The 57,671-nt window shown below is 43.2% G+C and carries 52 protein-coding genes and 1 tRNA gene (1 of these 53 running past the window's edge); 32 read left to right on the plus strand and 21 right to left on the minus strand.

The genetic code is table 11. The features are described from left to right. The first annotated feature begins 344 nt into the window (after positions 1-344). Positions 345-926, plus strand: coding sequence for a PhnA domain-containing protein (locus BLR32_RS30700; RefSeq protein ID WP_089837943.1), 582 nt, complete (start codon positions 345-347; stop codon positions 924-926). A 133-nt stretch (positions 927-1,059) separates the two neighbouring features. Continuing rightward, a complete protein-coding gene (locus tag BLR32_RS30705; RefSeq protein WP_089837945.1) occupies positions 1,060-1,986 on the plus strand; it encodes a hypothetical protein in 927 nt (308 codons plus the stop codon). A 149-nt stretch (positions 1,987-2,135) separates the two neighbouring features. On the opposite strand, the gene BLR32_RS30710 is transcribed toward BLR32_RS30705, so the two are convergent. Continuing rightward, entirely contained in the window at positions 2,136-2,528 is a 393-nt protein-coding gene (locus BLR32_RS30710; protein ID WP_089837947.1) for a DoxX family protein, read from the minus strand. A gap of 131 nt (positions 2,529-2,659) precedes the next feature. Here BLR32_RS30710 and BLR32_RS30715 point away from each other — a divergent pair, with 131 nt between their 5' ends. Beyond that, on the plus strand, positions 2,660-2,998 hold the full coding sequence (locus BLR32_RS30715; protein WP_089837949.1) for a winged helix-turn-helix transcriptional regulator: 339 nt from the start codon (positions 2,660-2,662) through the stop codon (positions 2,996-2,998). A gap of 84 nt (positions 2,999-3,082) precedes the next feature. On the opposite strand, the gene BLR32_RS30720 is transcribed toward BLR32_RS30715, so the two are convergent. The 3 genes from BLR32_RS30720 to BLR32_RS30730 form a co-directional block, all read right to left on the minus strand. Next, a complete protein-coding gene (locus BLR32_RS30720) occupies positions 3,083-3,697 on the minus strand; it encodes a class I SAM-dependent methyltransferase (RefSeq protein ID WP_089837950.1) in 615 nt (204 codons plus the stop codon). 109 nt (positions 3,698-3,806) lie between these two features. Continuing rightward, on the minus strand, positions 3,807-4,664 hold the full coding sequence (locus tag BLR32_RS30725; RefSeq protein WP_089837952.1) for an AraC family transcriptional regulator: 858 nt from the start codon (positions 4,662-4,664) through the stop codon (positions 3,807-3,809). 146 nt (positions 4,665-4,810) lie between these two features. After that, positions 4,811-5,722 carry an SDR family oxidoreductase gene (locus BLR32_RS30730; RefSeq protein ID WP_089837954.1) on the minus strand — a complete coding sequence of 304 codons (912 nt, stop codon included), beginning with the start codon at positions 5,720-5,722 and terminating at the stop codon, positions 4,811-4,813. A gap of 206 nt (positions 5,723-5,928) precedes the next feature. On the opposite strand from BLR32_RS30730, the gene BLR32_RS30735 reads away from it, so the two are divergent. Then, positions 5,929-6,516: a Crp/Fnr family transcriptional regulator gene (locus BLR32_RS30735; RefSeq protein ID WP_089837955.1), complete on the plus strand. Its 588-nt coding sequence runs from the start codon at positions 5,929-5,931 to the stop codon at positions 6,514-6,516. A gap of 626 nt (positions 6,517-7,142) precedes the next feature. Here the strand turns inward: BLR32_RS30735 and BLR32_RS30745 are convergent. Then, positions 7,143-9,152, minus strand: a complete 2,010-nt coding sequence (locus BLR32_RS30745; protein WP_089837960.1) for a GxGYxYP domain-containing protein — start codon at positions 9,150-9,152, stop codon at positions 7,143-7,145. Positions 9,153-9,563: 411 nt separating this feature from the next. Between BLR32_RS30745 and BLR32_RS30750 the strand changes: the two genes are divergently transcribed. Beyond that, positions 9,564-9,854, plus strand: a complete 291-nt coding sequence (locus BLR32_RS30750) for a hypothetical protein (RefSeq protein ID WP_143011653.1) — start codon at positions 9,564-9,566, stop codon at positions 9,852-9,854. A 122-nt stretch (positions 9,855-9,976) separates the two neighbouring features. Here the strand turns inward: BLR32_RS30750 and BLR32_RS30755 are convergent, their stop codons facing one another. After that, entirely contained in the window at positions 9,977-11,461 is a 1,485-nt protein-coding gene (locus BLR32_RS30755) for an aminotransferase-like domain-containing protein (RefSeq protein WP_089837963.1), read from the minus strand. Positions 11,462-11,532: 71 nt separating this feature from the next. Between BLR32_RS30755 and BLR32_RS30760 the strand changes: the two genes are divergently transcribed. From BLR32_RS30760 to msrA, 3 genes are all read left to right on the plus strand, one after another. Further along, on the plus strand, positions 11,533-12,138 hold the full coding sequence (locus tag BLR32_RS30760) for an FMN-binding negative transcriptional regulator (RefSeq protein WP_089837965.1): 606 nt from the start codon (positions 11,533-11,535) through the stop codon (positions 12,136-12,138). Between the two features lie 11 nt (positions 12,139-12,149). Beyond that, positions 12,150-12,686, plus strand: a complete 537-nt coding sequence (locus BLR32_RS30765) for a GNAT family N-acetyltransferase (RefSeq protein ID WP_089837967.1) — start codon at positions 12,150-12,152, stop codon at positions 12,684-12,686. Between the two features lie 100 nt (positions 12,687-12,786). Then, a complete protein-coding gene (gene msrA / locus BLR32_RS30770) occupies positions 12,787-13,293 on the plus strand; it encodes a peptide-methionine (S)-S-oxide reductase MsrA (RefSeq protein WP_089837969.1) in 507 nt (168 codons plus the stop codon). Positions 13,294-13,416: 123 nt separating this feature from the next. On the opposite strand, the gene BLR32_RS30775 is transcribed toward msrA, so the two are convergent. Then, a complete protein-coding gene (locus BLR32_RS30775; protein ID WP_089837971.1) occupies positions 13,417-14,223 on the minus strand; it encodes a hypothetical protein in 807 nt (268 codons plus the stop codon). A 299-nt stretch (positions 14,224-14,522) separates the two neighbouring features. Between BLR32_RS30775 and BLR32_RS30780 the strand changes: the two genes are divergently transcribed. Next, the gene (locus BLR32_RS30780) at positions 14,523-15,098 is read left to right on the plus strand and encodes a hypothetical protein (protein ID WP_089837973.1); all 576 of its coding nucleotides are present in this window, start codon (positions 14,523-14,525) and stop codon (positions 15,096-15,098) included. A 521-nt stretch (positions 15,099-15,619) separates the two neighbouring features. Here the strand turns inward: BLR32_RS30780 and BLR32_RS30785 are convergent. Together BLR32_RS30785 and BLR32_RS30790 are read right to left on the minus strand one after the other, a co-directional pair. After that, a complete protein-coding gene (locus BLR32_RS30785) occupies positions 15,620-16,519 on the minus strand; it encodes an alpha/beta hydrolase family protein (RefSeq protein ID WP_089837975.1) in 900 nt (299 codons plus the stop codon). Between the two features lie 127 nt (positions 16,520-16,646). After that, positions 16,647-17,531: a helix-turn-helix domain-containing protein gene (locus BLR32_RS30790; protein WP_089837977.1), complete on the minus strand. Its 885-nt coding sequence runs from the start codon at positions 17,529-17,531 to the stop codon at positions 16,647-16,649. Between the two features lie 231 nt (positions 17,532-17,762). Here BLR32_RS30790 and BLR32_RS30795 point away from each other — a divergent pair, with 231 nt between their 5' ends. Then, positions 17,763-18,227, plus strand: coding sequence for a DUF2231 domain-containing protein (locus BLR32_RS30795; RefSeq protein ID WP_089837979.1), 465 nt, complete (start codon positions 17,763-17,765; stop codon positions 18,225-18,227). Positions 18,228-18,244: 17 nt separating this feature from the next. Here the strand turns inward: BLR32_RS30795 and BLR32_RS30800 are convergent, their stop codons facing one another. Continuing rightward, the gene (locus tag BLR32_RS30800) at positions 18,245-18,799 is read right to left on the minus strand and encodes a cysteine hydrolase family protein (RefSeq protein ID WP_089837981.1); all 555 of its coding nucleotides are present in this window, start codon (positions 18,797-18,799) and stop codon (positions 18,245-18,247) included. Between the two features lie 213 nt (positions 18,800-19,012). Here BLR32_RS30800 and BLR32_RS30805 point away from each other — a divergent pair, with 213 nt between their 5' ends. The 3 genes from BLR32_RS30805 to BLR32_RS30815 all read left to right on the plus strand — a co-directional run bounded on the left by BLR32_RS30805 (position 19,013) and on the right by BLR32_RS30815 (position 21,649). Continuing rightward, entirely contained in the window at positions 19,013-19,942 is a 930-nt protein-coding gene (locus tag BLR32_RS30805) for an NAD(P)-dependent alcohol dehydrogenase (RefSeq protein ID WP_089837983.1), read from the plus strand. A 21-nt stretch (positions 19,943-19,963) separates the two neighbouring features. Beyond that, entirely contained in the window at positions 19,964-20,881 is a 918-nt protein-coding gene (locus BLR32_RS30810) for a helix-turn-helix domain-containing protein (protein ID WP_089837985.1), read from the plus strand. A 246-nt stretch (positions 20,882-21,127) separates the two neighbouring features. Further along, on the plus strand, positions 21,128-21,649 hold the full coding sequence (locus tag BLR32_RS30815) for a GNAT family N-acetyltransferase (protein ID WP_089837987.1): 522 nt from the start codon (positions 21,128-21,130) through the stop codon (positions 21,647-21,649). A gap of 24 nt (positions 21,650-21,673) precedes the next feature. On the opposite strand, the gene BLR32_RS30820 is transcribed toward BLR32_RS30815, so the two are convergent. Further along, positions 21,674-23,089: an aminotransferase-like domain-containing protein gene (locus BLR32_RS30820; protein ID WP_089837989.1), complete on the minus strand. Its 1,416-nt coding sequence runs from the start codon at positions 23,087-23,089 to the stop codon at positions 21,674-21,676. Between the two features lie 95 nt (positions 23,090-23,184). Between BLR32_RS30820 and BLR32_RS30825 the strand changes: the two genes are divergently transcribed. After that, positions 23,185-23,637: a GNAT family N-acetyltransferase gene (locus tag BLR32_RS30825; RefSeq protein WP_089837991.1), complete on the plus strand. Its 453-nt coding sequence runs from the start codon at positions 23,185-23,187 to the stop codon at positions 23,635-23,637. A 186-nt stretch (positions 23,638-23,823) separates the two neighbouring features. On the opposite strand, the gene BLR32_RS30830 is transcribed toward BLR32_RS30825, so the two are convergent. Further along, positions 23,824-24,729, minus strand: a complete 906-nt coding sequence (locus BLR32_RS30830) for a hypothetical protein (RefSeq protein WP_089837994.1) — start codon at positions 24,727-24,729, stop codon at positions 23,824-23,826. A 258-nt stretch (positions 24,730-24,987) separates the two neighbouring features. Between BLR32_RS30830 and BLR32_RS30835 the strand changes: the two genes are divergently transcribed. The 5 genes from BLR32_RS30835 (at position 24,988) to BLR32_RS30855 (ending at position 32,850) form a co-directional block, all read left to right on the plus strand. Further along, complete coding sequence (locus BLR32_RS30835) at positions 24,988-25,566, plus strand: RNA polymerase sigma-70 factor (RefSeq protein WP_089837995.1); 579 nt, start codon at positions 24,988-24,990, stop codon at positions 25,564-25,566. A 51-nt stretch (positions 25,567-25,617) separates the two neighbouring features. Then, on the plus strand, positions 25,618-26,736 hold the full coding sequence (locus tag BLR32_RS30840) for a FecR family protein (RefSeq protein ID WP_089837998.1): 1,119 nt from the start codon (positions 25,618-25,620) through the stop codon (positions 26,734-26,736). A gap of 313 nt (positions 26,737-27,049) precedes the next feature. Further along, positions 27,050-30,313: a SusC/RagA family TonB-linked outer membrane protein gene (locus tag BLR32_RS30845; protein WP_176842489.1), complete on the plus strand. Its 3,264-nt coding sequence runs from the start codon at positions 27,050-27,052 to the stop codon at positions 30,311-30,313. 18 nt (positions 30,314-30,331) lie between these two features. Then, entirely contained in the window at positions 30,332-31,735 is a 1,404-nt protein-coding gene (locus tag BLR32_RS30850) for a RagB/SusD family nutrient uptake outer membrane protein (RefSeq protein WP_176842490.1), read from the plus strand. 2 nt (positions 31,736-31,737) lie between these two features. After that, positions 31,738-32,850 (plus strand): TlpA disulfide reductase family protein, encoded by a 1,113-nt coding sequence (locus tag BLR32_RS30855; protein WP_089838004.1) that lies wholly within the window; start codon positions 31,738-31,740, stop codon positions 32,848-32,850. A gap of 148 nt (positions 32,851-32,998) precedes the next feature. On the opposite strand, the gene BLR32_RS34185 is transcribed toward BLR32_RS30855, so the two are convergent. From BLR32_RS34185 to BLR32_RS30870, 5 genes are all read right to left on the minus strand, one after another. Continuing rightward, entirely contained in the window at positions 32,999-33,172 is a 174-nt protein-coding gene (locus tag BLR32_RS34185; RefSeq protein WP_176842491.1) for a hypothetical protein, read from the minus strand. A gap of 10 nt (positions 33,173-33,182) precedes the next feature. Further along, on the minus strand, positions 33,183-33,446 hold the full coding sequence (locus tag BLR32_RS34690; protein ID WP_394331208.1) for a DUF6934 family protein: 264 nt from the start codon (positions 33,444-33,446) through the stop codon (positions 33,183-33,185). 6 nt (positions 33,447-33,452) lie between these two features. Then, a complete protein-coding gene (locus BLR32_RS30860) occupies positions 33,453-33,890 on the minus strand; it encodes a nuclear transport factor 2 family protein (RefSeq protein ID WP_089838006.1) in 438 nt (145 codons plus the stop codon). Positions 33,891-33,966: 76 nt separating this feature from the next. Beyond that, positions 33,967-35,001 carry an NADP-dependent oxidoreductase gene (locus BLR32_RS30865; RefSeq protein ID WP_089838008.1) on the minus strand — a complete coding sequence of 345 codons (1,035 nt, stop codon included), beginning with the start codon at positions 34,999-35,001 and terminating at the stop codon, positions 33,967-33,969. Positions 35,002-35,230: 229 nt separating this feature from the next. Next, entirely contained in the window at positions 35,231-36,136 is a 906-nt protein-coding gene (locus tag BLR32_RS30870; RefSeq protein ID WP_089838010.1) for a helix-turn-helix domain-containing protein, read from the minus strand. 426 nt (positions 36,137-36,562) lie between these two features. Between BLR32_RS30870 and BLR32_RS30875 the strand changes: the two genes are divergently transcribed. The 7 genes from BLR32_RS30875 (at position 36,563) to BLR32_RS30910 (ending at position 46,177) form a co-directional block, all read left to right on the plus strand. Continuing rightward, a complete protein-coding gene (locus BLR32_RS30875; RefSeq protein WP_089838012.1) occupies positions 36,563-39,829 on the plus strand; it encodes a leucine-rich repeat domain-containing protein in 3,267 nt (1,088 codons plus the stop codon). Positions 39,830-40,034: 205 nt separating this feature from the next. Then, positions 40,035-40,799, plus strand: coding sequence for a type I methionyl aminopeptidase (map, locus tag BLR32_RS30880; RefSeq protein ID WP_089838014.1), 765 nt, complete (start codon positions 40,035-40,037; stop codon positions 40,797-40,799). Positions 40,800-40,926: 127 nt separating this feature from the next. Next, positions 40,927-41,964, plus strand: a complete 1,038-nt coding sequence (locus BLR32_RS30885; RefSeq protein ID WP_089838016.1) for a serine hydrolase domain-containing protein — start codon at positions 40,927-40,929, stop codon at positions 41,962-41,964. A gap of 475 nt (positions 41,965-42,439) precedes the next feature. Next, positions 42,440-42,589 carry a winged helix-turn-helix transcriptional regulator gene (locus BLR32_RS30895; RefSeq protein ID WP_089838020.1) on the plus strand — a complete coding sequence of 50 codons (150 nt, stop codon included), beginning with the start codon at positions 42,440-42,442 and terminating at the stop codon, positions 42,587-42,589. 132 nt (positions 42,590-42,721) lie between these two features. Further along, a complete protein-coding gene (locus BLR32_RS30900; RefSeq protein WP_245705565.1) occupies positions 42,722-43,561 on the plus strand; it encodes a helix-turn-helix domain-containing protein in 840 nt (279 codons plus the stop codon). Positions 43,562-43,733: 172 nt separating this feature from the next. Beyond that, positions 43,734-44,669, plus strand: coding sequence for an alpha/beta fold hydrolase (locus BLR32_RS30905; RefSeq protein WP_218124282.1), 936 nt, complete (start codon positions 43,734-43,736; stop codon positions 44,667-44,669). A gap of 374 nt (positions 44,670-45,043) precedes the next feature. Beyond that, positions 45,044-46,177: a serine hydrolase domain-containing protein gene (locus BLR32_RS30910; RefSeq protein WP_176842492.1), complete on the plus strand. Its 1,134-nt coding sequence runs from the start codon at positions 45,044-45,046 to the stop codon at positions 46,175-46,177. A gap of 172 nt (positions 46,178-46,349) precedes the next feature. Here the strand turns inward: BLR32_RS30910 and BLR32_RS30915 are convergent, their stop codons facing one another. Further along, positions 46,350-46,889 (minus strand): hypothetical protein, encoded by a 540-nt coding sequence (locus BLR32_RS30915; protein ID WP_089838026.1) that lies wholly within the window; start codon positions 46,887-46,889, stop codon positions 46,350-46,352. 429 nt (positions 46,890-47,318) lie between these two features. On the opposite strand from BLR32_RS30915, the gene BLR32_RS30920 reads away from it, so the two are divergent. The 3 genes from BLR32_RS30920 (at position 47,319) to eptA (ending at position 50,847) form a co-directional block, all read left to right on the plus strand. Continuing rightward, positions 47,319-47,846 (plus strand): dihydrofolate reductase family protein, encoded by a 528-nt coding sequence (locus tag BLR32_RS30920; protein ID WP_089838028.1) that lies wholly within the window; start codon positions 47,319-47,321, stop codon positions 47,844-47,846. A gap of 663 nt (positions 47,847-48,509) precedes the next feature. Then, entirely contained in the window at positions 48,510-49,337 is an 828-nt protein-coding gene (locus BLR32_RS30925) for a phosphatase PAP2 family protein (protein ID WP_089838030.1), read from the plus strand. Continuing rightward, complete coding sequence (gene eptA / locus BLR32_RS30930) at positions 49,318-50,847, plus strand: phosphoethanolamine--lipid A transferase EptA (protein WP_089838031.1); 1,530 nt, start codon at positions 49,318-49,320, stop codon at positions 50,845-50,847. Before BLR32_RS30925 ends, eptA begins: the two co-directional genes overlap by 20 nt. A gap of 196 nt (positions 50,848-51,043) precedes the next feature. Here eptA and BLR32_RS30935 read toward each other — a convergent pair whose 3' ends face one another. Then, on the minus strand, positions 51,044-53,305 hold the full coding sequence (locus tag BLR32_RS30935; RefSeq protein WP_089838235.1) for an ATP-binding cassette domain-containing protein: 2,262 nt from the start codon (positions 53,303-53,305) through the stop codon (positions 51,044-51,046). 403 nt (positions 53,306-53,708) lie between these two features. Then, positions 53,709-53,782, minus strand: a tRNA-Pro gene (locus tag BLR32_RS30945). A gap of 98 nt (positions 53,783-53,880) precedes the next feature. Here BLR32_RS30945 and BLR32_RS30950 point away from each other — a divergent pair. Further along, a complete protein-coding gene (locus BLR32_RS30950) occupies positions 53,881-54,060 on the plus strand; it encodes a hypothetical protein (protein WP_089838036.1) in 180 nt (59 codons plus the stop codon). Between the two features lie 2 nt (positions 54,061-54,062). Continuing rightward, positions 54,063-54,848 carry a prohibitin family protein gene (locus BLR32_RS30955; RefSeq protein WP_089838038.1) on the plus strand — a complete coding sequence of 262 codons (786 nt, stop codon included), beginning with the start codon at positions 54,063-54,065 and terminating at the stop codon, positions 54,846-54,848. A gap of 53 nt (positions 54,849-54,901) precedes the next feature. Here the strand turns inward: BLR32_RS30955 and BLR32_RS30960 are convergent, their stop codons facing one another. After that, complete coding sequence (locus tag BLR32_RS30960) at positions 54,902-55,903, minus strand: DUF3592 domain-containing protein (RefSeq protein WP_089838040.1); 1,002 nt, start codon at positions 55,901-55,903, stop codon at positions 54,902-54,904. Between the two features lie 305 nt (positions 55,904-56,208). Here BLR32_RS30960 and BLR32_RS30965 point away from each other — a divergent pair, with 305 nt between their 5' ends. Then, positions 56,209-57,671, plus strand: the 5' portion of a protein-coding gene (locus tag BLR32_RS30965; protein WP_089838041.1) for a CshA/CshB family fibrillar adhesin-related protein. Its footprint extends 967 nt past the window's final position; only the first 1,463 of its 2,430 coding nucleotides appear in the window; it begins with the start codon at positions 56,209-56,211; its stop codon lies beyond the right edge, outside the window.

Here is a 57,671-nt window from a genome sequence, read left to right on the forward strand (position 1 = left end):
CATAACGATGGAATGCCCAAAACAAACCGGTATCATTCGCGTCAATAGACCCCGGCAGGGGTCTCGTTGTTTGTAGCGCGGGGTGCAACCCCGGGGCAACGGAATGGGGCAACCCCGGGGCAACGAATGGTGTAACCCCGGTCAACGGAATGGACCGCTGGTACAGCAACAAGGATTGGAACAGGTACAGACATCGTTCTTGTACGGCTTTTGTACCTGATTAAAACCTGTTAATACCGACCTTACAAGCAAACATCTTCGGACTGGCACAACAGACTGCAATATGTCACTTTTTTAGCCAGTTAAAAGCTATACATTCGCGGCACATTTTTATAAAACAAGTAATGAAACTGGACGAACTACTACAAAAAAGGAGTGGAAATCAATGTGAGCTGTGTAAATCAACAGAAGCTTTAAAGATCTATGAAGTACCGCCTGCTTCCGGAGCAGACGAGGATAATAGCATCCTTATCTGTAATACATGCAGGATGCAGATAGAAAAGAAAGCCGAACTGGACAGCAATCATTGGCGCTTTTTGTCGGAAACCATGTGGAGTGAGGTGCCAGGTATCCAGATCGTTTCCTGGCGTATGCTGAACCGTTTAAAGCAGGAAAGCTGGGCAATGGAGAGCCTGGATATGATGTACCTGGACGACGAGCGACTGGCATGGGCGAAAGCGACCGGCGACCATGAGAATGACGCTGCAGTAGAATTACACAAAGATTGTAACGGCCAGGTATTACAGGATGGAGATGCGGTAGTGCTGATCAAATCATTGGATGTGAAAGGAACTACCCTGAATGCTAAAATGGGTACCGTTGTTAAGAATATCCGTTTGGTAGAGAATAATACCGCGCAGATAGAAGGTAAAATAGAAGGGCAGGTGATCGTGATCCTGACACAGTATGTAAGAAAGCAAAGTTAGTATTATAAACTCTTAGCGGAGGGGGATATCGTAACTATGATATCCCCTCTTCGTTTTTTATACAGGTAGATATTCAAGGTAATAACACATTTAAATATTATGGTATATTTGCTGCGAAATAAATCTATTACCTGTGAAAATCATCAATCCGGCATTAGGGGCCTTGTTGTTATTATCCCTATCGTTTCTCTTCGCCTGTAACAAAGACGAAACCCCTGACACCGAAAACGAAACCCCGGCAACGTTAACCAGTGCAGACTACTATCCGGGATGGGCAGACACCAGTGGGGTAGCTATCTATTCAGACTCCATCTACTATAATGACAAGAACCAGGTCGTGAAAGTAGTTGCCCGTGGCGCCTCCGATACAATTGTTTACCTGTTTACGTATAACAGCAATGATTTGCTGTCTAAAATGACAGCACGGGGTGGCACCTGGTGGAACCAGGACTACAGCATCTTCTACGGCGTTAATAATCGTATTGATAGTCTTAATATAGAAGACAATTCAGGCACTCTCGGAATTTTTGAAATGAAGAGTAAACTATCGTACGATGGGAATAATATCCTGCTTTCCATCGCCACTGAGTTAATACAGGAAGGTAGCTCTTATACAGTATATAAAAGACGCTATGCAAGAAAGAACAATGGCGACCTCGATTCTATTAATATACAAGCCTTTAACCAGTTTGCCTTAACAAGCGAACGGAATATACATCCCGCTGCTACTGTATCATCTGTAAATAAAAGCATGGAAAAGTTTAATCCGGCATACGCTTTTTTACTGGCGACGAGGGTACAGCTATACCTCTTTACGGCAAACTCTCAGAATATATTCATGCAGAATATCCTGTGTCCCAAAGACAACCTGTTTAATGATGGAACATTAAACAGGGTTTATATTTCAGACCAGAAGGTTGATTCTATAAAGACGCAAACATATAAAAACACATGCACCTTGAATACTGATGGCTCTGTAAAGGTATTTCAATATGCTGAACTGCCAGTTTTTACCAGTGCTAACGATTTTACAGTTAAATGCCACTATACTGTCAAGTAAGCGTTGATGAAAAAATAAGTTTGGGAGGTTGTATCAAAAGGTAATCTGATGCAACCTCCTTGCTTTTGATAAACTAGCTGCCTAAACAGCAATAGGAACAGCGGAAGTATACCCAACCGAAGCTACTTAGCATAATAGAAAAGAGCTTTCTATTTCTTCATTCTTCCCCAGGCAATGAACGCCGCAATAACCGCAAAGAATATATTAACCCCTATTACAGCACCTTCTCCCCGTGCGATATGAAAAATACCCGCACATATCATGAGCAATATAATGGCAATAGCCGTAAAGGCAGTGAGCCTCGGCTTGATGTGCAGTAAGGAAGGCAATATGAGTCCAAGGCCGCCCAATAGATCTACTACTCCGAGTAGTCTTACCATCAGGGATGGCACCTCACCGGTCCATGGCCACATGGCCGCTATTTTTTCAATAGGCTGAAATAACTTGATGGCGGCCACCCAGATAAAACCGGCTGCCACAAACACCTGCGCTATCCAGAGGATAATATTCATCACTTTGGACGATTTCTGTTGATTTGTCATGCAAGAAAGGATTTTTCGTTAGCGGCTCAAAAGTATTTATGTTTGTTGTTCAGAAGAAAGCACTATCCTGCCGGATAGCGCTTTCCAACTGTATAGTAACGTGAACACTGTAAACTGCTAAAGAATAAGAAATGCTGACACGGGAAGGATGTCCTAAAACGATGCTTTCTATCAAAGATGCCCTCGAAGCCCTGGAAGGAAGATGGAAACTGCTCATTTTGTTCTCATTACACTCAGGTCCGAAACGATTTAAACAGATCTCAAAGGAGGTCGGTGGTATTACCGATAAGATGTTGTCCAAAGAATTAAAGGCTTTAGAAGCCAATAAGCTCGTGAAAAGGGAAACACATGATACCTTCCCGCCGGCAGTGGAATACTCGATCACGGCGCATGGCATGTCGCTGGAAAAGGTGCTGGATGAACTGCATTACTGGGGACTGGCGCACCGCAAAGAGGTTATCGGGAAATAATCGTGGTTTGCCAGAAGACTCCCTGATTCTCAGTTGAAAGGTTGTTCTGCAAATGCAGATTACCTGGGGAATATATCCTGATGATCAGCTGATTTTTCGTCCTACAAACCTGATCACTGCACCTTTGCCAATATGATACTTGCCTTCATTGAGCTGTATCTCTTCCTCTGTCAGCATCAGTATTTCATAGTTGCTAAAATCGGCTGTTATTTCTTCTTTGGAATACAGCATATCTATCTCTTTCGGTCCTCCGACCCTTGGATCAAGCCCGTTGAAGTGCAGGTGTTTCCTGCTGAACGCTTCCAGGATAATAATACCGCCGGGTTTGAGATACTCATTTAACTTCCTGTGGAAGATCGATTTCTTTTCAGCAGCAAAATGTGCATATATAAGGCCGATGGCATCGAAGGCCTCCTGATCAAAACTAAGATCATCTAAGTCGCCGACAATGTATGCAAGCGCAACATCATTTTCTTTTGCCAGTTGTAATGCTTTTGACTGCCCTTCTATACTGAAGTCGAAACTTGTCACTTTCCATCCCTGCTGTGCTGCGAATACACCGTTACGTCCTTCTCCATCAGCTGGCATCAGTATAGCGCCGGGTTTGAATGTTGGAAGCCATTCCTTGAAAAAGAGATTAGGTGATTTGCCGTAGGCAAATTCCGGTTCTTTATAGCGTTCGTCCCATTTCTGTTGCATAGTATGATTGTTATTTACTGCAAAGCTAGGAATAGTCAATGTTTCAGGAATAGGACAGAAATGTAGTTGAATGGAACTTATATGAAGTTGCAGGGATGTTGATTATTCGTTATAGTGATCTGAACTGCTGTCTGAATACCTCTGGTGAATACCCCGTATTTTTTTTGAAGAACCGTATAAAATAGGAGACATCTTCATAACCTAACTGATCTGCTATCTGACTGACCTGACCGGAAGTAGCCAGCAGGTATCTTTTGGCTTCCAGTATAATCTGTTCATTGATCATTTCTGAACATGTTTTGCCCATTGTAGCCTTCGTGATTGTATTCAGTTGGTATAGAGAAAGATGCATCATGTCAGCATATGAAGACGCCTGCTTAATACCGGCGATATGTGTTTCCAGCAATGCCAGAAATTCTTCCAGTCGTTCCTGCGTATACATATTGGTGTTACCAGCCGATGCCTGGTTACATTGCCTGATAAGCTCGATGAGGAAGATGTGCAGATTGGCCCTGATAACTTCCTGGTACTGCTCCTGCCTGTTGCTGAATTCCTGGAAGATATTGGCTAATGGTGTGTTTAACCTCTTGAATCCATCATTATCTGACTGATAATAGTTCATAGAGCTTACCTTGCGTAATAACTGATGCCCGGCCTTATCCGGTGGAGAATAGAAGTCATTTTTAAATGCCATCATGTAACCTGTACTGCCGGCTTTCATGGTAAGCTGATGTACCTGGCCTGGCCGCATGAAGAAGATAACATTGTCGGCAACTTCGTACGGATTGAAATCTATTTCGTGGGTGCCTTTCCCTTTTTTTAATGCCAGTACATAAAAGAAATTATGCCGGTGAAGTTCCTGGATCATGTCTTTGCCCGCAAGCAGGTCCCGCACATCGCGGATATTGAAGTTTTTGGAAAGTTCTCCTTCGCTTGTATTGATATTCCTGACAGGAATGTTCTCCATGAGTGCTGATTGCTAAATGATGTTCTAAGGTAGCAATTTAACCGGGAAAGGATTTCTCGGTCAATGCAAATGATAACTGTAAAATGAAAACACCCTCTCGGGTTGCGGGAACCTGAGAGGGTGTTTTTACATGCAAGACGCCGGCCTTACTTTCCGGTAGCAAAGTAATTTCCGTTACCGAGATCCTCGATCAATCCGGGATGAATAGGCTGCCATCCCAGCCACTCCTGTGTCAGCGCACCGGAAGCGGGGCAGTCAACAGCAAAGAAATGTCCCAGCCAGCCGAAATGTTCAGCTGCTTCGGCTGGTGATACCGATACCACCGGCAGATGCAGATGTTTGCCGATTGCTGTGGCGATATCCCGGGTAGGTATACCTTCATCGCCGATGGCATGGAATCGGGTACCAGCAGTTCCTTTCTCCAACGCCAGTCTGTAAACACGGGCAGCATCCAGGCGGTGTACTGCCGGCCAGCGATTGAGTCCTTCGCCAATATAAGCCGAAACACCTTTCTGACGGGCAATGTTGATCAGCATTGGAATGAAGCCATGATCATCCTTGTCATGTACCGATGTCGGAAGTCTTACCACCGATGAACGGACACCCTGGGATGCTGCAGCGAGTGTAGTCTCTTCAGATGGTACACGGTGCCTTCCGGGGGTGTTGGGATTGGGCGCATCTTTCTCTGTTCCCAGGCGACCGCCATCAAGAGCTGCAACGGTAGCAATACCGGAGGTCACCACCAGGGGCTTGCCTGATCCTGCCAGTGCCGCAATGAAGGTCTCAATAGCAATCCTGTCTGTTACAGCGGAGGCAGCCATGTTAGAGAAATCATGGATGAAGGCAGTGTGGATGATCCCATCCGATGCCAGTGCCCCCTGTCTCAGACTGTCGAGATCTTCCAATGTACCCCGGTGCACTTCGGCGCCCGCAGCAGTGAGCGTTGCAGCAGCGGCCTCCGTACGGGCAAGGCCCAATACCTGGTGACCTGCGCTGAGTAAATCCTGAACAACGGCTGTGCCGACAAAACCTGTAGCGCCGGTGACAAAAACACGCATATTTTGTAGTTTTTACGTTAATAAATCCATTCGTAACACAAGCTGCTGCGAACTATTTACGGGCACAAAATTGCGACAGAAGTACGCCCCGAAACAAGGAGATTTGACCCAATTTTTTGAGGTCATTTGACCTAAATTTGCATTGTTGACTAAGTCCAGGGATACAGGGGAAGAAGTTTAAGGATCCGTTAAAATGTTGTTAATCAATGTTTGATTGTTTTGAAACTTATATCAGTGCCTACGGTGAGTTCACCAAAGAGGAGCTTAAATACATGCGTTCACTGGCAACAGTAAAGAAAATACGCAGAAGACAGCTATTGCTGAAAGAAGGAGAGGTGTGTCGTCATAAGATATTCGTTGCAAAAGGCATGTTGAGAAGTTATCGCCTGAAGGATGACGGTACAGAATATATACTACGGTTTTCGCCGGAAAATACCTGGATAATTGTGCATGACAGCTATAATAACCAGATCCCGTCAAGATATAATATTGACGCCCTGGAAGATACGGATGCTATATTGTGGAGCCGGGAAGCTTTTGAAGAAATGATGACGGCTATTCCTCTCATCAGAGTATTCTCGGATAAGGTGAAAGACAGTAGTATAGACGCAAGCGTAGAGCGGATAATGATGAATATCAGCTACACCGTTGAAGAGATGTATGAGAACTTCATTACTTCTTTTCCGGAGGTGTTCAGGCGTGTGCCATTGCACATGGTAGCGTCTTATCTTGGTGTGTCGCGGGAGACGCTGACGCGTGTAAGGCAGGCTCGCCTAAGGCAGCAGAAAGATTGAGCTTCTATCAACGCTAAGTAGCTTCGGTTTCAGCATGGGATGGCGGTAGGCGCCGAAGGCCCGCTATTCCCATCTGAAACCGAAGCTACTTTCGCTGCCCTTATTAATGACTATGACGCCCTCATCTTATGCCTTGAGGAGCTGATAGCTCAGTTTATACGTCTGCGTCACATCTACATCTACATCTATGTCTGCATTATATCTGCGTCACATCTGCGTCCGCATCGGCAAATGTATTTAACAGTTACACTTACTCCTATAGCTATATCTACAGCAACATCTTTATCTCTATTTGTATCCGTATCTCCATCTGCATCAGCAAATGTATCTAACAGTTATACTTACTACTATAGCTATATCTACAGCAACATCTTATCTCTATTTGTATCTGTATCAGTATCTCCATCTGCATCAGCAAATGTATCTAACAGTTATACTTACTACTATAGCTATATCTACAGCAACATCTTATCTCTATTTGTATCCGTATCTCCATCTGCATCAGCAAATGTATCTAACAGTTATACTTACTACTATATCTATATCTACAGCAACATCTTTATCTCTATTTGTATCTGTATTTCGTATCCCCATCTGCATCTGTATTTGCATCAGGATGCATCCTTTTATTGCGGATTAACCGGAAGGCCGTTGGCTTCACGGATAAGTTGAAATATGTGATCCGGGCGCACTACTATGTAATTGGCGTTAAGAGAATTTGCTACATTTTTAAAACTTGTAGGTGTGACATTTTGCCAGGGTTGCGCCTGTATGATGATGAACCTCGGAGATGTACCATTCCATCCCGCGGATGCGGATGTAATATGATCTTTCATGGCCTGTTCATTGGTGCAATAGTTGCAGGAAAGCGCCATGCCCGGGAGGCTGTTGTTATAGATGGTTAGTCCGCCGCCGGTGTTCTGGGCAGTGAGGCCGAGTGTGTAAGGCGCGTTGGTCGCAAATGTTTGTCCTACATTCTGGTTGATGCCTCCTGTGATGGTATTCCAGATGGTGATGACCCGGAAACCTGCACGACGGTTGTATTCATCAGTTTTGGATGCAAACTGGTTTAAACGGGCCTGATCGGGCCAGCTGTTTGGATAAGCGTAACCGTAGCCGGAGGGGCCGGAGATCAGGTTGTCGTTGTTAGTGGAGGTTTGCCAGTAATAGTTCAGGGCTCCGGGCATAGCATCGAGCATCGCGGGAGAAAGTGTCCATCCTATTGGAACGGAACCGCGGTCAGGGTTGTCCCACAGCTTGCGCATAAGGTGCTCGACATACTGCAGATTGTCGCCATCGCTTATTATAAAGGCGACGTACAATTTGTTCTGTAGTGCTGGTTTTGCCGGCATCGGTTTGGTGGTTACTGTTCTGGACATACCGCTATGGACGGTCAGATTCGTAGCCCAGTCGCTCGCAACAGTGGCAATGCCATACCTTGATGCTCTTTCTACACCGGGAGCTTCCTCAGGCCACCATCCCATATAATTGGAGCCTGCAGGCATCGATCCTAAAAAGCTATTGAGCAACTCGCTTTCACCTGCTACGTTAGGGTCCAGCCAGATGGTGGCAGCTCCCAATGCTACAGCATATTCGCGGAGCGCTGCTTTATGTATATCGGGATTCAGTCCTATTAACAGGCGATGGTCAAGATTGGGCCAGTAATTGTTGTACAGGGACTGATATACCTGAAGTTTACTACTGAACTGGCCGCGCAGATCCAGCAATATGGGTAGGTTATAAGGTGCTGCTGTTAATTTCGACAGCAGGATTGGTGATGCAATCAGCGCTTTCCGGTCTTTGGCAAGTACAGTGGCGAGGTTGACGGTATGAATCTGGGCAGGATCGTAGACGATCAATCCGGATATTTCATTACGGTATTTGCTAATGAGGCTCCATTTGTCGGCCGTTTCAGACCAGCTTAATCCCAGGGAGCGCAGCCAGGTATATTGTCCTTCTGCGAAGGCGTCTCCTTCATAGGAAAACATACGGGGCTGGGTTCTGTTAACGATCCCTTTCAGGGATGCAAACAAATACATCTCTGCGGAGGGGCCATTCTGTTGTACGCCTACCCAGTCAACTTTCGTATAAGAAGTACCTCTCCAATATACGCGTAACTCGATCGACTGATTGTCGGCCGGAAGTGTAAATGGTAGCGTAAAGTTTACATATTCACTGGCGACAGAAAACTGCTTACGGGTAATAGTTCTGGAGGCCAGGATCTGCCCGTTTGTGGCATTTCTGACGTCTACATCTACGACAGGATCATCATTGGCGGTGTTGTTGTCCACCTTCATGCGGAATTCGGCTACATTGGGACCTGCGGGAATACCTGTGTAGTAGGGACCGTAGATCATATGTTCATCTGCGGCATCAATGCTGGTCTGGCATAGCCAGCCATCGGTTTCTAATCTTCCTGTTTTGTGGCTCAAAGCCGGTCCTTCTCCTTCCCAGCGGGTGGATGCAGAGGTCTCGCGCAGGATAAAAAGGTCCTGCGTTTGCGCAGTAGTCGGAAAAGAAGGAAGGAGTTGTCCTGCGGGCCAGGTGATTTGTGCCATGGCCGGCGTAATGAACAACTGGATTAGCAATAATAGTGCTGTTACCGGGCGGACAAACCCGTTAAATGGTGTGATCATAGGCTAACGTTTTTACAGTCAGTAATTTGGTTTAAGTGGTAATAAGTGATTCATATCAGGATCAATTCTGAGACCATACTATTAACGTGAACGAATAATGAACAAGTTTTAACCGGAATGGAGATGGGTTCACAATAAGGATATACCACACTAATATACGAAAAAGAGATGAATAAGGCGTAAGTATCTGTGGTAACATGTATCTGCTGCTGAGAAAGTCGACGTTTAGTTGTAAATAAGTTGGTGTAATGCCTTAGAATATTTAAATTAGTATTAGCATTGGCAGCCGGTACTCCTGATGTACCATAATGCTGCATTCGTATTTCAGACACAATCAATAGAAATCGATATACCGAGTCGATATACCCGTTCTTGTTAATCATTTTGTTAATCATTAAAACCCAATTTCACATGAAAGAAATGAAAGCCCTTTTGTCAGTCTCTCTTTTTACCATGATGTTGTTGTTCAGCTCATTTGCTCCAAGGCAGGAGCAAAAGGTAAGTCCAGCTATTGTAAACTATGCCTGGTATAACCCTGCCGGTCAGTTCGTTGCCTGGAGCACATTGGCAAATGCCGAAATCGTAAGCGATGCCGATACCAATCCAACGAATGGAACTTTAGTGCTGATAGGTTACACAGATGGTGGCCCAGGATTACCACCTTCAGGTACACTGGTATACAGACTGTACACGCATCCCTAGTTAGATGATCTGTTAGAAAAGCGAACATCGGTAGGATCGCTTATATGACTACAAGTAAAACGAATAAAAAGAGGCTGCTCAATCACTTTGACTGACAGCCTCTTTTTGTTTTATAGCAAGTGCTATTTTTTCAGCAGTTGTTTCAATATTCCTACCCCTTTTTCCAGTTCTTCTTCAGAAGATGAAGCGAAACCCAGGCGGACGGCATTAGCATTGAATGTTGGATATCGATGATTCCTGCCATCGGATATGTATAAGCCTTTCTTAAAAGCATCTTTTGCCAGCTTTTCTACGTCAACTGAAGCTGCAAACTTTGTCCATACCGTCATCCCACCTTCAGGAATATTAAAGCTAACAGCCTGCTTTAATTCATTACTCAGTAAGTCACAGAAAAAATCCCGTCTTTCCTTATATACCGGTAATGTTTTCCTAAGATATCGTTGCATGGTGCCGTCGTGCAATAGTTCTGCGATGGCATTATCCAGGATATGATCGCCTTGTCTGTCCAGCAGGATGCGAACGCGGCTGAGGTGTTCAATCACATTCTGCGAAGCAGCAAGATAACCGATACGGAAAGCAGGAGAGAAGCTTTTACTGAAAGATCCGCAGTAAATGACCATACCATTTTCATCAGCGCTTGCTAGTGGTAACAAAGGGCGGTGTTTGTAGTGAAAATCAAAGTCGTAATCATCTTCAAAGATGATAAATCCGTATTCACTGGCGAGCCGTAATAATTCCAGTCTTCTGTCAATCCGTAGTGATACGGTGGTTGGGTAATGATGATGTGGGGTAACATATACCATCCTTACTTTCTTCCGGCGACAAATCTTCTTTAGTTCATCTACTATCAGGCCATGTTCATCTACCGGAATACCGATATGTTTTGCACCGGCATGTATGAAGTTCTGCTCTGCTCTTCGCCATCCGGGAATGCCCGATACAATAATATCGCCGGGATTGATCAGTCCATTGCAAACGAGGTTGATGCCCATGACTGTTCCCTTTACTGAAAGAATGTTATGAGCAGTAGTTTTCAAACCTCGTGTCTCGTTAAGATATCTTGATATGGCTTCCTTGTAGAATTCGGAACCGTCAGGATGCCCGTATTTACCGAACTTGTTATATAAGCCACTTCTTGTCAGCTGGCTGCGATATGCCCTGTATAGCTCCTTTAAAGGGGCCAGTTTGGGATCAGGAAAGCCATCGTCCAGATGCAGTTCGCTGCTGACAATGGATGGAATGGCTTCCAGGTATGGCTGAACAGGGATCGTAAAACCCGCTGTTTGAGAAGTGTTGTTTTTGGTTGCACTCCGTAATGTTCTCGGGGCAGATTCGGGGATATGTGAGGTGATGAATGTACCGCGACCTACAGCGCTTTCCAGCCATCCCTGCATCTGTAGTTCCTCGTATGCCTTGGACACGGTGATCCTGTTGATCTGCAGTTGTGAGGCCACGTCCCGGGAGCTGGGTAATTTAAGTCCGGGGCGGAGTATCCCTTTCTTTATAAGAGACAAAATCGCGTCTGCCAGTTGGAGATATACCGCTCTTTCTGCCGGGTGATCGAGATGGATATCATGAAAGATCCGGGTCAAAATTGGACTATCCATTTTATTGAAATTGGACTACAAATATAATCCAATCGGTAGATACATTTGTACTGTTTAAAGACAATCCGGTTATGTACGTTCCTCAGTCATTTCAGTTCCAGGATCATAAAGAGATGTTAGATTTTATGCAGCGGTATAGTTTTGCCACTATCATTACGACAGGAGATAACATCCCCCTTGCTACTCATCTGCCATTCTTTATCAGCAAGGATGCAGACAGGCTGGTGCTGACCGCACACCTGTCTGCTGTTAACACCCAGGCTAAATACATAGCAGCCAATACTTCCCTGGTGATATTCTCCGAGCCACATGCTTATATTTCACCCACACATTACGACAAACGGGAGAGTGTACCTACCTGGGATTATATCAGTGTGCATGCTTACGGAAAGGCGAAGATCCTGGAAGATGAGGCCTCCAGGGCGCGGATACTGGAGCAGATGATAACTTTTTATGAACCGGGGTATATGGAGCAATGGCAGGGGCTTTCTGAAAAATATAAAACAGGTATGATGCGGGGGATTGTAGCTTTTGAACTGGAGGTAACAGACCTGCAAGGACAGAAGAAATTAAGCCAGAATAAAACGGGCGCAGAACGGGAACGGATTATCAGGCAACTGGAGAAAAGCGATAATGGCGTTGAAAGAGACCTGGCGAATTACATTAAAGATCTGTAAAAAAATAACATATGACATTCGACATTCAGCCTATCCTGGAAAATGAATATGCCATCCTTTACCCTTTGCGCGAAAAGGATTTTGATGACCTGTATGCAGTAGCATCAGACCCAAAAATATGGGAACAGCATCCCAACAGGGATCGGTGGAAAGAAGAGGTGTTTCGTACATTTTTTGAGGGAGCTATCAAAAGTAAGGGTGCATTTAAGATTGTTGATAAAGCAACAGGACGTGTTGCAGGGAGTACCCGTTTTTATGATTACAATGAGGAGGAAAACAGCATTTGCATCGGGTATACTTTTTATGCGACGGCATATTGGGGGAAAGGGTTTAATCATGGTATTAAGCGCATAATGATGGATTATATCTTTCAGTTTGTTTCGCAGGTGTATTTCCATATAGGAGTGAATAATATCCGGTCGCAGATATCCATTGGCCGCTTAGGTGCTGAGAAGGTAGGAGAGATGGAAGTGGCTTATTTTGGAGAAGCGTCTAAGCAGAACTTTTTATATAGGATCAGTAAGGAAGGATATTTAGTGGCTCATTGACATCCTGACAGTATGGTGTCTGTCGCTGTGTTTATCTGCTAAAATGGCTGTCCTTTCATCCCTGGCATAAAAGTGGGGCTTACAGGCTAAAATAAGTTATATGTCAACACAGACTGCCATACTCGCGGGAGGTTGTTTTTGGGGTGTAGAAGAGCTCATCCGTGCTCTTCCTGGTGTAAAGAAGACTGTTGTCGGTTATACCGGCGGCGACGTTCCTAATGCTACTTACCGCAATCATGGAACACATGCAGAAGGCATAAAGATAGAATTTGACCCGAATGAGCTTTCTTATCGTAAGCTGTTGGAGTTCTTTTTCCAGATACATGATCCTACCACCCGTAACCGGCAGGGGAATGATATAGGTACCTCTTATCGCTCAGCTATCTTTTACCTGGATGAAGAGCAGAAAAACACCGCAGTTGAACTGGTGAAGGAGCTGACTGCAGCGGGCATTTATCGCAATCCAATTGTTACTGAAATCGTACCGGTATCAGATTTCTGGGATGCGGAAGAAGAGCACCAGGATTATCTGCAGAAACATCCTTTTGGATATACCTGCCATTTTATCCGGCCGGAATGGAAGTTGGAGGAAACGGAAGGGAAATAAGTTAATTATTCAACCGATGATGCCGCGGGGAATGTGTTAGTGAGGAGAATCCTGTGGCAGTTGAAAGGGATAAAAAAAATCAGGTGTTTCTCTTATAGGGGAAACACCTGATTTTGTTATCGGTTATTTCTTGATATAACGATACCTGAAAGAATCTTCATAGGTATGTACAACAGTACCGTCCTGTGTTTCTTTCTCAGTTTCTTTCTGTGTAACAGGGTATCCGTCTTCGTCGTAAGTATATTCTTCAGTTACAGTTAAATTATAACCCGTCCTCGTGTTGGATGTCTCTACAGATTTGATGACATTGTTAGCAGATAATCCGAAAGTAGGATTGTCAGCCTCCAGCAGGAAAAACTCTGGCTGTCTGGATGCAAAGTTCACTTTGCTGTCATAGGTATAGTCAGTAATAGAACTATCCTTGGATTCAACACCATCAGTTATATCCAGCAATACTTGTCTGGTAATATTTCCCTTGCTGTCCCAGATATAGGCATATTTGTTCCATAACTTGGAATCAGCGCTAAGCTCATATAACGCAGTCAGTTGACCGTTAGTATTATAGACCAGGCTATCATAGTGGGATCTGGTTGTGCCGGAAACATAGTTGTTTACCCTCAGCAGCTTACCTGCGCTATTGTAATCAAAAGTCTGCAGCAGTTTCATTGCAGCGCCATTAACACTGCTGCTCTTACTGATAAGTTTACCATTTTCATAGGTCAACTCTGAAATTTCAGTATCGTCCTCGGAATAATATCCTACTTTCTTGATATTATTGGCGGCATCATATGTCAGCTCTACACTGTCTCCCGGAGATAGCATATGCAACAGATATTTTTTTCCGGATTGAGGTGTATTGTTATCATCATCCTTGCTGCAGGCAGCAAACAATAGTACAAGTGCGGCGGCACTTAAGAACAGTTTTTTCATAGGTTTTGAGTATATATTCTGATTTAAATGTTATAGGTCAATGTGTTGTAATGGGTTATGTTAACTGAAAAAGGTTAAACATTCACATAATACCGGCGCAAATATATAGTATTTTAATTATTTGTAATGTGTGAAATAAAAACTCTTCCATAAAATATTACAAATAGCCGGACGTTAATGAGTTATACCGGTATTCCAATCTGAGAGGCCCAACCGGGCAGCAATGAATGGAGTAAGGGAAACCGACATACCTCCTGGGGGAACAACATGTTTTATAAATTCTTTATTTTCAATTAAAAATGATCTTTCGTCGCATTTTTACACTCTTTATCGTTTTATTATCCGCTACCTATAGTTTCGCGCAAACTTCGCCCGTAGTGGATGTCTCTATGAGTCTGCTCAACTGGACCAAACACCTCGATGCTGACGTAGACAAATACTTCACCCGCGAAAAAGGAGAGGAACTTACGCGTAGTTTCGAAGCGCTCAAAAAAGACCTCACTACATACATGAAGACAAGGAAAAATCTTTCTGATAATATCTTCCGTAATAACACAGCTCCCGGTAAGAAGGATCCTGAGAATCTGGAGGTATTAAAGACACAGATGGGCGATGTGATAAGGCAGATGCGTAACGTGACAGACCTCACCAATAACGAATTACGCGCGGAAGGTGATCGTTTGAACGACAAGATCTTTAATGTGCTGAACAGCGAGGGAACGCAGTTCCTGTCTCATCTGGAGGCTTTCCTGGCCGGTCTGGATGTAAGCAAGAGAGACATCGCTCTTGACGCCAGTGTGGCGTATGACCGTTTGCAGCAATCTATCAGTCTTCTTGCATCTACCGAGGATAAGATCAGCCGGAAGATGAAATAATTATCTCCAGCTTACAGCAGAAAATCTGGAGTATTTTCAAGAGTGTTTCAATGGTGGCGATGCAATTACTGATGATGGCAAGAAATGCTTAGTTGGACAAAAGATAGTAGATTTTCTTTTCTGTTATCGCTCTGATAAGCGAGTGTACGATCGTTCAGCCTATATCAAATTATCGAACGGTTATTATCTCACCGAACGAAATTTTGCACCAATTGGGATTTATGTTGGCATAAGATTACTTGACAAGCGACAATTTTTAAAGGAAAAGGACGAACTGGCTGACAAATTCCGGATTAATATCCGTTCATTTTTAAGAAAGCAGACCTGTTAGCTGATGTTTTGTGCTTTATATACAATGACTGATTGTATAGCATTGCCATGGCTTTAGTATGCCTTTACCATGTCTTTGACGTGGACATATCTCTGGAAAGATAAAATGAAACCCGCTCCGAGAGAGCGGGCTTAAAAATCTACACAGAAGGGCTGGAATACTGCAAGTCCTATCTCACGTTTTCAACTACTCATTTATCTTCAACCCGGCCGATCGGATTCGGGTTTTCCATTAATTCAGCACTCGCAATTGACCAGGCGGTATCTTCAGGGTAGAGCTGGCTGCGGAGGTAAGCCCAGGTAAGCTGCTGTACTGCTTTAACCCGTTCTGGATTCTCATCAGAAGTTTCTGTTACGAGATAGCCGGAAATCCCACCAAGCAAATGTTCGCCTCCAAACAAGGTAAGCAGTGACTTAGGTCCTGTACTCAGGGTATAGGCGTCGGTGAACCATTCCGGTCCGCGGACGCTGAGGAAAGAGTCATCTTTGTCGCCCCAGACTACGAGGGTGGGCGTAGTCATCCCGGCATAGCTGGGATTCATAAACGGGAAATGCTCCGCCGCAAAGGAAGTCAGATCTGCACCACCCCGGCCAGCAGCGCAAAGCAATACACCAGCTTTAATCCGTGGGTCAGACATATCCTCTCCCAGATTACCGTCAGGGCCAATAACACGTGCGCCTAACAACATGCCTGTCGTCTGTGCGCCGAACGAATGTCCGACAGCGGCAATGCGACTGCGGTCCATGCGTCCTTTAAGAGTAGGAAGAGCGTCTTCAAAAAGGTCAAGGTTATCGAGGATGCGCTTCATGTCCTCTATGCGGAGCCGCCAGATCGTAGGTGTCCGGGGATCCTCAGGACTGAGGCCCAGCGTTCTTGAATCGAGAAAGGTAGGTTGTATTACTACGAAGCCGTGCGCTGCCCAGAAATTGACGAGCGGAGCATAGCCGTCCAATGAAGAACCATATCCGTGTGCGAAAACAATAACTGGCAGCTGATTGCCAGTTGCAGGTGCAGACACCCGCACCTGCAAATCCACGCCCCGCCCGGGTGCAGATAGCACAACAGGGCTTATTGATACTACTTTTTCCATGTGCTTGTATTATAAAGTTTAATGTAAATCAGCCAGTATGGCCGATCGCTTCATTTGATTTGTGAATACAAAGCTCCGGTTAAGCGGCGGTCATTTTTAAAGAGAATCAAACGAAAAGTTATGATTTTCATACTTTCCCTTTATCCTTTCTAAAGGAATTGGGAGTAAGGCTGGTGACCCTCTTAAAGTAGTTGTTGAAATAGCTGGGATATTCAAAGCCCAAAGCATAGGCAATGTCGGCTACACTCCAGCTGGTATGCTGTAAAAGTGCTTTTGCTTCTGTGGCAATACGCTCAGCGATATGTACAGATATAGGCTTACCTGTAACTTCTTTCACGGAGCGATTGAGATAGTTTACATGAACAGCGAGGTTTTCTGCAAAGTCCTGGGCGCTTCTCAATCTGAGTGGATCTGCTGCATTTTCTATTGGAAATTGCTTTTCCAGCAATTCCATAAATAAACGGGTAATTCTTGCAGCGGCGTTCCTTTGCTTCAGTCCATCCTGCGGTTGCATTCTCAATGCTTCGTGAATTATAAGGTCTATACAGCTCCTGAGCATTTCGTCCTTCCGCTCGTAGTCACCGCTGTATACAGAGAGCATCCTTTGATAAAGCCCTTCGATAAACGCCGCCTGCTCACTGCTTACGGGGATCACCGGAATACCGTCAAAACGGAATAGTGTTGCGTTCAACAGGCTTTCTTTCCGTTCTCTGCTGCCGATAAAATCTTCCGTAAACAGGCAGGCATAACCTTTTTGTTCAGGAGAACGATGCTCGGTCGAATAAGGGATATGGGGATTACCAAAAAACAGGAAAGTATCATTGACGTCGATGGTCTTATCGCCATAACAGATGTTCATGTCGCCGGTAGCGAGCACTATTTTATAAAAGTCCCGCCTGCCATAGGAAAGGGAGGCATATGCAGGTCCTGTGATCTCGTGGACTTTGAAGCCTTTCAGTTTAAGGTCGGAAGATCGAAATGCTGCAGCTCCACATTCAAGATTTCTGTTCATCCGGCAAAGTTAACAAAATCAAACTTTCTGTTGTGATTGAGCTTCATTGATGGGGAGCTCTGGAGGGAGTGACTAAGGGCTAATGTACTGTTATGATAGTAGTGTATTGATAATGAATTAATTATAAGGCAGTGGCATGTGTTTTGCGGTGGTAGTACAAAGACTTCGCGGATGGTTATCCCTTATTGCTTTTGCTGAGAAGATTAATTAGTGAATTTAAATAGTTTATCTATGTACAGTAAAATCAAACTTCTGGGGCATCCAATACATCCGATGCTCGTTTCATTTCCTGTTGCATTTTATACAGCTACGCTTGTCTGTTATATCGTTTATAGCGCCAACAGCAACCCATTCTGGTTTAAAGTTGCTGTTGTAGCGAATATAGCAGGGGCTGTTATGGCGCTGCTTGCAGCAATACCGGGATTTCTCGACTGGCTGTTTATTCCGGCTGAATCAAGGGCAAAGAAAACGGGTGTTTTTCATATGATCTGTAATGTAGTTGCCCTGGTTTGTTACGGAGCTACAGCATGGCTTGAATGTCCTAAATGGGATGATCCCAATCCTGAAGCAGGCAGTGCTATTTTACTTACTGGAATCGGGTTTATATTGACGTTGATTGCAGGATTCCTTGGCTGGACATTGGTGCAGAAACATCATGTTGGGGTGGACATGGAATATCCTGCTCACAAACTTTAAATTTAAAAGGCATCCCGTTAAAAGATTCTTTCAAGTTCAACGCTGCTGTTAATGATGGTAGCCCCTTTAGTAGCCAGTTCATTCATCATATCCTGTTTTCTGAACTGAACATCATCTCCTGTGCCTATACAGTCTTCAATAAGATAAACATCATATCCGTGTTCCAATGCATCAAGCGCCGTTTGTTTAACACAGTATTCAGCAAGGAATCCGCATAAGAACAGCACCCTGGTGCCTGTATCCTTTAAGAAATTAGTGAAGCTTTCGGAAGAAAAACCACTGTGCTCCGTTTTTGTGATATATGTGAATGTATTATCTACATTCAGATCACTGTCTATCTGATTGCCGAAAGTATCTGGTAAACAAATTGTCAATCCCTCTTCAAATTGATCCTCTTTGTAGTCAGAACGAAGAATGATAATGTTCTTTTTTTCCTGCAGGGATAGTATTCTGTTAATTCTGCTTTTTGCATCACGTATCTGCCTTATTTCCTTATGTCTTTGGGCATAAAAGCCGTCTAAGCAGGTAAAGTCGTTTTGTGGGTCTATAATTACGATTTTCCTTCCGTTCATGTTTGGTGTTATTTTAAAAATGTGGTGAAATGCTGATGGGGTAGTTTCCTACGGTATAGGGTTCAAAGATCGGATTTTTTTGCTGTAAGCGTTGGCAAAAGACTGGAGGCAGATAGTCTCTGCCTCTAATTGGACTACAAGAAAAGTAGATTGGGCTACATCCGTTTTTGAACGGTTACTGAGCTTTGTGATGCCAAAATATCAGCAGCATTTATGAAGAGAGTTCAGTTCAATCATTACGGAGGGGCCCATGAGATGTACATGGGCGAGTATCAATTACCACAGTTAAAGCGGGATGAGGTGCAGGTGAGGGTTAAAGCCGCCGCCATCAATCCCCTGGACTGGAAGCAGCGCCAGGGCAGCATGAAGCTTCTTATGGGCAGCGCGTTTCCCAAAGGCATTGGGTCTGACTTTTCAGGTATTGTAGAGGCGGTAGGCAAAGATGTGTCTAACATTAAGGTGGGCGATGATGTATTCGGTACCATGGACGTCAAAAAGCCGGGAGCTTTTGCGGAGGTCCTGGTGACTGCCTCGCGCTATGTGACGAAAAAGCCTTCCCATCTTTCATTCACTGAGGCGGCCTGTCTTCCGATTCCGGTCCAGACAGCCTGGGCTGCGATGTATCTTAAGGCACGGGTATCTGATAATTCACGGATATTGATCAATGGTTGCACAGGTGCTGTAGGATCCATGGCAGTGCAATTGGCGCTGGCGAAGGGCGCCCGGGTAGCGGGAACATGTAGCCAGGCATCCATGCTTAATGCCAGGCTGGCGGGTGTTGATCCGGTCTTTAACTACGCTGACGATGAATACCGGCACAGTATTGAGCCATTTGATGTAATTTTTGACACTGCAGGCACGCTGGATGTTGGCAATGGCTTATCAATGCTCAAGCCGAAAGGTGTATTTATCGATATTAACCCAACGCCGAAAAGAATGATCCGTGGTCTGCTTTCCCGCAGGTATAAGCTTGTTTTTGCGACGATGGCAACCCAACATCTTCCGGAGATCGCGGCATTAGCAGCACAGGGCGTATTGAAGTCTGTAATAGGACTGGAAGCACCATTCTCAGATGCAGTGGCTACAATCACCGCTGTTGAGAAGGGACAGCGCGTACAAGGCAGAGTGGTCCTCTCCTTATAAAATAAAATCTATTTTTGTAATATGGAGAATACAAATCCACTGAGGGTTAAAACGATAACAGAGTTTCATAGGCTGTGGGGGTTGCCACAACCTGAACATCCTTTGATCAGTGTAGTGGATTATTCAAAAGTCAACCTTTCGGAAGGCAGGCCTCAGAGTGTAATCTGCGACTGCTACTCTATCGCTATTAAGAGGGGTATGGGTTTCAAAATGATTTATGGACAGCAGGAATACGATTTTGATGAAGGCGTCATGTTCTTTTTTGCACCTAACCAGGTATTAAGAATTGAAGCAATACCCAATACAGCATCCAATCATTCGGGGTGGGTAATGTTCATTCATCCTGATTTTCTTTGGAATACATCATTAGCCAAAACCATAAAACAATACGAATACTTTAACTATGCCGCTAATGAAGCGCTGTTCCTTTCAGACAAGGAAGAGGCGATCATTAATCATATCATTCAAAATATCCAGCAGGAATATCATTCAAACATCGATAAGTTCAGCCAGAATATTATCATTTCCCAGATTGAAACGTTGCTGAATTATGCTGAAAGATTCTACCAGCGTCAGTTTATCACAAGAAAAGTAACGAATCATAAAATTCTTGATCGTCTGGAAGAAATGCTTAGTGATTATTTCAACAGTGATGACCTGATATCAAATGGCCTTCCGACAGTACAATATATTGCTGCTACGTTAAATATATCGCCGAGTTATTTAAGCGGACTACTCAAGGTGCTGACAGGGAGAAGTACACAACAACATATCCAAGATAAGCTGATTGAAAAGGCCAAAGAAAAACTGTCTACGACCACATTGTCTGTAAGCGAAATTGCTTATGAATTGGGGTTTGAACATTCTCAGTCGTTCAGTAAGTTATTTAAAACGAAAACCAACCTGTCGCCATTGCAATTCCGGCAATCGTTTAATTAGCTGGTGCTAATAATACCTCATCTTTTTCTATAATCAGAAGGGCGGGTGTTGGTCATTTTTTTGAAGAAATGATTAAAGTGGGATACGTCTTTATAACCCGAGCCGATAAATTGTCTGTTTCAAATCATTCATTGTTCAAAAGAAACCTGCATCTTTAAATTGGACTGCCCATTTTCTGAAAATTGGACTATAAAGCCAGCTAATCATTTAATAATTTTGCACTATATAAACTAATCCTGAGGGAATATGGAACATGTCAGTATAAGAAGAACCTCTACTGAGGATATTGAACATCTAAGGCAGCTTGGTCAGGAAACCTTCGTTGAAACCTTTGCGCAAAGCAATACAGCCGCTGACATGAAAAAGTACCTGGATGAAAATTTCCGACCGGAGAAGGTCAGCGAAGAGTTGAATAACCCGGATTCCCGGTTCTTCATTGCATGGGAGGGGAAGACGCCTATCGGGTACCTCAAGCTAAATACCGGCAAAGCGCAGACTGAACTACAGGATGATACCGCTATCGAGATAGAACGTATTTACGTGCTTAGTGCTTATCATGGTAAGAAAATAGGTCAACTTTTATACGAAAAGGCATTGGAAGTGGCCCTGGATCAGCGCAAATCGTTTATATGGCTGGGTGTATGGGAGAATAACCTGAAGGCAATAAGATTTTATGAAAAGAATGGGTTTGTTGCTTTCGATAAGCATATTTTCAAACTTGGAGAAGACGAGCAGATCGATATCATGATGAAGAAAGTGCTTAAATAATTGAGTGGCTGTTTTGACTACAACTTATTGCATTGACATCACCAATTTACCAAGTAGTTTTAGTTTCTGCCGTACTTCTTCTGACAATAGTAAGCCTAAAGAAAGGCGCATGGAGTTTTCAAATTGGTTTTGAAGTGTAAACATTCTTCCCGGAGCAATACTTATTTTCTGCTTCATTGCAGCTTCGAATAATTCTGAAGTGTTGACTTTTTTATTGAACTCGACCCACAAGGCCAATCCTCCCTGTGGCCGGCTGATTTTGGTGTCTTCCGGGAAATACCCGGTGATGGCATTTATATAGTGAGTATAGTTTTGTTGTAGGGTTAAACGCATCTTCCTGAGATGGATATCATAGCGGCCGCTCTTAAGGAAATTTGCTACTGCTTCCTGTGTAATAGTGGAAGAAGAGATTGCATGAGCGAGTTTCAGTGTAAGAATTTGTTCCTTGTACTTACCAGGCGCCACCCATCCTACGCGGTAACCTGGTGCTAAGGTTTTAGAAAAGGAACTGCATAATAAAACATTGCCCTCCCGGTCAAATGTTTTGCAGCATTTAGGTCGTTGAGTACCGAAATATAAATCGCCGTATATATCATCTTCTATCAGTGGAATCTGATGTTGGGCCAATAGCGCTACTACTTCTTTTTTATTTTCTTCAGGCATACAACTGCCTAAAGGTGTATTAAAATTTGGCACCAGGAGGCAGAGGTTGATTTTATTGATCACCTTTTTTAAGGCGTCTATTTCAACTCCTGTGGTTGGATGAGTAGGCAGTTCAAGTACTTTCAGGCCCAGGCTTCTGGCCAGTTGTAAACTACCGGGATAGCAGGGACTTTCCATAGCAATGGTATCACCAGGTTTTCCTAAGGCCATCATGCAAAAGGATAAAGCATTCATCCCGCCTGCAGTAGTTATCAGATCACTTTCCCGAAGGCGTCCGCCCCATGATATGGAGCGGGCCGCAATCAGTTTGCGCAGCTGTTCATTCCCTTGTAGTTGTTCATATTCAGTACCACTGGCAGGAAGCTGCCGGGTTGCATGCAGTATTTCCTTATTCAGTTTTGCTAATGGTAATAAGTCTTTGGAAGGTGCACCGATAGAGAAAAATGTAAGGTCCTTTTTACCCATAGTTGAATAGACTTTCCTGATCAGCTCATCTGGCTCACTATTGTTACTGATCGGCAAAGGATTGCTTGTAGCGGGGAGAAGTAGTCTCTGATAAGGTAACTGGCTTACATAATACCCTGACTGGGGTTTCGATTCTATAAGTGATTGAGCTTCCAGTTCGAGAAATACCCTCTTAGCTGTATTCATGCTAATGCCATGCTCCTGACACAGCATTCTTACTGAGGGAAGGCGATCTCCTGCACTCAAAACTTTGTCCCTGATCAACCTGGCGATGTTGTTTGAGATCTCTATATAAAGGAAATCATCTTTCATGGTACAAAAGTAACTGTGTCCATCGAAATACACAAAACTGGGACTGTGCTTATTGGTGTTCCGGGTTTAGTTTTGCCTTATAAAATAACATAAACATGCTGGATGTAGTTATTAAAACAGGCAAGGAGAATATGGATGTTGAAATGGTACACAGGTATCTAAGCGAGGAGTCATACTGGGCGAAGGGCATTTCTTATTCGTTGGTGGACAATTCCCTTAGTAATTCCTTTTGTGTGGGCGCCTTTTCAGATGGAAAACAAATTGGATTCGGACGTGTAATTACTGATTACTATACGTTTGGCTGGTTCGCTGATTTCCTGGTTCTTCCGGAGTTTCAGGGGAGGGGAGTAGCGAAGAGAATGCTGTCCAATATACTGGAACAACCATGGTCTAAGCGGCTAAGAAGGATAATGCTTAATACAAGTACTGCTCACGGGTTGTATCGTCAATTTCAATTTAAGGATCTTAGGAATCCATCGTACATTCTGGAAATATACAATCCGGATGTTCATCTGCAATTGCAGCAGGAAGGGGAATCGGCAGTTTAAAAACGGTGCGGATCAATACCGTTTTCAAGTTTGGTGAAGATGATGGGATGCGGTTCCTTACAGGTTAGATTGTTTTTTTCTTTTGAATAAGCTGAGTTAATCAGAAAATACTAAATGCATCAAACGCGCTCTGAAGCGGTTTGATGCATTTCTGTGAGGAACGGTGGCCAATCGGCAAAACGCTGATTACTGCTTTGATTTCAATTGACTCAATAAGTTATCGAAGCGCACCCAGTATATACCACAGTCTTTTTCACTTGTACCCTTGGTATAAAACAAGTATTTACCATCTGGGGTCACATACTGTCCGAAACGGTGGGCCAACCCATTGTTAATTAGCGGGCCGAGGCTTTGTGGAGCACTCCAGGTGTTGTCTTTTTTCCGGAAGCTGATCCACAGCTCGCATTCGAAATCCTTAGTTTCTTTGGCGCTGATGATCATATAAGATTCGTCGGGTGCGACGTATAGGTCGCCATTGAAGCCCGGTGCGTTGAGCGGTTCACCTAAATTTTGGATGGAGGTGTCTTCGGGGGCAGGCGGCATTACGGCAAATTTCCATGCGGCCATGTCGTCCTGTTTTCCCCAGGTACCATTACTCCCTACGTATGCCCGTCCGCTGAGGGTCGGCATGTAATTATACAATACATACGAACGTTTGAGCCATGATTGTGGCTTACCCCATTTCCCGTCCACCTTGTGCATTTGTTGGATGCCTGCATTGTCTGTCACCAGCAGGGTTTGCCCATCCATTGCAAAAGTAGGTGTTCCGTACTGGCTGGCCAGCAGGACAGGCCCCTGCCATTTGTTGGTCGCACTGTCGAACCGGAAATAACTTAATCGTTGGTGTTGGTTGCTGAACCATTCGTTATTGCTGCCGTAAAAAAACTCTTTCCCATCAGGAGAAAATGCAACCCGGGCGAGCACGAAATACCCCGAGTCTGTCAATAAGGTTGGTGCAAACCGTCTGGGAGTATCGTTGGGCGGTAACTGGTCAAGGTAGGCATGCGGGCCATTCCAGAAATTTTTCTGTTCCTGCGGAGAGCAGGACATTAATAGGTTGATCAGTATAAGAACGATCAGCATCATACGCATAGAAAATAAGTTTCCGGTAAAACTAAATGACCCGTTTGAACCCTGTCATTTCATTTCCCGTCAAAATGCATCAAGTTGCTTCATTTTATATCTTTATCATATTCAGCATGTTACAGGGGACTGTTTTCAACTGTGGCAGTTTGTGAGCATGGTGCCACCTTTGCTCCTAAGACAACAAATAACGGATCAGGCGGTGCCTATAGACGGGTACATTGTAAAGCCTTCTGAAATCTCCCGCTTTTTTCTAATTTTGACGCAATGGGGTTCTTACTACATGCCGATGATAAAGAGCTGGTTGTCATGCTACAGGCAGGCGACAATGATGCTTTTACTGAACTTTACAACAGGTATAAAAAGCCCCTGATCATACATAGTTATAAGAAAACCGGCGATCTTGAGGACGCGAAGGAAATAGTGCAGGAGGTGTTTTCTACGCTATGGAGCCAACGTGAGCAGCTTCCGCCCATTCTGCACGTATCTGCCTATTTATATACAATGGTCCGTAATAAAGTATTGAACTATATAGAGCATAAGCAGGTAGAGGCCCGGTATGCGCTTAATTTTCAAAACTTTATGGATGAAGGGTACAATGCTTCCGATATTCAGATCCGGGAAAAGGAATTACAGCAAATGATTGACAAGGAGATTGCAGCACTTCCTCCCAAAATGCGGGAAGTATTCATCCTGAGCCGAAAGGAACATCTTTCCCACAAAGAAATCGCTGAGCGACTCAATATCTCCGAGTTTACCGTGAAGAACCATATTAAAGGCGCATTGAAGATCCTGCGTTTGAAGATCGGGTTATGCACCCTGATCGCCCTGCATTATTTTTTATAAAAATTTTCATTTCCACTAGCCCTTCCCTCTTTTCTGGCTGTCATACATTATATGGGAGTCTCATTTAAGGCGCTGCTACATAAATATAATGCCGGAGAATGCACTCCGGAGGAGAAAGCGATCATTGAATCATGGTATGATCAGCTGGAGCTACCAGATCTGGAGGAGCTTACGGATGATCAGTTGCTTGAAATAGAACTACTTATCCCTCACTTACCAACCAAACAGCGGAACCGCCTGCCATGGATGTCTGTGGCGGCGGCTGTAGCTGTACTGGTGATAGCAGGAGGATATTTTTGGTACCACTTCAGGAATGTACCGGAACGTCAGCCCGTAGCGGTGACACAACATGATGCCCCTCCCGGGTCTAACAAGGCCGTGCTTACACTGGCCAATGGCCAGCACATTATACTGGAAGATGCTATGGAAGGAGAGCTGGCACAACAGGGTGGTATCATCATTAAAAAGAAAGCCGAAGGAGAACTGAACTATTCCGGTGAAGAAATACCGGACGATGAGGCGCCTGTTATGATCAATACGGTAAGTACCCCAAGGGGAGGACAACATCATCTGGTACTGGCAGACGGTACACAGGTGTGGTTGAATGCTGCTTCCTCTGTTACTTACCCGGTTGCTTTCAAAGGCGGGGAACGTGCAGTTGAAATTACCGGGGAGGCTTTCTTTGAAGTTGCACAACGTGCCGATCAGCCGTTCAGGGTTGTTTGTAAGGGACAAAGAATCGATGTATTAGGAACTCATTTTAACGTAAACGCGTATCCGGATGAACCGGTGATTAAAACTACCCTATTACAGGGTGCCGTTCGTGTAACAGCTGACGGTGGCGAAAGTGCTGTATTGAAACCGGGGCAACAGGCTATTTTGAACAATCTGCAACATGTGAAGGTAAGCGCTGTAGATCCTGAGGTGGCTATTGACTGGAAGGAGGGGGATTTTATATTTAAGAACGAAACCCTGCCGGATATTATGCGAAAAGTGTCCAGGTGGTACGATGTGGACGTGGATTATGGACATTATAGTCACAGCACGCTGACTTTTAGCGGGGAGATATCCCGGTCACGGAATCTATCGGTAGTACTAAAAATGCTGGAAAGTACTGCGGCAGTAAAATTTACAGTGAAGAACAATCATATTACTATAGCTGACCAATAAAAGATCACAATTATTTATCAACCAACACATTAAAATGCAATGACAGTAATTCAATGATCACCTATACCTACGAAAAAGCCGAGCTCAAACAGAAAACCGGAAGTGGTGGAACACTTCCGGTTAAGGCTTTGCTTAGGTACTGATACTGGTGTGGCCGGTCTCAGGCTAAACATTATTCATTAAACATTATTCGCGTAGCATACACAGCTTCGTGGGCAGGATTGCTTTGCGAATTAACTCAACCAAAATTATGAATTTTTGTCCTGAAAAATCAGGCAGGTGGACAACCTGCGCACTAATGTTCTTGCGCATTATGAAATTGATCGTACTCATTCTCACTACAATCGGACTTGTACAGGCAAGTGCCAGTAGTTATGCACAGAAGGTCACGCTTAACATGGAAAAGACACCGCTCTCGCAGGTGTTTAAAGAGATCAGGAAACAGACGGGGTATGACTTCTTTTATACCGATGATATGCTGAATGCCAGCAAGCCGGTGACTGTTCATGTGAAAGATCTTGACCTCCCCGCAGTACTTAATAAATGTCTGGTCAATCAACCGCTTGGTTATAGTATTGAGAATAATATTATTCTGATCCATGCGAAATCCATCACCAGAGAACCGGCTCCTCCCAGAATGGTGACTGGCATCGTGATGGATGAACATAATAATTACCTTCCGGGCGTAACTGTAAAGGTGAAAGGAGATCTCCAACGGGTGACCCTGACCAATGAAAAAGGAAGTTTTACAATCATCATTCCCGATGAGAAAGCCGTATTGCAGTTTTCATCTGTGGGATTTGTGAGCCGGGAAGTGCTACCTGCAAACAATAGCGCCGGACCCTTAAAGGTGGTATTGCGAGCGGACATAGGAGATCTGGATCAGGTGCAGGTCATTGCTTATGGCTCGACCACCAAGCGGTTTAATACAGGGGATGTAACGACGATTACGGCAAAAGATATTGCGAAGAATCCTGTCAACAATGTGCTGGAAGCATTACAGGGAAAGGTGCCAGGCTTATTCATTCAACAGGTAACCGGCCAGCCGGGAGGTGCTTTTTCGCTCCGGTTGAGGAATGCAGCTAACTTTAGTTCGAACGCTCCTCCTCCGCTGATAGTAGTAGACGGTGTGACCTATCCGGGAGCTAAGCTACCTATGGAAACAAATACCAATTATGGCACTGGTAACTTTTTACAGGGAGGTAATGGACTGAATTTCTTAAACCCTAATGATATTGAAAGCATCAGTGTGCTGAAAGATGCAGATGCCACCTCTCTATATGGTGCAGAAGGAGCTTACGGTGTGGTCCTCATTACGACAAAAAAAGCAAAGCCAGGACCGGCTACGCTGAATGTAAATGTGTACGATGGTGTGTCCATGTTAGGTCAGCATGTGAAGCCGATGAATACCGCGCAATACCTCATGCTTCGCCGGGAGGCATTGAAGAATGATGGCACTGCTATAGGAGACGGAGATCTCGATCTGAACGGGACTTACCCAGTGGACAGAGATAATAATTATCAAAAGCAGATGTTGGGTAATATGGCACAAACAGCCAATGTAAACCTGACTTACGGAGGTGGTACACAGACTTCCAGTTATATGGTAAGCGGCAGTCTCCGGAAGACGGGCAACATTCAGTTACATAAAGGCTCCATGGTGGATGGTTCCATGCACTTTTCCATCAATACGAATACGAAGAATAATATGTTCAGTTATGCGGTTTCGGGCACTTATCTTTCGAATGTTAGTACCATGGTACCGATAGATTTTTCATCTGTAGCTGTATTCACGCCGCCTAATGCACCTGCTCCTTTCCTGCCTGATGGCAGTGTGAACTGGGAAAGTCCGATCAATACGCGCATAGCAGATATAAACCGTACTTATCGTAATGTGACCAACAACTTACTTGGCAATATGAACCTCGTTTACCGGCCTTTGAAGCATGTGGCATTACGTGTGAACCTTGGTTACAGTAATATCAACGGTCAGCAGTTAATGGGATTTCCTACCACTGCCATGCCTCCAAACAAGGTGGATGCCGCTGCCAATACATTTAGCAGCTTTCACCATTTTCAAACACGTAATGTAACCTTTGAACCCTATGCAGAGTATAATAATAACTTCTGGCAGAAAGGGGAGTTCAGCTTTAAGGTTGGCGGAAAGCTGGATAACAACCTCAGTACTGTTGATGAAATCTCTGGTACGGGTTTTCCCTCCGATGCGCTGCTCAGCAATCCTTCTGTGGCTACAAAAGTGTCAACCGTCTACAGTCATACACCTTACCGGGATATCGGTATGTATGTCATCATGAAATACATCTGGGACCAGAAATATATTATTAATCTCAATGGAAGAAGGGATGGTTCTACCCGTTTTGGCCCGGGTAAAAAGTTTGGCACTTTCGGCTCTGTAGCTGCTGCCTGGATTTTCAGCGAAGAGTCCTTTATCAAATATAGTCTGCCATTCCTGAGCTATGGAAAGCTCCGGGCCAGTACGGGTATAATTGGAGGAGATGCTGTGGGAGACTTTGCATATCTGAGTAAGTATGTGGCCGGCTCAGGTACCTATGCGGGAAAGACGACCCTTAGCCCGGGTAGCCTGGCGAACCCCGAGCTCAGCTGGGAACACAACAGGAATACTGAAGTAGGATTGGAACTGGGTTTCTTTAAAGACAGAGTACATGTGGAAGGAAATTACTACCGGAATATTGCTTCAAATCAATTGATCAGTATACCACTATCTACTGTAACTGGTTTTGGAGGCTTTCCAGTGAATACAGATGCGGTGATCCGCACCAGTGGATGGGAGATGAGCGTGAGCACCAACAACATCCGGAAGAAGGATTTCAACTGGACCACACGATTTAATATATCTATTCCAACCAGTAAGCTGGTGAAGCTCCCTACTTACCGGAATCTGGGAATGAACTATGTATTGGATAAACCGGTTACCGGTACTATGTTATTCAACTATGCCGGTGTAAACCCCGAAACAGGATATTTCAGTTATGTGAATGCCAAGGGTGAGAAGGGTGATTATCAGGCGATGGAATTAACAGACGCGGATAAAACCCAGTTTGTTGACCTGGCGCCTAAGTATTATGGAGGGATCGGAAATACAATTACCTACAAACAGCTGTCACTGGATTTTTCTTTCACTTTTACCAAGCGGATGGCGATGAATGGATTGGCGCAGAACGGATTCCCGGTGGGTTACAATGGTTTAAACGGCCCTACTTACTGGCTGGACCGCTGGCAAAAGCCGGGAGATATTACTGAGGTGCCGCGTATGAGTGCTTCTATCATGAACCTGATCAACTTTTCACAATTATATGTAAACAGTACCGGTGCCTACAGTGATGCCACTTATGCGAGGTTGCAAAACGTAAGCATCCGGTATAATTTCTCCGGCGCGCTGGTTTCGAAATTACATGCGAAGGATCTCTCCGTGTATGTGCAGGCACAGAACCTGTTCACCATTTCCAACCTTGGGGGACTTGATCCTGAAAACCTGAGCCTATCAGTAATACCACCGATGAGAGTGATCACCGGAGGTTTAAATGTATCCTTCTAACTAATTAATGAGATGAAAATGAAAATCAGCATCATAAAATTACTGGCATTAGCACTGCTGTTCACCAGCTGCCAAAAGTACCTGGACAATGGTCAGCTCCCTGCGGGCACGATTGGCGGTTCCGACGCATATATATCAGACAATTCAATATCAGCAATTGTGACCGGCTCTCTGGCTGCGCTGAACGGAAGTGGACCTGATGATTTTCCAGGGCTTACCGGTTTGTATACAGACGAATTATTGCCCATGCCTAATACATCAGCGAATAATAAGATCCACATGTGTTACGAAGATGCTATTTCACCTGCTACTGTGAATTTCTGGTCATCTACCTATAGCAAGATCTATGCTTTAAATCTGGCAATAGAAGGGATCAATGCTACAAATGCCCAGTTGTATTTTAAAAACCAGTGGTTGGGTGAATGTTATTTTTTGCGGGCATTCAATTACTATTATCTGACGAATTTATATGGAGATGTGGCCCTGGCCTTAACGTCCGATTTTAATGTAACCAATAAGTTATCGCGTGCGCCACAAAGCGATGTGTACCGGCAGATCATTAGTGATCTGAAGATGGCGACATCCATGTTGCCGGCTACTTACAGGGATGGTTATGGGTCGGTAACTGCTGACAGGGCCCGGCCGAATCTTCGCACGGCACAGGCGCTGCTGGCAAAGATGTACCTGGCTACAGGAGAATGGCAGCGAGCGGCAGATATGGCGGATTCTGTGATTGCCGACAATGATACTTACAAGCTGGTAGGGCTGGCCGATGTATTTTTAAAGAACAGCCAGGAGACGATTTGGTCAATGGCCATGATAGACGATAGGATAACAGCTGAATTCGAGAGTTATAACAACTCTATGCCGGCTACAGTGACCACCGAGCCTGTGTCTACTTACCTGGTACAGGTACAGTTAACGGATGATCTGCTGAACAGTTTTGAGCCTAACGACGGCCGGTATACGAACTGGGTGAGGGCCACTACCTATACTGGCATCACACCTACTGCCACTTATTATTTCCCTAACAAGTACAAATCAGTAGCTAATGGTGCTGAGCGGTCTATGATACTACGGCTGGCGGATATCTACCTGGTAAGAGCAGAAGCAAGAACCGCATTGAAAAACCTGAGTGGAGCACAGGAAGATATTAATGTAGTCAGAAGCCGCGCAGGACTATCAAATACAACCGCATCGACGGAAACAGAACTCCAGGCGGCCATAGCACAGGAGCGTCGGGTAGAGCTGTTCACTGAAATGGGGAACCGCTTTTTTGACCTGAGACGCACAGGCAAGCTGGATGCTGCCATGATTGCTGCAAAAGGTAATGGTATCTGGACCGCTTATAAACAATTCTGGCCGATACCACCATCGGAAATTACTTACAATCCTAATCTTACTCAAACTTTTGGATACTAATAATGAAAAGAATAATTATCGCGGGCCTGACGCTTTTATTTACAGGTGGTGCAGCTGCACAAAACCATTATACAATACAAGGTCAGCTCAGTAAAGTGAAGATGCCGGCAAAGGCATACCTGATCTATTCATATGGCTGGTCGAATCAGCAGACACTGGATTCTGCGAAGTTATCAGGTGGCAAATTTACATTCAAGGGAGTTATCACAGATCCGGAGAAGGTAAGTATTGTGATTGGAGAAAGCGAGGATGCAATCACTTTTTACCTGGAACCGGGAGTGATCAGTATTAAAGGTACAAATTCACTAGCACATGCAGTGGTGAAGGGTGGCAAGATTAATGCGCAAAATGTTGTCTATTACAAGGAGGTAATGGCATCAGGTGATGCACTTTCATCGCAGCTGGATGAAACCTATAAGAAAGCTACTGCTGAGCAGCTCAAAGATACTACGTTTATAGCAGCTTTGTATGATAGAGCAAAGCAGATGATGAAGCAACGGGATTCCCTGAAATATGCTTATATCATGCATCACCCCGATTCCTATATAAGTCTTGAGGCTTTGATAGAACTGGCTGGCGGCGATCTTCCCATTACACAGGTAGGGGCGCTGTTTAAACAGCTGTCTCCTGAGGTAAGGAACACTCCTGTAGGGAAAAGACTGGGAAATGAATTGTTTGATACGGGTCCGACGTCAATCGGATCTATTGCACCAGATTTTACAGAAAATGATGTGAACGGGCAACCCGTACGTTTATCTGATTTCAGGGGGAAATATGTGCTGCTGGATTTCTGGGCATCCTGGTGTGGACCCTGCCGCGCGGAAAACCCTAATGTTGTTAAAGTATATAATAAGTATAAGGACCGGAATTTTACTGTGCTGGGGGTATCATTAGATCAGGCAGGTAAGAAGGACGCCTGGCTGGCCGCAATACAGCATGACGGACTGACCTGGACGCAGGTTTCGGACATGAATTACTGGAATAATGCGGCTGCGAAATTGTATAATATAAAGGCGATACCTCAAAACTTCCTGATCGATCCTAATGGAAAGATAGTAGGGAAGAACCTGAGAGGGGAAGCGTTGGAGAGCGAGTTGGCGAGGATTATTCAGTAGTTATTATTTTATTTTTCGAACCATGCTTTTTGTCCAATGATGAGTAAACCATGAACCGATACTGCCAAACCTATATTGTTTATAAGGTTATCATGGTTTCAAGAAAAATGCCTCACTTTTTGTGAGGCATTTTATTTTATCTTAAATATTATTTTGTTTTTAGCAGTTCAATGGGAAATGGATGTTCTTTTAGCATGCGTTTAGCTTGTTCTATTTTTTTAATAATAAAAGGACTATTCCGCACAGCTTCTTCGGGAACAGTCAATTTTCCTATTACCGGTTTTTCCCTTTTATCAAGGAGTTTGGAAAATTTTGTAGACATATTTTCTTCCTTAATGAACCATAATATTAACCACTGTATTTGCTACTTTGGATAGCACTTTATTTCTATCTGCATTATTTGAAATAGTTAAATCATTTATCACCTTTTTACATTCATCCCAATCTCCAAAAGCCAGATTGTATACTACAGTCCCATCTATCCATTTCCCAATTTCATGGTAATCGACAACCTTCTTGATTGCGCCATTAGGGCCCTGGCTTTCAAACTCTAATCTGGCAAAGATTTCATTTGTTAGATAAGGATATTTGTATATGAGTTATCAACCGACTTCCCGCTTTTCCTGCCAATCAAAATTCCCTATTCTCTTAGCGATCAGCCAACGGTTGTTCTCGCGAATGAAATCATCCTGATACGTAACACCTATAGTAGTCTTCATTTTTTTCCCGTTCTCCATACCTATCAACGTAACCTGGCAGTAAGAAGTTCCAGTGGCGCTATCACCATTTATAGTCACCTGCTGCTGGCCATTTAAATGGTAAACAGTTTCAAAGTCTTTAAGAAAATCTCCAAACGCTTGTTCCATTTCTTCCCGGCCTTTTAGTTTTAACACTGACACACCTCCGGCAAAGGTTTCTGAAATTGCATTCTCAGAAAATAGCTGTACTTCGGCATGCACATCTTTGTTATCCGCCAGGATGGAAACGGTATCAACCAGGTTTTTGAGGGAAATCCTATCGGCTAATTCTTTTATGTCCATGTTGGTGCTTTTATTGAACAGTATCTGACGAAAAAGAACACGCTCCAGCGGAGCGTGTTCCAAAAACTTTTACCCCTTACGCGACCGTGAGCACGATTTTACCCTGAATATGCCCATGGACGGCTCGTTCATGCGCTTTTTGAGCGTCAGCAAGTGGAAATGTACTGTCGATCGCTACGCGAACTGTTCCGGCATCGAGCAAGCGCCCTAATTCTGCAAGCTGTAGTCCGTTCGAGCGCACCTGGGTCATAGAGACTGTTATATTCCTTTTCGCAGCTTCCTTAGCGTCAGAGAAGCCTAAGAATACGGGGAATAATGCGCCACCAGGCTTGAGCGTACGAAGGAAACGACCGGTGGTCGGACCGCCAAGGGTATCAACGACAAGATCAATATCATGGGCGACCTCCTCGGGAGGAGTCTTTTTGTAGTCGATGAAATCATCTGCACCGAGTTCGCGGAGGAACGACTCATGTTTACCTGATGCTACAGCAATAACGTGTGCCCCCTTCAATTTTGCCAATTGCACGGCGAAGTGCCCTACGCCACCTGCTGCACCATTCACGAGTACCGTTTTGCCGTTGAGCGGTACGGGATGATGCCTCTCTGGTTGAAGCGGGTTCTGTACATCATGTCCCAGTTCGATCAGAAACTGCCATGCAGTGAGACCAGCCATCGGCGTTGCTGCGGCCTGCACGTGATTGATGCCGGCAGGCTTGTGCGCGAGGTCAGATGCGGGCACAGCTACGTACTCCGCATAAGCAGCGCTTTCCCCGAAGCTGGGAAAACGAACCATGCCGAAAACCTCATCGCCGACAGAGAAGCCCCGCACATCTGGCGCAACAGTCTCAACGACACCCGACACATCCGACCCTGGAATGATAGGAAAGGGCATCTGTGGCCGCCATTCAGGAGGAAGCATTTTATAGCCTTCGCGCAGATACCAGTCGGGAGGATTGATACCTACGGCATGAACACGAACAAGTACCTCACCCGGCTTCAGCTCAGGAAGCGGTGCATCTTCATAACGTAATACCTCAGGACCACCGAACTCGTGCAGCCGGATTGCCTTCATCGTTGGTATGCTCTCATTATTGTTTTCAAACTGTTTCATTTTTATAGTGCTTTTTAAATGTGTTTTAAATCAGGACTGTAATAACCGAAGGATACTGAGCTGCAGGCATACCTTTCCCACCAGCTACTGCATTGAGTAGTCAGCATAAGAATCTATTCCCAAAACTCATCAGATCTATGATGAATAATGATGGTGAATTACGCCCGTTTACTTCTTCGGAATGTTTTCATGCTTTCCACATGAATAAGTATGCCTCCGGTTACAGCGGTCAATTAAAAGACTTTCTAAAGGCGTTAGGAGAAAGATTGGTTTGGCGTTTAAATAATTTATTAAAAGACTGAGGATGTTCAAAACCCAGTTGATAAGCAATTTCAGCAACAGTCAGCCGGGTAGTGCTTAATGTCTCTTTAGCCTTTTCAATTAACCGGTCATGGATATGCTGTTGTGCACTTTGCCCGGTCAATGTTTTGAGCATATCTGACAGATATCTTGGAGAAACATTGAGATGCTTAGCCACCTCGGGGACAGTTGGTATACCCCCTGACTGGTTTTCAAACCGACCATTCAGGTAGGTATCCATCTGACTAATCAGGTCGTTATGAATTGCCTTGCGGGTAAGGAATTGCCGGTTGTAAAAACGATTGCTGTAATTAAGTAACAATTCGATCTGGGAAACCAGTACATCCTGGCTAAAGACATCTGTATTATTATCCAATTCATCGGCAATGTTTTCAAACAAGCCGGTGATTACTTTTTTCTCTTTGTCCGACAGGAACAAGGCTTCATTTACTCCATAAGCGAAGAAACCGTACTGCTGAATGTTTTTTCCCAATGGGTAGTTCCGGATCAGGTCAGCATGAAAAAACAGGATGTAACCGTCCAGACAGCTTTCATCCTCAGACATTGTTACCAGTTGATTCGGCGCTAAAAAAGCCATGCCGCCTTCCTCAAAGTCATAGTAGCCTTGTCCATATTTTATCTGGCCCCTGAAGTCCTTCTTAAAAGAAATCTTATAAAAATCGATCATGAACTTCTTTCCGACGATATTCCGGCCGCCTTTTTCCCTATCATAGTTCACTAATGCGACCAGCGGATGCAGCGGTTTCGGCATATCCATATCCCGTAATAACTCAGAGATATTTTTATAAATGATGGGCGGAGGTATTGCTTTCATGGCTTAAACTAAGTTAAGATTAATCATGTACACCTGGATGAAGGAAACTTGCTTCTCCTGCATCGACAGTACAAAGGTCCGGAAAGACGGTAAATAAAAGTTAGCCTATATTGTAAAAAGTGTAGTCTGTATCTCCGGTAGACCGAAAACAATGATTGTTAGAATCGATTTGGAGTTGTATTATGTTTACCTGACGGAAATGGCTCCCCCGAGGCAATTACCGCATATCGTAACCGTATTAAATGAAATTAGATATTTATATTACTTTTATTATCTTCATGGCAAGGAACAGTGGCTATGAAATACATTGTTAACAATAGTATCCCCTGACCAATATATCAAAGACGCTATAATAAGCGTAATCCGCTGCAAGCGGTGACCCTATTTTAACATAACGTATACCATTATTTAAAACCTATCAAAAAAATGCTCCAGTACTTCGAACTGCAGGAAGGGACATCCTCAAAATTCTGGGAGATATCATTGAATGCCAACAGTATTACAACCCGGTACGGAAAGATCGGTACCCCCGGTAAAACTACACAGGAGGATTTTCAAGACTCCGTAAAAGCCCAACAGGAATATGACAAGCTTGTAAAAGAAAAAACGGGAAAAGGCTATCAGGAAATCATAAGGGATGGCAAAACCTTACTTCCTGGCGACTATACCATTATCTCCGAAAAAGTGGCCGTCAAGCGGTATAAACTTGATGAGTATATTGACGCCCTGTATGACGATGGAGGTAAATACATGTTGTATCAGGGGGATGTTGCATTTAACGGCGCCCTTGATACTTACAAACATTGTACTGCTGCTAAAGATGACATATATGGCATTATCGTAGATGGTAATCTTACGGTAAAAGGGGTGATATTCCAACCGGATGTGGATAGCGGTGAACACCTGTTGGTTACGGGCAACCTTCATGCGCAAAGTATCAATAAAGGCGGCGGCGAATTCTATATAAAAGGAAACCTGACGGCAGAACAAACCATCTATGGTTATTATAACCATGGTCGGCTGACAGTAGAAGGAAACACGCAGGCTGTGGCGATCTTAGCAGACGACCATTCCTTCAAATTCATGGGAGATGTATCCGGTACTATTGTCGGTGATCAGGAAATAGAAGGCGTAGAAGATGATTACAACGAGATAACCGTACTTCTTCCCGAGCTGATTAAGGAAAAGGAATATGCCAACAGCGATAAAATATCCAATTACATCAATAAAGGTAAACACATCCTCAGGGATGAATTCTTACCTGGATCTAACGATACACAGGTAGCCAAAGCACCTAAAGAAATGGCCGCTTCAGCGAAACCACAGATACTCACATTGGAAGCGGCCAAGGCGAAAGTTGATATAAGCAGTTATGGTCCTATCGGTGAGATCGCTTTTGAACGGGTGCTATACTTTGGCACTGATCTGTCAGTAGAAGGAGATCTGACTCCGGATTGGGTAAAAGCCGTACTGGAAGAGCACGGCGGACCGGTAGAGGTAGCTGACTTGCTTGTATTAGTAAAGGGTGGTCTGACAGTCAAGGGGGATATTGCTCCAGGTGAAGATAGCTATCCCTGTTTACTGGTGCTGGGAGATGTAAAATGCGACGTACTTTATAGTGGTGACGAATTCATTTATATAACAGGCAATGCAGACATCAGATACGCGCTGGATGGTAATTACAATGACGGCAGTATAACCATTACAGGTAAGACAAATGTACCCTATGTGCTGAATTCCAACCATGAAATGAATATCAAACCGAAAGGTGCTATTCTTATCAATTATTTTAGTGATGCTGACAATTTCTTTGCCTATGATTATACTGTGAAGGATTTTCAGGATGTCATGGTCGCTGCTGTTTTCGAAAAGGACACCTTTAGCAGGCAGGCGTTCATCGGCTTGCTGAAAGCAAGGAAATCGCCGTTGAAGAAAGGAGCAGTGGATGCAAGACAGACTGTGTTGCAGGCACTGGACAAAATGAAGGTCGCTCGGGAAGAGGTGAAGGTACTTGATCTTAGTGATCAGGACCTGGATAGATTCCCGATGCTGCTTACCACCATGAAGTCGCTAACGCAATTGAAATTGAATGGTAATAGCATAAAGACATTGCCGGTAGAAATAGCACGTCTGGAACATCTCGAGGAATTACATCTTTCCGGATGTGAATTGAAAACACTGCCGGTCGAACTGACACAGCTAAAGCATTTACGTGTGCTTGACCTTTCTAGGAATTACGACCTGCGGCCGCAGGAAAGTCTTAGTCAGTTAACTTCTCTGCGTGTACTGAATGTTGCTGAATGTAAAAGCTTTGTATTGACGGCAGGCATCCTCGCTCTCGAGGAATTACGCTGCGATGCCTGCACAGATGCCAGGCCGGTTGATTTTCCAGCCGCCATCCTTGAATGCACCGGCATGAAACGCCTGTTTATGAACATGAATTCCTTTAAGCAAATTCCGCCCGCATTAACGGCGTTAAAAGAGCTGGAGGAACTATACCTGGATGGTAGCCTGGGTTATGTAAGGGAACTTCCGGACCTTTCAGGCCTGAAGAAATTGAAGGTGTTACACGCTTCAGGTATCTATAATGATCCGGCAAGTCCGCTGGCTAAACATAGTTTATTGAAAGGTTTCTTTAACATTCTTTCGCTGGAAGAACTGAAGATCGATCTGTACCGCAGATGGCTGGAAGATCTGAAACCTGAAATGTTTAAGAAGATCGCAGCGAATCTGTCACACGATCCGGAAAGATTGCAGGAATTATCTGACCTGCAGGCTACAAAGGTTGATCTGGGCAATAAGAAAAAGGCGGGTTATCTGCGAAGACCAATGACTGCGGAACACCTGGAAGGTATTGGCGCATTGCGGCAGTTGCGTATACTTGATCTTAGTGAGAATATGTTGTCAGACCTGCCGGAGGAAGTTTATAATCTTCCAGGTTTGCGCTCACTGAACCTGAAAGGTAACTCTTTCAAAATATCTGATCGTTTGAGGATAGCAGAACGATTGCCGGAGGTAGAGCTGGACTTACGCGAAAACTGGACAGAAAATGAGATCATTGATACGGAAGCTGCCAGATTATGGAAGGAGACGGCTGACCTTCTTGAAAAGGGCAATGAGTTGTGGTTTAACGATGCAGGAAAACCACTAAAAGCCATTGCTATATACGACCAGGTATTGGCCAATTTCAATAGTGGGAAGGTGGTAGATAAATACCTGTTGCTGTATACTTACTACGCGAAGACAAATGCATGCAGCAACCTGCCGATGGACGCTGCATATGAGAAGATGTCTGAAAAAGAAAAACGCCGGTATAGCCTGCTTTGTATTGAAACAGGTTTGAAGGGTCTGTCGCTGTTGCCTGAGCATATACTGCCTTCCACCAGCATGGGCGCTTTTTACAGGGAAGTGATCCGTATAGTAGCCAATGCGGTAGCATGGGCGATGTACGAAGTTTATGAAGACCAGGCGAATATGGAAGAGGCACTCACTATTGTTAACAAGGCGGTGGAATGTATTGAAGACCAAAGTGAATATTATATCTATGATTCACAGGTCCGCATCCTTTTACGACTTGGCCGGCAGGAAGAGGCCTGGCAGGTTGTGAAGCAGACACTGGAAAAGGATGAATACTTCAGCAATTTTGATGACATAAAGGAAACTAAAGAGTATAAGAAGTGGTTGAAGAAATAAAGCTTCAGGCAAAAAACGCCTTCGGATCATTTGGACCGAAGGCGTTTTTTTACTTCCTTGGCGATTACCAGCAAGGATTTTATCAGAAGAGAAGTGAAAGGGCTCAAACAAGCAGGGATAAGCAAACGGTTGTGTTTACCTGAATTAATAAAAACGCTTATCTTTAGGAAGTGTAGTATTTATTACAATAAAGAGAAACCAGCATATGTCAATAACAAAAGAATCTGAACTACTAGGCATGCAAAAAGCAAGCGAGGCTGTTGCATTTACCTTAAAAGAAATGAGGACCTATGCCCAACCGGGGATGAGTACAAAAGAACTTGACGAATACGGTGCTAAGATACTATCCGGTTTGGGTGCGAAGTCAGCCCCTTATTTGACATACGGATTTCCGGGGTATACATGCATTAGCGTTGACAATGAATTTTGTCATGGAATACCCTCTGATAGAAGAATCCTAAAAGAAGGTGATTTAATCAATATCGATGTTTCAGCAGAACTGGATGGTTTTTGGGCTGATAATGGCGGGTCATTTGTGTTGGGTAATGACATTCATCAACATCAGAAACTGGTGGATGCATCCAAAGAAATATTGTTGAAAGCGATCAATAATATCAGGGGAGGAGTGAGAATAGCTGATATTGGCTACCTGATGGAAACGGAAGCGAAAAAGAGAGGCTTTAAAGTAATTAAGAATCTTGGCGGGCATGGTATAGGGAGAAGCTTACACGAAGAGCCAGGCGAGTTGCTTAACTATAAGAATCGATCTGATTTGAGGCGATTTAAAAAGCATTCGGTTGTAGCGATAGAAACATTTATTTCTACCACTTCAACCTATGCAACAGAGCTTAATGATGGATGGACGATGGTTGGCAATAAAGGCGGCTACATGGCGCAGCATGAGCATACCATTGTAGTCACTGATGGAAAGCCAATTATTTTAACGGAAATGAATGGTATATTAAATTAGCAGATATTTTTCGGTAGTAAAAAGGAGATCAGCGAATTGATCTCCTTTTTTGTTTGCACCAAACAAAAAAAAAAGTGATATTTTCAGAAATCATAACCCTTTACTTAGTACCAATAAAAACTCATACATGAAGAGATTTTACCTTCTTCTTTTATTATTAGGACCGACGATTTTCTCCGCAGTTGGTCAGTCACTTGTTAATCTACCCAACGACTCAGTATTAACGGCTCTCATGCAAAAGCATAAAGTCCTGGCTTTAGGTGTTGGTGTTATCGAAAACGATGCATTAAAAACTACAAAGGTCTTCGGTGAATTGAAATCAGGGGTTCCCGCTCCAAATAATACTATCTTTCAGGTGGCATCGCTCACAAAGCCTATTGTAGAGATGACCACATTGCGATTAGTAAGCAAGGGCCTCTGGTCGCTTGATGAACCCCTATCCAAATATTGGACTGATCCTGATGTGGAGAACGATCCGAGAAATAAACTCTTAACCACTCGTCATGTACTTTCACATCAAACCGGGTTTGTTAACTGGCGCTGGCTTCATGCAACGGGTAAACTTGCCTTCGATTTTGATCCGGGTACTAAAACCCAATATTCCGGTGAAGGTTTAGAATATCTTAAACATGCTTTAGAGGTTAAATTCAAAATGCCGCTTACTGCAATTGTAGAGAAATATCTTTTCAAGCCGGACGGCATGAAGGATACTCATTTCTTTTGGGATGGCGGCGTTTCCGAAGACAGATACGCGATACCCCACAACAAAGAAATTAAGCCATATGAAATCAGAAAGAACAAAGAGGCAAGTGCTGCAGATTTGCTGATGACGACCGTTAATGACTATACAACGTTCGGTCTAAACGTTTTGAAGAGAAAAGGGTTAAGCGATAAGGTCTGGCAGGACATGATACACATACAATCAAAAGAACCGGATGCAAGATTCGGGCTTGGCTGGGAAGTGTTTAATAATCTAAAAGGGAAGGAGTTTGCATTGGTTCATGGTGGCAGCGATCCTGGGGTAAGAACGATAATTGTTCTTTTACCTGAATCGAAAAGGGGCCTGGTGATTTTTACTAATAGCGATAATGGCATGCCACTTATCAGAGATATTATCAGAGAAGCGTTGGACATTGGAGGAGAATTACTCGAACGGGCGAAATAAAAGGGCTGGATGAGCTCAGGCGAAAGATATCTACAAGCGCCATATCCTTACCGTCTAAATTTTGGGCTTTAACATGTAGAAAGACCAGATCGCCATCAGCTGCTACGTGTTGAAAGTCTACCTTGGTTTTAGGCGCGTTACTCAGCATTTTTGTGGCAAATTATTTTAGTGCTTGTCTGCCGTCAGCGGCATGTGGATTATGCTGAATATAATCTTCCACTATGTATGTATCGATCACTGACAGATCTTTATCGCCAAACAACTTCTGATAGAACGTTGTTACTGTTTTCTTATTTGCATTTTCCTCTGTAACATTACGCTTTTGCGAAAAGGAATACTGACTTAGGGAAATAAAAGGCAAATGTCAATGACAAGTCGTTTGTTCATGTGTGTGTAATTAAATTAAGTAAATAGCAATTTGGTATAATAGAAGTAACTACCTTTACTGCTGTCAAAAGAGCTAAGAGATCTTGAAATGAACCATCTTGTAAAACGGACTGTATGTAACACAAAACCAGTAACTGTAGAATATGAACTTACAGCGTTGGGCGGAAGCTTTAATGAAATAATAGAGGCAATGGCAAAGTGGGGCATACAGTATCGTCAGTCAGTCTTCAGTAAATGAATATCCACTTAATAATGAATAAGCCCGCCTGTCAGAGAGGGTTTAAGTTATCAATGGTCGGCTGGGCAGTTTATGTTGTTATATCCTACTTTATCAACTAATTAATACCGCATGTCCTTTTTTTGGAAATTCATGTCTAAGGAATTTGGCATTCTTCCTGTTGACGCAGCAGCTTCAACACAGGCAAATGATGCTTTTTATCAACCATACATTAAAGTACTTTATTTAAAGAAGGGTAGTCAGGTTACTATAGATTTCAGTACTTATAAATTGAAAGATGATGCGCTATTCTTTATCAATATGAGTCAATGGTATCAACTTGCTATAGATAACAATAAAAACAGTGGGGCGCTTATTTACTACAACCGCGATTTTTACTGTGTTGAAATTCACGACCGGGAAGTGTCGTGCGACGGCATTTTATATAATAATGTTTATGAGATACCGATAGTGTATTTAACCAGGAAGCAGTCCGAAAGCGTTCAGCATATTATAGAGGAAATAGTGGAGGAGGTAAAAAGTTATGGAGATCCGATGGAAGAAATGCTACGTGTTTTGCTAAAACAGCTGATTATTAAAGCCACCAGGATATGGAAAACTGAGCATGCTGTTAATTCAGAGGAAGTTCAGACTGATATTGAATTTATAAGACAATTCAGCCGACTGGTAGATTTGCATTTTAAAAGCATACATGTCGTAGCAGGTTATGCTGACATGCTATCTGTTTCTCCGAAAGTGTTACATAAGCGCTTAACAAAGTATGGGCATGACGGCCCGAATGAGGTGATAAAAAAAAGAATTATCCTTGAAGCCAAAAGATTGTTGGCGCATACTGCATTAAACGTTAAAGAAATTGGATACAGCCTTGGTTATGATGATCCCGCCTATTTTGTACGTCTTTTTACCAAACAGACAGGCATATCGCCCTTAGAGTTTAGAAAGAATTATTATGAAGGAAAACGTACCAAATGACAGATGGAATAAGATATACAAAAGGTAAGTCACCAGTAGTAGGTAGTTCTATCAACTTGTAGCTAAAACGGGTATTATATCAGGTGGAAAAAGTGCAATAAATGGAGATATCGGTCTATTGATTAGGGGGCCTGTACGAAAGTAATTTTGCATCAGAAACTTCATGATGCACATGAAACGTACACTAACAAAAAAAATCAATATGAAATTGAAAAGCGTTGTAGTACCCGTTATTGCCAGTTTAATTGCTCCATCCGCCAGTATTGCCGGGACAACAGAATTACATAGCAGGGAAGAATATGTTGAAGTAGAAAAGAACGTAAGGTTGCATGTAACCGACCTTGGTGAAGGACAACCGGTAGTGCTTATACATGGATTGCCGCAGAGCGATGCCATGTACGAATATCAATACCAATACCTGGTTGAAAATGGTTGCCGGGTTATTGGAATCACCTTAAGAGGATTTGGCAAATCTGATAAGCCTTATGGCCCGTATAATTATGATGTATATGCGCACGATATTAAGGTGGTGCTTGATAAGCTTAACATTCAACAAGGCGTATTGGGTGGCTTTTCCATGGGAGGGGCAATTTCAATACATTATATAGCAAAGTACAATAGTGCTCATATTGCAAAATTGGCATTATTTGGCGCTGCAGCACCGATTTGGACGAGCCGGCCCGATTATCCCTATAATCTTACGGCAGAATCAGTAAACGATCTGATCGCTCTTAGTAAAGCAAACCGTCCTCAATTGCTTGAAAACGTTGGTAAAATATTCGCAGCATCCGAAACTGCGCTTCCAACCGGTTTGGCCAATTGGCTGATAGCGCTTCATATGGAAGCATCTCCTTATGCTACCACGCAAAGCTTAATTGCTTTAAGAGATACAGATCTACGTCCTGAGCTAAGTAAGATAAATATACCCACTATTATTTTTCATGGAACTAAAGATAAGATATGTGAATTTGCGATGGCCGAGCAAATGCATAAAGGCATTAAAAATTCAACGATCATTCGATTTGAAAATAGCGGTCATGGACTTTTTTTAGAGGAGAGAGAGAAATTTAACAGTGAGCTTGTTAAATTCATTCAGCAAAAAGTGTAATAACCTGAAGAGGACGTATCAAAAATAAGCGAACGTCTTCAGAATCGTTTAAATGACTACCTGATTCCATCGGGTACCCGAATAAAAAGAGCCTGTATCATACTGAAGTGCCCCCAAAAAGTTAGACACTTTTGGGGGCACTTCAGTATGATACAGGCTCTTTTAAAACCGATATAAACGGGAAGTGTTTCATATCATTAATAATAATAATCGTAGATACTGTAGAACGAACTGAGGTTCTATTATTGTCAGCATAAACTGTCTGTGAGCTAAGTATCGCTGCCAGGAAAGATTATGCATCCGATCAATTAGGCATTTCTTACCGAAAAAAGTATCTTGTACTATAACAAATGTTTAAGAAAATCAGATCTGCTATGAAATGGATAATGTTCATCGGCCTTTATCTACTGGTTTTTGTCTATGCAAAGGCTCAGAATGAGCCAAATAGCAGAACAGATAACCGTTTGAAAACGGCAATAGACAGCGCTGTTCAAAGAGCGGTCTCTCATTTTATGATCAGTGGTGCCCGGGCCGGCTTGTCGATCGGTATTGTTACAGGGGATAAACATTTTTTCTATAACTATGGAACGACTACAAAAGAGAGAGACCGGCTGCCGGATGAGAATACTGTGTATGAAATAGGTTCGGTTTCGAAAACGTTTACGGGTTATCTTCTTGCAAAGGCCATTACTGACAGGAAACTACGCCTTGATGACGATGTCCGTATCTATTTACCCGGAAGTTATCCTCATCTTGAGTACATGGGTAAACCAATAAAAATCATTCACCTTGTCAATCATACCTCTGGTCTACCACCTTTTCTTCCCGACAGACCAGAAATATTTAAACAATCCGCAGAATCGATCCCATTTTTGCTGGACGCGCTATATCGCAACTATACAAAGGAGATGTTCCTGGCTGACTTGGGAAAAGTGAAGCTAGATACTTTACCCGGCTATAATTACAGATATTCTAACACGGCGGCTCAGCTTCTTGGCTTTATTCTTGAAAATATTTACAGGCAATCTTACGGTCAGTTATTAAAAAGATATTTGTTGAATCCCTTGTCGATGAGTCAAACTGAAACATCGGGCAAAGCATTGACCGGGAAACTGGCAAAAGGCTATGATGCAAAAGGGACGCCTATGCCGCGGATACCAGCAATCATGACGGCATCCGGTGGGCTTTATTCCTCTGCGGCAGATATGGCAAGGTATATCAGCTTTCAATTAAAAGAAACTGATATGAGCGTAAAGTTTTCGCACACTTTTACACAGCAATATACTGATAGCTCGGGCATCGGTATCTTTTGGAGAATAAATACAGATTTAGGCGGCGTAAGAAGAATCTGGCACACGGGAGGGACTTTTGGCTTTTCGAGTTACTGCGTCATCTTTCCGGAAAAGAGGATTGGCTTTGTGCTGCTTTCAAACGAGTTTGATATGACGTCGCAGGGAGCACTTATTGAAGCTGCAGAAACATTGTTCCGGGAAATTATTGGTGCATAAGAATTACAGTGATGTTTTTAAAAAGTTATCTCAACAGGAAAGGCGCAGCTACGCCCGCCTACTTTTAAAGTGGGAGCAATACATGTCAAAATAATCTGTGCTGGCAAATTGAAGAATATGCAGACAAAGCTTCTCAACCAGCAAGAAGCTTTTCTAAACAGTGTAGACGGTTTTATGTAAGCAGCAACTCCTTCACCGTCTGACACCCCGGCAAATTTTCCGCTATTACAATGATTTTACCGCCTGCAGGCAGCGCAGTTGCTTTGTAATACCAATCTACTCTGTTGCGACCCAGCACTGCCTGACCGCTTTCTGTGATAACACCCTCAGCGTCTACTACCTTTACTTCCACTTCTGCTACCCGGAACTCATTTTTGGCAGTCACCACAACATCCTCGCTTTCTAACCTGATGTTCTGGATCTCAGGACTGTGGTAAGCATCCTTCACCGCCATATTGTAGGCATTCTGGCCCGGCCCGGCCAGCGACTGATAGTAGGCCTTTATCTCCGGATCGGCCATCAATACCTGCGCTCGTGCTGAAGCAATGGTCATCTTATGCCTTGCTTCCAGCTGTTTTTGTGTAGGCTTTTTCCTGGAAGGGCCGCGTTTCACCGCCATAATAATCTGCCCATTCCGTTCGTAGATGATGTAATGTTTGCCGAGAGTACCCCGTACAAGCTGCATGAGAATATTGTCTTTAACAATGGCCATAAAAAGGTTTTTTGAGGTTATCTATACAAAAGCTTGTTGTCTTAGTGCGACTAATATACAAATAGTTACGCAACTGGTCATCAAAATAGTATTTAGAGGTCACTTCAATATCCAATTGATATAGAAGTACCCTTTAAATACCCTATTAATGTCATTCTGCTAACCTAATGGTAAGCCGAGTCCAGGCCGATGGTAAGCCGACATTAAGCTATCCGAATGCTGCCGAAAGATTATCTAACTCCTGTGGATCTGTCGTTTTGATGTGCCTGGTAGGTCCGAATTATCAAGCATTCGGTTCAGGAATGCGATGCGAGGGCGTTAGCCGGAAGCAAAAGCGACCACGCTACTTGTCTTAAATAACCCTTAAAATGTCACAATAGCCTCCCGGGGATGTAAGACGACCTAATTACTTTTGTAGAAACTAATAAAATGAGAAAGATAAAATTACAAATGAACATTTTACTTGACAATAAATGGGACAGCGGAATGTCAGACTTTAGTATTGACAATCTCACCAATGTGGACTGCATTCTGCATGGGAGAAAAACAGGGGAAGGGTTTATTCCATATTGGACTGAAGTGGCAAACAATCCCAATGATGGTGAGCATAAACTTGGAAGACGGTTTGCAGAAATTCCAAATGCAATTTTTTCAAATACCCTCAAGGACAGCAAGTGGGACAATACAACCATTATAAATGGCAATTTAGCAGAGGCAATAAAAGCGCTGAAAAATAAAGATGGAAAAGACATCATTGTATATGGTGGCGATTCATTTGTATCATCATTAATACAACATGATTTAATCGATGAGTATTATGTGCTTACAAACCCTGCCGCATTAGGTAACGGACAACAAACCTTCAATCCTTTGAAAAACGAATTAGAGTTAAAACTTGTAGCGTGTAAACCGTTTGCCTGCGGTGCCGTTTTAGTATATTACTCAAGACAGCAATAACATTAAAAAAAGTATGCCAGCCGCTAACAATGCATTGGCAATGTGGCGGGCGGCTGGAAGCTATTGACATAAGCTTGTGCAACCTTCTTCTAAAAGCTGAATAATAACATACAAGCCAAAAAAGATATTTCAATCCACCTCTCTCCAAGAACGTTTTAACAAATAGTACATAAAAATGGAAGCCCTTACCCCAAAGATGGCTGGTTCCGATCGCGAAACTAAGATCTCCATCTAATTAGGAATATTTTGTTTTTGAAAATACGGCTTCTTCCGCTTAAATCTTAGCGTGCGATTTATTTTGCTAGATGTAAAGGCTGCTTTAATATATAAAGTAAGGCGTTTTGTATATATAAAATATGCGGGGTCAACAAAAATATACTTTAGCCGAAAATATCAACATTTAACGCTATCCCTTAGTAAATGAAAGCAGCATCCATATCCTTTCTGGTACTTTTTTTTGCCTTTGTGGTCCATGCATATCCGCAGGAGAAAGTTACCCTTAGCGGCGCAACATCTAATAAGTCCAATGACTTTACAGGAAACAGACTTTATTCAACTTGCTGGCGATGTAGCCGATCAGCAACGCTCACATCCTGGAAAGTGATGTTGGTGAACTTATCTGGTGATTTATCAAACAGGTCTGTAAGAAAAAAGTAATGTCCAATGAATGTAAAGGTTATTAATAATTATTCTAAGCTCAAACCATGTTTATTTTCTTTACCCATATCCTTGTTAGCCGCAATTACTTTATTTTTATACCACAAGGATTCTTTACATACTGATAAATATGTGCAGATTCAAAAAGACATTTTCTTTTTTATTAATTATAATTTAGGCCAATTCCCGGATATCGTCTATAATCTTACCCAATTAGGAGATGCTTCAATTATTTTGTCTGTTTTAAGTATTTTCATTTTGTATGCGCCTAGAATGTGGGAGTCATTAATATCGGCATCGCTGGCTTCTTTTGTATTTTCTGTTGGTTTAAAAAATATATTTCGGGTGCCAAGGCCCGCTGTGGTATTTGATAATAATTGTTTCGTTATCATCGGAAAAAAAGCTGTTGGGTATGCCAGTTTACCATCTGGACACTCAATTACAGTCTTTACAACATTTACTGTTTTGTTGTTTGCATTTATGCCCGAAAGGCTGTCCTATAAAATTTTATGGGTCCTTTCTATAATCATAACAGGACTAATTATTGCGTTTACAAGGGTAGGCGTAGGAGCGCATTATCCGCTAGATGTTATTATTGGCAGTATTATCGGATATATCTCGGGACTGGCAGGAATCTTTATCAGCCGGAAATACAGAATCTGGGCCTGGGTTAACAATAAAAAATACTATCCGGTTTTTATTTTGTCAATAGTGGCTTGTTTTGTGTCATTAATCAGCCAGATAATCGACAAAAATTTGATAATATTATATTTTGTATTAATTTGCCCAATTGTTCCGTTTTATAAAATGGCCTATGCGTTTATTAAAAGATAATATAAAGATCGTTCACCTTTCTATATTACTAAGTTGTCTTAACTTCTTATTCTTTCATTTTCCCTTTTTCAAATTTATTTTTAATAATGTTGATTATAAAAGTTTTAACGGCATTAGCATTATTATTTGTTTTATTATTCTAATGCTGGTTGCAAATGCTTTTGCCTTTTTTTTGATGTTATTTCTATTCCGCTTTGTGGGAAAAATTATCCTGGTATTATGCTTTATTGTCAACGCAATTGCAGTTTACTTTATTAATACTTACGGTGTTATAATAGATGGCGGTATGGTCGGCAATGTACTGAATACCAATTATGCTGAGGCGTCTGGTTTTTTTTCCATAAAATTACTACTCTATGTAATGCTGCTTGGTGTTATTCCTGGCATTATTATCATTAAAGCCAAAATAATAAATGTAACATTCAAGCGATTTTTAGTCATCGCTTCAACTACTTTATTATTTATGTTAATTGTAGTATTTGCCAATGCCCAAAATTGGTTGTGGGTTGATAAAAATTCGCCAGTATTGGGAGGGCTTGCAATGCCGTGGAATTACACAGTAAATTTTTCTTTGTTCTTTATACATAAACACCAGGAAAATGAAAAAGAAATATTATTGCCGGATGCTACCATAAAAGATAACCGGAAATCGGTTGTAGTCTTAGTGATAGGAGAATCCGCCAGAAGTGAAAATTTTTCTTTATACGGGTACAGTAAAAATACAAATCCGTTTCTTTCAAAAACCCCTGGTGTACTTCATTTTAATGCTACCTCTTGCGCTACTTACACTACTGCAGGTGTAAAGTGTATTTTAGAACATAAAAATACCGGCGAGTTGTATGAGATTTTGCCCAATTATTTATATAGAAATGGCGTAGAGGTTGTCTGGAGAACCACAAACTGGGGAGAACCACCCGTTCATATAAAAAATTACCTGAACAAAGATGCGCTGATGAAAGATTGTAAAGGCGATGGATGCAATTATGATGAAGTTCTTTTGAATAACCTGAAAGAGCAAATAGCAGCAAGTACAAAAAGCAAGGTATTGATAATATTGCATACAAGTACAAGTCATGGGCCTGAGTATAGCAAAAAATATCCGCCGCAGTTCGAAACTTTTAAGCCAGTCTGCAATAGCGTTGAATTAGCAAAATGTTCTAATACCGAACTGGTCAATGCTTATGACAATACGATTGGTTATACCGATTATATTTTGCACAATGTAATTGAAGATTTAAAACAATTAAAGGATTATAAAAGTGCAATGATTTTTGTTTCCGACCATGGCGAATCTTTAGGGGAAAAAAATCTATACATGCATGGTTTGCCTTTAAGGCTGGCGCCGAAACAACAATATGAGATTCCTTTTATAGTTTGGACATCTGATAACAGTTTAAAGCAACTGAAGCCAGAAAATTCATTGTCGCAAGATTATGTATTTCACAGTGTTTTAAATTTTTTGGGTATACAAAGTCCTGTTTATAATGAGGAATTGAACATTTTTAAATAGCGGACGACTAGACTTGTTGCCGTTTTATGTGGCGGTGCTATCGCTACGGTTGGAGTACTTTTTTTGAGTGCGCCATTCAATGCGCAGGTTACTTATAAATTTTAGCTTGCGTTTGTTTTAACCTATATTAATTCAACAGCATAAATAATGCAAAATTCAATTCCCACCTGGATAAGAATGAAATAGTACTCTGGCGTTACAATACAGGACTGTATAAATGGTTTCTCAAATATTCAGCAGTGAACGACTCTTTGTTTTGTAAAAGGTCTGCTACGCTACCTTCGAACATAACGTTACCTCCATATTTACCTGCTCCTGGCCCGATGTCGATGATCCAATCAGCCTGTGAGATGATGTCCAGATTATGCTCAATTACAATCACGGTGTTTCGCTGATGAACCAGTTTGTGCAGCAATTGCAAAAGCTTGCTGGTATCAGAAGGATGCAACCCTGTACTGGGCTCGTCAAGCACAAGAATATCTTTTCTGTCGTTAAGTTCACGGGTGAGTTTAAGCCGTTGCCGTTCGCCACCCGAGAAGGTGTCGAGTCGCTGACCCAGTGTTAAATAATCGAGGCCAAGTTCGGTTAATAGGTTTAGCCGGTTTACCCAATTTTCTGTCCCAAAGAAATGTTGTGCCTGCTCAACCGTCAGGCTCATTACTTCCACGATATTTTTCCCCTGATATCGATAGGAAAGCACTTTTGTATTGAATCCGGTTCCACCACACACTTGACACGGTTGCTCAATATCTTCCATAAAGGCAAGGTCGATCTTTTCAACACCCAGTCCCTTACAGTTTGGACATTCGCCACCACTATTGCTGCTGAAAAGCTGGTTACTCACGCGATTCGCATTTGCAAATAGGTGCCTGACATAATCTGATATGCCGAGAAACGTCATGAGATTTGCGCGCGCTGTGGCTGTGATCGCAGATTGATCAATGATACGGACGTCCGGAAACTGCGCAGGCAATACTTTACTGATCAACGTGCTCTTTCCTGATCCTGCAACACCGGTAACAACGGTGAGTACCTCTTTGGGAATATTGACAGTTACCTTGCGTAGGTTGAACAGATCTGCGTTACGGATCGTTATGACATCATTAAACGTCAACGGATCTTGATTGAATGAACGCTTCGAAGCAAAATACTGGCCTGTTTTGGATCCTGAATTTTTCAGTCCCTCAAATGTTCCTTCGTAAACAATCTCACCTCCATTACTACCAGACAGCGGTCCCATGTCAATGATGTGATCAGCAATACTGATCAGATCCGGATCATGCTCTACAATTAACACTGTATTCCCCTTATCCCTGATCTGCTTCATGATTGTAGCAATATTATGCAAGTCTTTCGGATGAAGTCCGATGCTGGGTTCGTCAAAAATATAGAGCAGATTTTCAAGACTATTGCCCAGGTGCCGAACCATTTTGATGCGTTGTGATTCGCCGCCAGACAATGTGCTGGTTGTTCTGTTAAGCGTGAGATATTGCAATCCTATAACTACAAGGCTATTGAGTTTCTTAATTAATTCATGCAGGATGGTTTGATACGTTTTGGAAGATATGGATTCAACAAATGCCAGTAATTCATCCACTGGTAACTGTGCACAATCACCGATGTCTTTGCCTTTGATCTTGCAACTGAGAACTTTCTTATTCAGCCGCTTGCCGTTACATTCAGGACAGGTGGATGTGATTATAATTTTTTCGATATCCTTCTTACGCTTGCCGTGTTCCTTCGAATCCTTCTGCAGGAAATCCTTCTTAATCCGCGGCAACACACCTATGTATTGCATTGTCTTGCCCCAATCCTTGCCAGGGGCCTTGGGCTTATGCTCCGGGGCGTTCAGTAATATATCCCATTCTTTATTTGAATAATCTTTTAGTTTCTTGTCCGGATCAAAATATCCAGAGTTCACATATCGATGCCAGCGGTAGCCGCCGGGCTGAAACGTTGGAAAAAGAATGGCACCTTCGTTGAGTGATTTGCTCTTGTCAAAAAGTGTGTTCAAATTAATTTCACTTGTGTAGCCAAGTCCTTCACATACAGGACACATTCCCTGCGGGTTATTAAAAGAGAATACACCAGAGTATCCAACAAACGGTTTTCCAATTCTTGAGAACAGCAGTCGCAATGATGCATATACGTCTGTAGCAGTACCTACCGTTGATCGCGCATTGCCTCCCAATCTTTTTTGATTAATGATCACCGGAACATTCAGGTGCTCGATCTTGTCAACATCCGCCACTCCAATTTGTGTAAGCCTGTTGCGAACGAAGCTCGTCTGCGTCTCGTTTATTTGGCGTTGTGCCTCCGCACCAATGGTTTCAAACACGAGAGACGACTTGCCCGAACCTGAAACACCAGTGAACACGGTGATCATGTTCTTTGGAACTTCAAGTGAAATATTCTTAAGATTGTTCTGACGCGCTCCGGAAACTTTGATTGGATTCATATTTTTTGGCCACCGAATACTATGCCAGTAAGCCATAGCTTGTTTTTGTGCCCTGGTAAAGTCTAAGTAAGGCGGGAATGTCGTCGATATGGGGACTAATTTCAACAATAAGATTTTTTTAGAGCCGGTAATGTTATCAAGTTTGTGCTGTTATTTGTATCTTTTGAGTAGTATATTCTGTTATATTCATCTTAATCAAAATCAAAGATGTTTTAATAGTCATTTTATGAGATGACTCTGCCTTGTTCATTTTCATCTTTTCCCTCTTAATGGTTCCAGAAATGGGCTTTGCAGAAAGACGGAAGAGCCAATTGTAAAAAGGAGTTTTTGGTAGGTTGAAAACAGAAAAAGCCCGCAAACATTGGCTATTTGCGGGCTTTGAATCGAATTAAAGTGTGTGTCGTCGGGATGACAAGATTCGAACTTGCGGCCTCTTCGTCCCGAACGAAGCGCGCTACCGGGCTGCGCTACATCCCGAGGGATCTTTCAGCATATAAATCAATTTAATAACCTTTCAAAAAATAGCCAAATTTTTCTCCCCGCATTCCTTACATTCGTATTTAATTCTGCTGAATATGAAGCTCATTTATTTATCCCTGCCAGCAGTTGTTGTACTGGACATTTATATCTGGACATGGATAGCCGGATTGTTATCTGCGCCGAGTGATCTTGCAGTATTCGCCGGCATTGTCAGCATTTTCGTAACGATAATATTACACTACGCATTTTACAAGCTATTAAAATCCAAATTTTAATTATGAAGCGACCTATTATTCTGATGATCGTTGTTGTTGTGATAATCCCCATATTCTGTATGCTTTGCTGTACCCGCATTGACGCCGGACATGAAGGTATCAGGGTGAAACAGTACGGTAGTGATAAAGGAGTACAGGATATCTCACTTGTAACTGGCCGGGTATGGTACAATCCACTGACAGAATCAGTATATGAGTTTCCGATTTTTGTACAGACGGCCGATTACAATCCGTTTACCGTGAATGCAAAAGACGGGTCTGTGTTTACAGTAGATCCGACCATTACATTCCGCGTAATTCCTGGTAAAAGCCCTGAAATCTTTAAGAAGTATCGTAAAGGAATTGAGGAAATCACCAGATCGACTTTATATAACTACGTGCGGGATGCGTTCCGTATCCAGTTCAATAAATATACAACGGACAGCATGATCAGCAGCCGGGAGACATTTGAGAACTCTGTACAGGTGCAATTGACAGCATCTCTGCTGAAAGAAGGCTTCGACCTGGAACAGATGACAAGCGGTATTCAGTATCCTGAAACGATCACCCAGGCCATCGATGCTAAAAACAGGGCAGTGCAACAGGCAATGCAGGTAGAAAATGAGCTTAGAGTAACAGAGGCTAACGCTAAAAAACTGATCATACAGGCAGAAGCGGAAGCAAGGGCAAATCAGCTTCGTCAGCAATCTCTGACTCCTTTACTCATCCAACAGCAGTTCATCGAAAAATGGGACGGAAAAACGCCTTTATATGGCAATTCTCCCACCTTCTTCAAAAACGTCCAATAATAAAAAAGGCGTCCGATGTTTCCGGACGCCTTTTTTATTGCAATAAAAGTATCTTAATTCCTGAACATTGTTAACACCAACGCCGTTTCCTTGTTAAGGCCCATAGCAGCCGCCATGACAGATGAATTGTCGCTTTGATCCGTTTCACGCTCTATCTGTTTGGTATGTACCACCAGCTTCAGATCACCTTTGGTATACAAGACTAAGCCACCTTCTTCTTTGTCCTGAGAAGTAGTATCACTGGTTTCCTTTTTAAAACCGGAAGAGCGGATATCTTGTCCCATTTTCAGGAGGTTGTCACCACCCATTACAACATAGGTAACGCGAACACGTGGTTCAACGCTGAAAAAGAGTTTTTTATTCTCATTCACATAAGTTGAACTATCGTCATCAGTCATTATCCAGCGATAGCTGATATTGTTCAAAGCCGGCAGAATGCTGTCTCCAGGCATTTCCAGTATCCTGGACATGTCTTTAACAGTCAGTTGCCTGCTCTTGATACCTGTGAGTTCCTCCACCATTTCATCTCCCAGCAGGATCTTCACCAGAGAGGGATGTTTGGTAGAATAGATCACTTCAACATGCTGACCTTTGCTGGCCAGATCATATTGATCGCTGTCTACTTCTTTCTGAGTGCGTACGTGTTTACCGCTTTTCGTGTAATAGGATATCGTCAGCTTGTAAGTGCTGCTCTTGGAGCTTTTCCTGTAGTAACCATCTACGATGGTAGCAGGCACTCTTTCACCAAACTTTCTGAGTTCTTCGTTTTCCAGCTTACCGTAATGCATGGCAAATACGACTATCAACGCGATGGCAGCAGGGATACATACAAATGCCATATTGTGATACCACTGTTTGGGATATCTGTCCCACTGCGTGATCTCATCCATGTCGGTGAAATCTGCAAAGGTCTGCGCCATAAAGATGAAGCACAAAATACCTCCGATGATAGCCAAAAATATTGGCATGGAGATATACAGACCCGCCGGCATCCAGATATACCAGATCAGGAATGTGAGTAGGAGCAGCACGCCCCAGATAATTCTTCTTTTCATGTGTATAGGGTTGTAGTGTATATAATAGGTAAGAGGTTTATGTAGCAGTAGTAAACTATTCGCAGTCAATACGTTGTCCCGGTCTGATGTAAAACTAACTGCAAATATACATTTTTTAATATATGAATAGGAGCATGCTACTCATTTTAAATTATTATTTTATTTACTATTTTGATGTATTTTACGTGGGAGCACGCTTGAAAGCCTCTGTAGCAGCTTGTTTTGGCCGTAGGTGATGAAAATGAAATAGTTAGCCGTAACGCATATCTATACCTGAAAAACGATCCCTATAATTATATATTCTGATGCCAAGATTTTTACTACTATCCTTATTCCTGTTATGGTTTCATACTCAGTCATTTGCACAACTGGCAGACAACGGTGCCGGATCTTTGAAAAACTTTATCTGGTGGATGGACTGGGCAGATGTGAAGATTGAAGACGGAGCAACAAAAACATTTATTACTGCGGACGGTCTTACCGTTACCGCCACATTCTCCGGTGTAGCGGGTACGCCGGTGGCACCCAGTATCATGGATACCTGGAACGGCGCTATCCTGAAGAACCTGTATAACTTCTCTGATCCCGCTATCAAACCGGCGATCTTTGTTGCAAACAACTTCAATAACAGCAGGTTTACTATCACCTTAAGGGCTACCCGCAGAGGAAAACCGGTTGCTTTTACATTGGCAGCCAGTGATGCAGAAGCCAGTAATTCACTGGAAACGCTGACAATGAGTACTACCGCAGGCAACTGGCGTACCCTGGAATTCTTCAGAAATTCATCGCAGGTAAATAACCCTGCTTCCGGCTGCGGTACACAAACAATCAGTATCTCCGAAACATATGCAGGAACACCGAACGTCGGACAACTACCCATTGTGGCTACCGACGTACCAGCGGCCACAGGCACCCTGACGTTGGATGTACGCCTGTTAAGGACTACACACGGCAGCAGCGCGGTAGCTTTCGGTATTATGACTGCTGTCGATGAAGGAGACCTGCCTGCCAGTTATGGTTACGCCACACATCAGTTAGTATACGCTACCCAACATCCCTGTAACGACCGCGCACCATTACCTCTTACCGCATTAGAGACAAACCTGAAACTGGGTAGTATTGCCGGCGATGCGGATACCATAGGCATGACAGATGATAATCAGTATGGACAGGATGAAGATGCAGTAACTGCCTTCAGTGATTATAACGGCAATGGCAGTTATAATGTAACTGTTCCGCTGACTAACGCCACTGGAAAAACAGCGTATCTCACCGGCTGGTTTGACTATAACCGCAACGGTATGTTTGAAACGAATGAATCTGCAGCTGCAACGATAGCTCCCAATGCAACCACTGCTACTTTGACCTGGACCTCTCTGCCCGCTGGATTTATCGCCGGAAGGGTGCCTTTGTATGGATTCAGATTCCGTTTATCAAGTGATCAGCAGGCGCTTAAAACACCCGCAGGTTTTGCTCCGGATGGGGAAGTAGAAGACTACCTTGTCAGCATTAAAGCGCCCTGTTCTGCGAATATCAATACACTCTCCAATATGGTGCTCTGTGCAGGCAAACCGGCGCAGCTAAATGCTACCGGCGGTATCAAATATCAATGGACGCCTGCTACAGGATTATCGGCAGATACTATTCCTGATCCGGTAGCCACACCGACAGTGACAACCACTTACAAGGTAAGCGGAGTAGATGCATCCGGTTGCCCGGGTTCCGCTACCGTCACTATTTACGTCAACCCTTCACCAATATTTACTAA

The organism is Chitinophaga filiformis (genome assembly GCF_900102545.1).
GTDB lineage: Bacteria > Bacteroidota > Bacteroidia > Chitinophagales > Chitinophagaceae > Chitinophaga > Chitinophaga filiformis.

Coding starts and splice junctions, on each gene's coding strand:
- BLR32_RS30725 (WP_089837952.1), bottom strand. CDS start 4,664: ATGGAGAACATTCCTGTCAGGAATATCAATACAAGCGAAGGAGAACTT.
- BLR32_RS30730 (WP_089837954.1), bottom strand. CDS start 5,722: ATGCGTGTTTTTGTCACCGGCGCTACAGGTTTTGTCGGCACAGCCGTT.
- BLR32_RS30785 (WP_089837975.1), bottom strand. CDS start 16,519: ATGGAAAAAGTAGTATCAATAAGCCCTGTTGTGCTATCTGCACCCGGG.
- BLR32_RS30820 (WP_089837989.1), bottom strand. CDS start 23,089: ATGAAAGATGATTTCCTTTATATAGAGATCTCAAACAACATCGCCAGG.
- BLR32_RS30755 (WP_089837963.1), bottom strand. CDS start 11,461: ATGGATAGTCCAATTTTGACCCGGATCTTTCATGATATCCATCTCGAT.
- BLR32_RS30815 (WP_089837987.1), top strand. CDS start 21,128: ATGGAACATGTCAGTATAAGAAGAACCTCTACTGAGGATATTGAACAT.
- BLR32_RS30845 (WP_176842489.1), top strand. CDS start 27,050: ATGAAATTGATCGTACTCATTCTCACTACAATCGGACTTGTACAGGCA.
- BLR32_RS30855 (WP_089838004.1), top strand. CDS start 31,738: ATGAAAAGAATAATTATCGCGGGCCTGACGCTTTTATTTACAGGTGGT.
- BLR32_RS30895 (WP_089838020.1), top strand. CDS start 42,440: ATGAACCATCTTGTAAAACGGACTGTATGTAACACAAAACCAGTAACT.
- BLR32_RS30925 (WP_089838030.1), top strand. CDS start 48,510: ATGAATGTAAAGGTTATTAATAATTATTCTAAGCTCAAACCATGTTTA.
- BLR32_RS30840 (WP_089837998.1), top strand. CDS start 25,618: ATGGGAGTCTCATTTAAGGCGCTGCTACATAAATATAATGCCGGAGAA.
- BLR32_RS30885 (WP_089838016.1), top strand. CDS start 40,927: ATGAAGAGATTTTACCTTCTTCTTTTATTATTAGGACCGACGATTTTC.
- BLR32_RS30750 (WP_143011653.1), top strand. CDS start 9,564: ATGAAAGAAATGAAAGCCCTTTTGTCAGTCTCTCTTTTTACCATGATG.
- BLR32_RS30715 (WP_089837949.1), top strand. CDS start 2,660: ATGCTGACACGGGAAGGATGTCCTAAAACGATGCTTTCTATCAAAGAT.
- BLR32_RS30780 (WP_089837973.1), top strand. CDS start 14,523: ATGATCTTTCGTCGCATTTTTACACTCTTTATCGTTTTATTATCCGCT.
- eptA (WP_089838031.1), top strand. CDS start 49,318: ATGCGTTTATTAAAAGATAATATAAAGATCGTTCACCTTTCTATATTA.
- BLR32_RS30790 (WP_089837977.1), bottom strand. CDS start 17,531: ATGAACAGAAATCTTGAATGTGGAGCTGCAGCATTTCGATCTTCCGAC.
- BLR32_RS30830 (WP_089837994.1), bottom strand. CDS start 24,729: ATGCGTATGATGCTGATCGTTCTTATACTGATCAACCTATTAATGTCC.
- BLR32_RS30760 (WP_089837965.1), top strand. CDS start 11,533: ATGTACGTTCCTCAGTCATTTCAGTTCCAGGATCATAAAGAGATGTTA.
- BLR32_RS30955 (WP_089838038.1), top strand. CDS start 54,063: ATGAAGCGACCTATTATTCTGATGATCGTTGTTGTTGTGATAATCCCC.
- BLR32_RS30810 (WP_089837985.1), top strand. CDS start 19,964: ATGGAGAATACAAATCCACTGAGGGTTAAAACGATAACAGAGTTTCAT.
- BLR32_RS30950 (WP_089838036.1), top strand. CDS start 53,881: ATGAAGCTCATTTATTTATCCCTGCCAGCAGTTGTTGTACTGGACATT.
- BLR32_RS30800 (WP_089837981.1), bottom strand. CDS start 18,799: ATGAACGGAAGGAAAATCGTAATTATAGACCCACAAAACGACTTTACC.
- BLR32_RS30805 (WP_089837983.1), top strand. CDS start 19,013: ATGAAGAGAGTTCAGTTCAATCATTACGGAGGGGCCCATGAGATGTAC.
- BLR32_RS30910 (WP_176842492.1), top strand. CDS start 45,044: ATGAAATGGATAATGTTCATCGGCCTTTATCTACTGGTTTTTGTCTAT.
- BLR32_RS30915 (WP_089838026.1), bottom strand. CDS start 46,889: ATGGCCATTGTTAAAGACAATATTCTCATGCAGCTTGTACGGGGTACT.
- BLR32_RS30900 (WP_245705565.1), top strand. CDS start 42,722: ATGTCTAAGGAATTTGGCATTCTTCCTGTTGACGCAGCAGCTTCAACA.
- BLR32_RS30720 (WP_089837950.1), bottom strand. CDS start 3,697: ATGCAACAGAAATGGGACGAACGCTATAAAGAACCGGAATTTGCCTAC.
- BLR32_RS30875 (WP_089838012.1), top strand. CDS start 36,563: ATGCTCCAGTACTTCGAACTGCAGGAAGGGACATCCTCAAAATTCTGG.
- BLR32_RS30735 (WP_089837955.1), top strand. CDS start 5,929: ATGTTTGATTGTTTTGAAACTTATATCAGTGCCTACGGTGAGTTCACC.
- msrA (WP_089837969.1), top strand. CDS start 12,787: ATGTCAACACAGACTGCCATACTCGCGGGAGGTTGTTTTTGGGGTGTA.
- BLR32_RS30870 (WP_089838010.1), bottom strand. CDS start 36,136: ATGAAAGCAATACCTCCGCCCATCATTTATAAAAATATCTCTGAGTTA.
- BLR32_RS34185 (WP_176842491.1), bottom strand. CDS start 33,172: ATGTCTACAAAATTTTCCAAACTCCTTGATAAAAGGGAAAAACCGGTA.
- BLR32_RS30710 (WP_089837947.1), bottom strand. CDS start 2,528: ATGACAAATCAACAGAAATCGTCCAAAGTGATGAATATTATCCTCTGG.
- BLR32_RS30775 (WP_089837971.1), bottom strand. CDS start 14,223: ATGAAAAAACTGTTCTTAAGTGCCGCCGCACTTGTACTATTGTTTGCT.
- BLR32_RS30835 (WP_089837995.1), top strand. CDS start 24,988: ATGGGGTTCTTACTACATGCCGATGATAAAGAGCTGGTTGTCATGCTA.
- BLR32_RS30935 (WP_089838235.1), bottom strand. CDS start 53,305: ATGAATCCAATCAAAGTTTCCGGAGCGCGTCAGAACAATCTTAAGAAT.
- BLR32_RS30795 (WP_089837979.1), top strand. CDS start 17,763: ATGTACAGTAAAATCAAACTTCTGGGGCATCCAATACATCCGATGCTC.
- BLR32_RS30860 (WP_089838006.1), bottom strand. CDS start 33,890: ATGGACATAAAAGAATTAGCCGATAGGATTTCCCTCAAAAACCTGGTT.
- BLR32_RS30765 (WP_089837967.1), top strand. CDS start 12,150: ATGACATTCGACATTCAGCCTATCCTGGAAAATGAATATGCCATCCTT.
- map (WP_089838014.1), top strand. CDS start 40,035: ATGTCAATAACAAAAGAATCTGAACTACTAGGCATGCAAAAAGCAAGC.
- BLR32_RS30960 (WP_089838040.1), bottom strand. CDS start 55,903: ATGAAAAGAAGAATTATCTGGGGCGTGCTGCTCCTACTCACATTCCTG.
- BLR32_RS30745 (WP_089837960.1), bottom strand. CDS start 9,152: ATGATCACACCATTTAACGGGTTTGTCCGCCCGGTAACAGCACTATTA.
- BLR32_RS30865 (WP_089838008.1), bottom strand. CDS start 35,001: ATGAAACAGTTTGAAAACAATAATGAGAGCATACCAACGATGAAGGCA.
- BLR32_RS30700 (WP_089837943.1), top strand. CDS start 345: ATGAAACTGGACGAACTACTACAAAAAAGGAGTGGAAATCAATGTGAG.
- BLR32_RS30850 (WP_176842490.1), top strand. CDS start 30,332: ATGAAAATCAGCATCATAAAATTACTGGCATTAGCACTGCTGTTCACC.
- BLR32_RS30905 (WP_218124282.1), top strand. CDS start 43,734: ATGAAACGTACACTAACAAAAAAAATCAATATGAAATTGAAAAGCGTT.
- BLR32_RS30920 (WP_089838028.1), top strand. CDS start 47,319: ATGAGAAAGATAAAATTACAAATGAACATTTTACTTGACAATAAATGG.
- BLR32_RS30825 (WP_089837991.1), top strand. CDS start 23,185: ATGCTGGATGTAGTTATTAAAACAGGCAAGGAGAATATGGATGTTGAA.